Origin of the sequence: Microbacterium gawkjiense (assembly GCF_031932225.1) — a bacterium.
In the GTDB taxonomy this organism is placed as follows: Bacteria; Actinomycetota; Actinomycetes; order Actinomycetales; family Microbacteriaceae; genus Microbacterium; species Microbacterium gawkjiense.
The window spans coordinates 788,633-846,303 of the sequence record NZ_JAUZVV010000001.1; the positions used below are offsets into that span (position 1 = coordinate 788,633).

At 71.5% G+C, this 57,671-nt stretch carries 44 protein-coding genes (2 of these 44 running past the window's edge); 10 read left to right on the forward strand and 34 right to left on the reverse strand.

Annotation, left to right across the window (positions count from 1 at the left end; translation table 11 throughout):
* Nucleotides 1-481 carry the 5' portion of a right-handed parallel beta-helix repeat-containing protein gene (locus Q9S71_RS03845; RefSeq protein WP_311860614.1) on the reverse strand. The gene continues 1,991 nt to the left of window position 1, outside the view, so 481 of the gene's 2,472 nt are visible here — the first part of the coding sequence; it begins with the start codon at nt 479-481; its stop codon lies off the left edge, out of view.
* Between the two features lie 240 nt (nt 482-721).
* Between Q9S71_RS03845 and Q9S71_RS03850 the strand changes: the two genes are divergently transcribed.
* Nucleotides 722-2,140 (forward strand): tyrosine-protein kinase domain-containing protein, encoded by a 1,419-nt coding sequence (locus tag Q9S71_RS03850; protein ID WP_311860616.1) that lies wholly within the window; start codon nt 722-724, stop codon nt 2,138-2,140.
* Between the two features lie 53 nt (nt 2,141-2,193).
* On the opposite strand, the gene Q9S71_RS03855 is transcribed toward Q9S71_RS03850, so the two are convergent.
* The 6 genes from Q9S71_RS03855 to Q9S71_RS03880 all read right to left on the reverse strand — a co-directional run bounded on the left by Q9S71_RS03855 (nt 2,194) and on the right by Q9S71_RS03880 (nt 13,101).
* Nucleotides 2,194-2,856: an arsenate reductase/protein-tyrosine-phosphatase family protein gene (locus tag Q9S71_RS03855; RefSeq protein WP_311860618.1), complete on the reverse strand. Its 663-nt coding sequence runs from the start codon at nt 2,854-2,856 to the stop codon at nt 2,194-2,196.
* Nucleotides 2,853-3,887, reverse strand: a complete 1,035-nt coding sequence (locus Q9S71_RS03860; protein WP_311860620.1) for a hypothetical protein — start codon at nt 3,885-3,887, stop codon at nt 2,853-2,855. The genes Q9S71_RS03855 and Q9S71_RS03860 overlap by 4 nt, the downstream gene beginning before the upstream one ends.
* Before the next feature lie 3 nt (nt 3,888-3,890).
* On the reverse strand, nt 3,891-5,684 hold the full coding sequence (locus tag Q9S71_RS03865; protein WP_311860621.1) for an ABC transporter ATP-binding protein: 1,794 nt from the start codon (nt 5,682-5,684) through the stop codon (nt 3,891-3,893).
* Between the two features lie 40 nt (nt 5,685-5,724).
* Nucleotides 5,725-7,026, reverse strand: coding sequence for a hypothetical protein (locus Q9S71_RS03870; RefSeq protein WP_311860622.1), 1,302 nt, complete (start codon nt 7,024-7,026; stop codon nt 5,725-5,727).
* Between the two features lie 73 nt (nt 7,027-7,099).
* On the reverse strand, nt 7,100-12,511 hold the full coding sequence (locus Q9S71_RS03875; protein WP_311860624.1) for a PKD domain-containing protein: 5,412 nt from the start codon (nt 12,509-12,511) through the stop codon (nt 7,100-7,102).
* Nucleotides 12,511-13,101 carry a hypothetical protein gene (locus Q9S71_RS03880; RefSeq protein ID WP_311860625.1) on the reverse strand — a complete coding sequence of 197 codons (591 nt, stop codon included), beginning with the start codon at nt 13,099-13,101 and terminating at the stop codon, nt 12,511-12,513. Before Q9S71_RS03880 ends, Q9S71_RS03875 begins: the two co-directional genes overlap by 1 nt.
* Before the next feature lie 191 nt (nt 13,102-13,292).
* On the opposite strand from Q9S71_RS03880, the gene Q9S71_RS03885 reads away from it, so the two are divergent.
* On the forward strand, nt 13,293-14,345 hold the full coding sequence (locus Q9S71_RS03885) for a glycosyltransferase (RefSeq protein WP_311860626.1): 1,053 nt from the start codon (nt 13,293-13,295) through the stop codon (nt 14,343-14,345).
* On the opposite strand, the gene Q9S71_RS03890 is transcribed toward Q9S71_RS03885, so the two are convergent.
* Both Q9S71_RS03890 and Q9S71_RS03895 read right to left on the reverse strand, forming a co-directional pair.
* Nucleotides 14,342-15,250, reverse strand: coding sequence for a glycosyltransferase family 2 protein (locus tag Q9S71_RS03890; protein WP_311860627.1), 909 nt, complete (start codon nt 15,248-15,250; stop codon nt 14,342-14,344). The two genes, Q9S71_RS03885 and Q9S71_RS03890, sit on opposite strands and share 4 nt — an antisense overlap.
* Nucleotides 15,247-16,017 (reverse strand): CDP-alcohol phosphatidyltransferase family protein, encoded by a 771-nt coding sequence (locus Q9S71_RS03895; protein ID WP_311860629.1) that lies wholly within the window; start codon nt 16,015-16,017, stop codon nt 15,247-15,249. Before Q9S71_RS03895 ends, Q9S71_RS03890 begins: the two co-directional genes overlap by 4 nt.
* An 82-nt stretch (nt 16,018-16,099) precedes the next feature.
* Here Q9S71_RS03895 and Q9S71_RS03900 point away from each other — a divergent pair, with 82 nt between their 5' ends.
* The 4 genes from Q9S71_RS03900 (at nt 16,100) to Q9S71_RS03915 (ending at nt 19,009) form a co-directional block, all read left to right on the forward strand.
* Entirely contained in the window at nt 16,100-17,125 is a 1,026-nt protein-coding gene (locus Q9S71_RS03900; protein ID WP_311860631.1) for a glycosyltransferase, read from the forward strand.
* Complete coding sequence (locus Q9S71_RS03905) at nt 17,122-18,060, forward strand: glycosyltransferase family 2 protein (protein ID WP_311860633.1); 939 nt, start codon at nt 17,122-17,124, stop codon at nt 18,058-18,060. The genes Q9S71_RS03900 and Q9S71_RS03905 overlap by 4 nt, the downstream gene beginning before the upstream one ends.
* 95 nt (nt 18,061-18,155) lie before the next feature.
* Nucleotides 18,156-18,608 (forward strand): FAD synthase family protein, encoded by a 453-nt coding sequence (locus tag Q9S71_RS03910; RefSeq protein ID WP_311860634.1) that lies wholly within the window; start codon nt 18,156-18,158, stop codon nt 18,606-18,608.
* Between the two features lie 2 nt (nt 18,609-18,610).
* The gene (locus Q9S71_RS03915; RefSeq protein WP_253034988.1) at nt 18,611-19,009 is read left to right on the forward strand and encodes a hypothetical protein; all 399 of its coding nucleotides are present in this window, start codon (nt 18,611-18,613) and stop codon (nt 19,007-19,009) included.
* A gap of 72 nt (nt 19,010-19,081) precedes the next feature.
* Here the strand turns inward: Q9S71_RS03915 and Q9S71_RS03920 are convergent, their stop codons facing one another.
* Together Q9S71_RS03920 and ypfJ are read right to left on the reverse strand one after the other, a co-directional pair.
* Nucleotides 19,082-20,623: a DEAD/DEAH box helicase gene (locus tag Q9S71_RS03920; protein ID WP_311860637.1), complete on the reverse strand. Its 1,542-nt coding sequence runs from the start codon at nt 20,621-20,623 to the stop codon at nt 19,082-19,084.
* Nucleotides 20,624-20,815: 192 nt separating this feature from the next.
* A complete protein-coding gene (gene ypfJ / locus Q9S71_RS03925; RefSeq protein ID WP_311860639.1) occupies nt 20,816-21,685 on the reverse strand; it encodes a KPN_02809 family neutral zinc metallopeptidase in 870 nt (289 codons plus the stop codon).
* Nucleotides 21,686-21,805: 120 nt separating this feature from the next.
* Here ypfJ and Q9S71_RS03930 point away from each other — a divergent pair, with 120 nt between their 5' ends.
* Nucleotides 21,806-22,240: a recombinase family protein gene (locus tag Q9S71_RS03930; protein ID WP_064003946.1), complete on the forward strand. Its 435-nt coding sequence runs from the start codon at nt 21,806-21,808 to the stop codon at nt 22,238-22,240.
* A gap of 9 nt (nt 22,241-22,249) precedes the next feature.
* On the opposite strand, the gene Q9S71_RS03935 is transcribed toward Q9S71_RS03930, so the two are convergent.
* The 16 genes from Q9S71_RS03935 to Q9S71_RS04010 form a co-directional block, all read right to left on the reverse strand.
* Nucleotides 22,250-23,926 carry a serine/threonine-protein kinase gene (locus Q9S71_RS03935; RefSeq protein ID WP_311860641.1) on the reverse strand — a complete coding sequence of 559 codons (1,677 nt, stop codon included), beginning with the start codon at nt 23,924-23,926 and terminating at the stop codon, nt 22,250-22,252.
* Nucleotides 23,923-25,431 (reverse strand): FHA domain-containing protein, encoded by a 1,509-nt coding sequence (locus Q9S71_RS03940; RefSeq protein WP_311860643.1) that lies wholly within the window; start codon nt 25,429-25,431, stop codon nt 23,923-23,925. Before Q9S71_RS03940 ends, Q9S71_RS03935 begins: the two co-directional genes overlap by 4 nt.
* Entirely contained in the window at nt 25,431-26,246 is an 816-nt protein-coding gene (locus tag Q9S71_RS03945; protein ID WP_311860645.1) for a PP2C family protein-serine/threonine phosphatase, read from the reverse strand. Before Q9S71_RS03945 ends, Q9S71_RS03940 begins: the two co-directional genes overlap by 1 nt.
* The gene (locus Q9S71_RS03950) at nt 26,243-27,286 is read right to left on the reverse strand and encodes an RDD family protein (protein ID WP_311860647.1); all 1,044 of its coding nucleotides are present in this window, start codon (nt 27,284-27,286) and stop codon (nt 26,243-26,245) included. The genes Q9S71_RS03945 and Q9S71_RS03950 overlap by 4 nt, the downstream gene beginning before the upstream one ends.
* Entirely contained in the window at nt 27,283-29,595 is a 2,313-nt protein-coding gene (locus Q9S71_RS03955) for a transglutaminase TgpA family protein (protein WP_311860650.1), read from the reverse strand. The genes Q9S71_RS03950 and Q9S71_RS03955 overlap by 4 nt, the downstream gene beginning before the upstream one ends.
* Nucleotides 29,592-30,932 (reverse strand): DUF58 domain-containing protein, encoded by a 1,341-nt coding sequence (locus Q9S71_RS03960; RefSeq protein ID WP_311860652.1) that lies wholly within the window; start codon nt 30,930-30,932, stop codon nt 29,592-29,594. Before Q9S71_RS03960 ends, Q9S71_RS03955 begins: the two co-directional genes overlap by 4 nt.
* A complete protein-coding gene (locus tag Q9S71_RS03965) occupies nt 30,932-31,903 on the reverse strand; it encodes an AAA family ATPase (protein WP_064003569.1) in 972 nt (323 codons plus the stop codon). Before Q9S71_RS03965 ends, Q9S71_RS03960 begins: the two co-directional genes overlap by 1 nt.
* A gap of 27 nt (nt 31,904-31,930) precedes the next feature.
* Entirely contained in the window at nt 31,931-38,023 is a 6,093-nt protein-coding gene (locus Q9S71_RS03970) for an Ig-like domain-containing protein (RefSeq protein WP_311860655.1), read from the reverse strand.
* A 170-nt stretch (nt 38,024-38,193) separates the two neighbouring features.
* A complete protein-coding gene (locus Q9S71_RS03975; protein ID WP_311860657.1) occupies nt 38,194-40,491 on the reverse strand; it encodes an ATP-binding cassette domain-containing protein in 2,298 nt (765 codons plus the stop codon).
* A 3-nt stretch (nt 40,492-40,494) separates the two neighbouring features.
* On the reverse strand, nt 40,495-40,995 hold the full coding sequence (locus tag Q9S71_RS03980) for a cupin domain-containing protein (protein ID WP_311860659.1): 501 nt from the start codon (nt 40,993-40,995) through the stop codon (nt 40,495-40,497).
* A complete protein-coding gene (locus Q9S71_RS03985; protein WP_311860660.1) occupies nt 40,985-41,608 on the reverse strand; it encodes a hypothetical protein in 624 nt (207 codons plus the stop codon). Before Q9S71_RS03985 ends, Q9S71_RS03980 begins: the two co-directional genes overlap by 11 nt.
* Before the next feature lie 2 nt (nt 41,609-41,610).
* Entirely contained in the window at nt 41,611-42,087 is a 477-nt protein-coding gene (locus Q9S71_RS03990; protein ID WP_311860661.1) for a hypothetical protein, read from the reverse strand.
* A gap of 8 nt (nt 42,088-42,095) precedes the next feature.
* A complete protein-coding gene (locus Q9S71_RS03995) occupies nt 42,096-43,679 on the reverse strand; it encodes a hypothetical protein (protein WP_311860662.1) in 1,584 nt (527 codons plus the stop codon).
* Nucleotides 43,676-43,945: a hypothetical protein gene (locus Q9S71_RS04000; RefSeq protein ID WP_311860663.1), complete on the reverse strand. Its 270-nt coding sequence runs from the start codon at nt 43,943-43,945 to the stop codon at nt 43,676-43,678. The genes Q9S71_RS03995 and Q9S71_RS04000 overlap by 4 nt, the downstream gene beginning before the upstream one ends.
* A 76-nt stretch (nt 43,946-44,021) precedes the next feature.
* Nucleotides 44,022-44,591, reverse strand: coding sequence for a DNA-3-methyladenine glycosylase I (locus tag Q9S71_RS04005; protein ID WP_311860664.1), 570 nt, complete (start codon nt 44,589-44,591; stop codon nt 44,022-44,024).
* Between the two features lie 30 nt (nt 44,592-44,621).
* The gene (locus Q9S71_RS04010) at nt 44,622-46,727 is read right to left on the reverse strand and encodes an acyl-CoA dehydrogenase family protein (RefSeq protein WP_311860665.1); all 2,106 of its coding nucleotides are present in this window, start codon (nt 46,725-46,727) and stop codon (nt 44,622-44,624) included.
* A 277-nt stretch (nt 46,728-47,004) separates the two neighbouring features.
* Between Q9S71_RS04010 and Q9S71_RS04015 the strand changes: the two genes are divergently transcribed.
* Nucleotides 47,005-49,143: an alpha-galactosidase gene (locus Q9S71_RS04015; protein ID WP_311860666.1), complete on the forward strand. Its 2,139-nt coding sequence runs from the start codon at nt 47,005-47,007 to the stop codon at nt 49,141-49,143.
* A 6-nt stretch (nt 49,144-49,149) separates the two neighbouring features.
* Here the strand turns inward: Q9S71_RS04015 and Q9S71_RS04020 are convergent, their stop codons facing one another.
* Nucleotides 49,150-49,518, reverse strand: a complete 369-nt coding sequence (locus Q9S71_RS04020; RefSeq protein ID WP_311860667.1) for a MerR family transcriptional regulator — start codon at nt 49,516-49,518, stop codon at nt 49,150-49,152.
* A 122-nt stretch (nt 49,519-49,640) separates the two neighbouring features.
* Between Q9S71_RS04020 and Q9S71_RS04025 the strand changes: the two genes are divergently transcribed.
* Nucleotides 49,641-51,149 (forward strand): SulP family inorganic anion transporter, encoded by a 1,509-nt coding sequence (locus Q9S71_RS04025; RefSeq protein ID WP_311860668.1) that lies wholly within the window; start codon nt 49,641-49,643, stop codon nt 51,147-51,149.
* An 82-nt stretch (nt 51,150-51,231) separates the two neighbouring features.
* Nucleotides 51,232-52,302 (forward strand): Gfo/Idh/MocA family protein, encoded by a 1,071-nt coding sequence (locus Q9S71_RS04030; protein ID WP_311860669.1) that lies wholly within the window; start codon nt 51,232-51,234, stop codon nt 52,300-52,302.
* A gap of 3 nt (nt 52,303-52,305) precedes the next feature.
* Here Q9S71_RS04030 and Q9S71_RS04035 read toward each other — a convergent pair whose 3' ends face one another.
* The 6 genes in view from Q9S71_RS04035 to Q9S71_RS04060 are tightly spaced (each overlapping or abutting the next) and all read right to left on the reverse strand, a layout consistent with a single transcriptional unit that may run on beyond the window.
* Nucleotides 52,306-52,911, reverse strand: coding sequence for an alkylhydroperoxidase domain protein (locus Q9S71_RS04035; RefSeq protein ID WP_311860671.1), 606 nt, complete (start codon nt 52,909-52,911; stop codon nt 52,306-52,308).
* The gene (locus tag Q9S71_RS04040) at nt 52,908-53,528 is read right to left on the reverse strand and encodes a CMD domain protein (RefSeq protein ID WP_311860672.1); all 621 of its coding nucleotides are present in this window, start codon (nt 53,526-53,528) and stop codon (nt 52,908-52,910) included. The genes Q9S71_RS04035 and Q9S71_RS04040 overlap by 4 nt, the downstream gene beginning before the upstream one ends.
* The gene (locus tag Q9S71_RS04045; protein WP_311860674.1) at nt 53,525-54,586 is read right to left on the reverse strand and encodes a putative FMN-dependent luciferase-like monooxygenase; all 1,062 of its coding nucleotides are present in this window, start codon (nt 54,584-54,586) and stop codon (nt 53,525-53,527) included. Before Q9S71_RS04045 ends, Q9S71_RS04040 begins: the two co-directional genes overlap by 4 nt.
* Entirely contained in the window at nt 54,583-56,214 is a 1,632-nt protein-coding gene (locus Q9S71_RS04050; RefSeq protein ID WP_311860676.1) for a dipeptide ABC transporter ATP-binding protein, read from the reverse strand. Before Q9S71_RS04050 ends, Q9S71_RS04045 begins: the two co-directional genes overlap by 4 nt.
* Nucleotides 56,211-57,053, reverse strand: coding sequence for an ABC transporter permease (locus Q9S71_RS04055; RefSeq protein WP_311860678.1), 843 nt, complete (start codon nt 57,051-57,053; stop codon nt 56,211-56,213). The genes Q9S71_RS04050 and Q9S71_RS04055 overlap by 4 nt, the downstream gene beginning before the upstream one ends.
* A protein-coding gene (locus Q9S71_RS04060) for an ABC transporter permease (RefSeq protein WP_311861688.1) crosses the window boundary here: on the reverse strand, nt 57,050-57,671 show its 3' portion. It continues 386 nt past the right edge of the window; 622 of the gene's 1,008 nt are visible here — the last part of the coding sequence; its start codon lies beyond the right edge, outside the window; the stop codon is at nt 57,050-57,052. The genes Q9S71_RS04055 and Q9S71_RS04060 overlap by 4 nt, the downstream gene beginning before the upstream one ends.

Below are 57,671 nucleotides of genomic sequence, written 5' to 3' on the forward strand. Positions count from 1 at the left end.
CACGCTCGAGCGTGGTCACCGAGGTACCCGAGCGCTTCTCCAGAGTGAGGTCGACGTAGCCGCCGACCATGACGCGAACACCGACCTGGTAGGCGCCTTCCGCAGTGGCGCGCACGCCGTGCGAGAGGTACAGGCCGCTTCCGGTCGTGGGGAGGGTGGGCACGGTCACCGTGAAGCGGGAATCCACGTCACGAGCGGAGACGGGGAGCGTGACACGGGAAGTGCGCCCGGGTCGAGGGCTGGTGATCCACCCTTTTCCGCCGCTGACGGAGGCCACCGTCGACGAGAGCTTCGTCCAGCCGCCGCCGGTTTCGGCCTTGCCCCAGCCCGACCCCACGGTTCGCGACATCGGATCGCGCGCGTAGACGGAAGCCGCGGCCGACGCGGGGGCACCGACGCCGACGAGCAGTCCGACGATCAGGACGAACACGAGTGCGAGCGAGACGCCGGCAGCGCGTCTGGGCAGGGAGAAGGAGATCATGGGGGCCTCAATTCGCCGTTGGGGGGGGACCGACGGAATGAGCGACGAAATGCATCGCGAGCGGGGGGAAATTGTCGACGACGGTATCAGAGCGATTGCCGCTCTCCGTTTCGGATGAGAGACCCCTCATGCGCACAGGTGGACCGAACGAGTACGCTGCGCCTCCCGCCCCGAACCTGGGAACCCTGTCGGTGGACGCCCTCGCCCCCGTAGAATGGGAGTCCTTGGGGAGGGGGACCCATGGCGGAATCCACGCCTTGGTCGGGGCATTGGCTGTTGAGCGCGCTGCGCAAATTCTGGTGGGGTGTGGCGCTGTGCGCCCTCCTCGGAGGCGGCGTGGCCTACGGCCTGTCCGCACTCGAGACACCGCGTTATCAGTCGACGGCCTCGCTGTACTTCGCGCTCAACCAGGGGGCGAGCGCGTCGGACCTCAATCAGGGGTCGGCCTACACCCAGAACCAGATGCTCTCGATCGCACAGCTGGCCACCACCTCGCGGGTGCTCGAGCCGGTCATCGAAGAGCTCGGTATCGACACGACCCCCCGCGAACTGGCGCGGTCGATCGATGTCGCGATCCCGCAGGACACCGTCATCCTCCGCATCACCTCCACGACGACCAACGCCGACCGGGCGGCGTCACTCGCGAACGCCGTCGCCGCCGAGCTCGCAGATGTCGTCCTCGAGATCTCCCCGAAGGGGGCGGAGGGGGCGCCGACCATCACCGCGGAGACGATCGACCAGGCGGTGGTGCCGGCATCCCAGTCGTCGCCGAACAAACCGCGGGATGCTCTGCTCGGTCTGCTCCTCGGTGCCATCATCGGCACCGCCGCGGCGTTGATCTTCAGCGCCGCCGACACCCGGGTGCGGAACGAGGACATCCTGGCGCGGGTGAGCGGCACCCCGGTCCTGGGAGTCATCACGCGCGCGCCGCTCCTGGCGCACCGGGCCGCCGGCATCGCCCAGGAGCCGATGGGACGATCCGCGGAGGAGTTCCGACGCCTCCGCTCCGCCCTCACCTACGCGAACGTGGGATCACGGGTATCCACCCTGCTCGTCACGTCGGGCTCCCCCGGCGAGGGCAAGTCGACCGTCGCCGTCAACCTGGCGCTGACTCTCGCCGACCTCAACCACCGCGTCCTGCTGATCGATGCCGACCTGCGGCGGCCGCAGGTGCACGTCTTCTTCGGTATCGAGGATGCCGTCGGCCTCACCTCGGTCCTTCTCAAGATGCATGACTTCGACACGGCGCGATACCCGTTCCGCTCCTCGACGCTCGACGTGCTCCCCTCCGGCGGCACTCCCCCGAACCCCGCAGAGATCCTCGCCTCGCAGGCGATGGCGGACCTGCTCGAGGAGTCGGCGGAGCGCTACGACTTCGTCGTCGTCGACGCTCCGCCCATCCTCAACGTCGCCGACGCGAGCCTGCTCGCCCCGTCGGTCGACGGTGTGCTGTTCGTCGTCGACGCGACCAAGACCCGTCGACCGAACGCGGCGAAGTCGATCAAGCTGCTCGAGGGCGCGGGCGCGCGAGTGCTCGGGAGCATCCTGAACCGAGCCCGCCACGACAAGCGGGCGGGCGACTACTACGGCCCGGTGACCCGCGTCCGGCCCGCCGCCGACGAGCCCTCGGACATCGGAACCACGCCGACGCAGGTGTGAACCCGGCCTCGGAGCCGGTCGCACCGCGGGGTCGGCCGGCGGTGCGGAGACGATCAGCGGGCGCGGGCGCCGCGGCGCTCGGAACGTCCCCCGAAGGCGCGCAGGTGCTCGTGGAGCGCGGTGGTCTCGGTCTGCACGGTCTGCAGCACCCGACGGTGATCCCGCGGACGACGGTGGTGCGCGTCGGGGATGTCGAGGTCATCGGAGTGGTCGCGTCGGTGGAACCACCGCACGCGACTCCTCCGGTCTTCCGAACGGACACTGCCTCGACGCTGATCGAGCGATTCGGCGAAGGCGGTGAGGAGCTCGTCGCCGTCGCGACCCCGACCGGGGGGTGCGACGACCGGTTCGAGCTGCGCGAGGATGACCGCCTCGCGCAGCGTGAACGTGCGGGAACGCATTGCGGGGATGAGGAGGGCCACGTCAGCACGCTCGGCCCGGGTCGCGGTGATCACAAGGCTCGCGCTCTGGAGCAGGTCACGGTCGAGCAGCACGGCGCCGCGGTCGACGGCGAGCGGCGCATCGTCGTCACCTGCCGGCGAGATGAGCGCTTGCACCTCGTCGCACACCGGGCGACCTGCCACCGCTGCGACACCCGCGCTGACGGCGGACCATCGCTCCGAACCGGTGGCACGCTCCGCGGCGCGGAACTCGTGCTCCATCAACCGTGAACGACAGACATTCGCGTGGCAGAGGAAGAGAACACCGTCAGTCATACGAATCCTCCGGTACGGGTGGCGCTCAGCCAGGGATCGATCGCCGCCAGCCGATCGGCGAAGAGGGATCGGACACCGCCTGCGACACCGTTGTCGTGGTCACGGGCCGCGCCGAACGCGGCGCGGGCGACGAGGACGGCATCGCGTTGCCGGGTATCGCCGGTCCATTCCTGTCCGGCTGCCGCCCACAATGCCGTCAACACGTCGTCGAACCCGCCATCGCGGTAGGCGCTCAGGGCATCGGGGCCGGCGGAGATCAGCACTCCGATCGGATAGGCGAAGAAGGGCTGCAGCTGCAGATCCCCCAGATCGATGGGAACGGGGCGACCGTCGCGTCCGACCATGAGGTTCTTCGCCGTCGCCTCGTACGCACTGGGCACCCACGACATCCGATCGAGCAGGTCGCCGAGGTGCGGCGCATCCCACCTCTCGCGGAACGGCGCGTCCTCGAAGAGGTCGTCTGCGACGTGAGCGAGCAGCTGCCGCAGGCCGACGCCATCCACCGCCGCGTGCGACGTCAACCCCGCGTAGTCGGTGATCAGCTGCCGAACGGCGTCGACGCGCGCGGCAGAAGGGACGTCGAGGAGGTGCTCGCCGGCGATCAGATCCTCGATGACGTACGCACCGTGGTCGCCGACGGCGAAAGCGGGAGCACCGACGTGGGCGGTGAAGGCGGTCCGCATCCGCACGTACTCCTCGCTCACGGGTCCGGTGCCGTACCGACGGATGACGTGGTGTGCGGCCGTGTCGAAGAGGACCGTCCCGCCGTCGTGGGCGGCGATCGCGGCATCCGCCGTTCCGCCGCGGCCCAGGACGACGAAGGCGTGACGCAGATCGCTCAGCCACGCGAGCGGGTGGGCCGGCGTCCGCATCGACCCGGTGCCCTTGGTCGACGAAGCATGCCCGGGGACCGGGGCCGCGCCGACGCGACGCCACATGAGCGGGCCGGCCTTCACCCAGAGTCCCGGCGCGAGGTCTCGACGGACGGCGCGCACGCGTTCGCGGCCGCTTTCCACGGAAAGGTCGTCCACGGGTCAGCCCAATGCCGGTCGACGCGGGCCGCCCTGCGAGGCGGCCCTCCCGGAGATCTCGCTGACCTCCTTGAAGTAGTGGTTGTCGTGACGGAGATTCTCGGCAGAGTCGAAACCGGCGATCGTGCCGTCCGCGACGACCATCACGCGATCGCAGATCGCCAACGTCGACAACCGGTGCGCCACGAGGAAGACGACGGCGTCGCCCGCGAGGTCGTGCAGGGTCGCCTGAACGGATTCCTCCGACTTGACGTCGAGCGCACTCGTCGGCTCGTCGAGGATCATGATGGCAGGACGCGCCGCGAGCGCCCGAGCGAGGCAGATGCGCTGGCGCTGGCCACCGGAAACCAGCGATGCGCGCGCTCCGACGATCGTGTCGTAGCCGTCGGGAAGCCGCAGGATGTCCTCATGGATGTGCGCGCGCCGGGCGGCATCCTCGACAGCCGCGTCGTCGATGTCGTCGCGGAAGAACCGGATGTTCTCCCTCACCGATCCGTAGAACAGCTGCGGGGACTGCGGGACGTACGTCACCATCCGACGCCAGTCGGCCCGATCGATGTCGGCCGCGGGCTTACCGTTGACCGAGTAGGTACCGGAGGTCGGCTCCCGCAGGCGCAGCAGCAGCTGGACGAGCGTGGACTTGCCCGCGCCCGACGGACCCACGATGCCGACGATCTCGCCCATCTTCACCGAGAACGACACGTCGTGGAGGACCTCGGAACCCCGGTCGTAGCCGAATCCCACCCCGCTCATCGTGAGGTCGCCGATGTGATCAGCCGCCTCGTGACCAGGGCTCTGGGGCCGCGATTCGTACCGCTCGATCGCGTCGGCGAGGTGGTGGACGAAGGGCAGCTTCTCGTCGACCGAGGTGATCGCCCCCTGCACCCGCTGGCCGTAGGTGACGGCGCGGATCAGGATCAGGACGACGGCGCCGAGGGTCGCGATGTTGCCGGCGCCGAGGAGGGCGACGACGCCGAGCGCGATCACGAGGACGAGCAGCGCGACGCTCTGGTAGAGAGCGGGGACGGCGCCGGAGAGGTAGCGCACGCGCTGGAACGGCTGCTGCACGGCCCGCAGCTGCGCGTAGAAGCGCTCACGATAGGCGGGGGTCGCACCGAAGACCTCGGTCTCCTCGGCGAGGGCGGCGACCTCCTGCGTGGTCTTCGCGTACTCGATGTTCTCGGAGCTGAGGACCGTGGAAGCCCGTCGCAACGAACGCGAGAGCGGGCGCAGCACCGCGAACAGCGCCAACGACACCACGGTGATCACCGCAGCCGCGGGTGGGCTCATGACGACCGCCGACGCGAGCAGGCTGAGGAACATCAGTCCGGAGGAGATGACCCCCGCGATGAGGATGATCGTCTCGGACGTCGCCCGGACCTGGTTCAGCATGACCGACTGGAAGCCGCCGTCGCGCTCCGCGGACTTCGACGGCCAGGCCGCACCCACGAATGCGTCGAAGAGTCGCGTGCGCAGGTCCACCATCGCCTGCCCGCTCATGACGGCGGGGAGGTAGGCGACCCACAGTTGCAGAGCACCCCGCAGGAGTGCGAGGAGGATGCCGAGCCCCAGGGCGAGCGGCAGGTTCAGCGCGACCTGGAGCCCGAGGAGATCCACCTGGACATCGCGGCTTTCGGCGAGCGCGAGTGCGAGCGCCGCGATCAACGTGAGCAGCGCCGCTTCGAAGAGCCCGGCCGCCACCGAGGCGACGGCGATGAGGACGATCTTGCCCCGGGACCTCGTGAAGAACGGCCCGACCCGGCGCCACGCCGCCACCGACGCCTTCAGCGTCGTCAATGCGGATCGCCGCGACTTTCTTTCTCGTCGTAGTGACAACTCATCTCCCCCTTGATGACGTGCCGTGACCGGCTCCGCCGATGATCATGACGTCCGTGCGCGGATGCTCCGCGGCGGCCGCCATCGTGCTTCCGGGCTCCGGCCGTAGCGCGCTCGAGACGGCGACGCCGACGATGAACCAGAGCAGGATGCCGTACTGCGTGATGAACGCGACGGCGAACAGTCCGGGCAGTTGAGCGATGATGGCCACGGATGCCGGCGACATGCGCCCAGCCCGCAGGGCGACCACCACTGCGCCGACGTAGACCGTGAACAGTGCCGCGGTCGGAAGATATCCGTAGCGCAGCAGCAGTGAGATGAACGCGTTGTCCGTCGACGCGGTGAACGAACCGAGGTAGGTGTCGCCGACGACGAGGTCCTCCCAGCCGGATGCGCCGCCGATCAACTGGACCTGGCTGAGCAGGACAGTCAGGCTGCCGCGGTAGTCCGCGCTGCCCCCCGCTTCGCTCCCGGCGTCGAGGAACACGGTGTCGAGGAACGGGACGAGGATGAACAAGCCGACGGCCAGCAGACCCGCCGTCACCCATCGGATCGAGGTTCCGACGCCGCGGAGAACGAGGATCGAGAGGACGACCGTCAGGACGAAGGTGATGATCCCGATCCGGCTGAACGTGAAGACGACGGCGACACCGATGACGACGAGCCCGACGGCCTTGACCCACGTCGACATGCGGGTGGCCAGGACGAACGCGGCCGACATGGCCAGCGCCCCACCCAGTGCGATGGAGTGTCCGAAGGCTCCCTCCGCTCGCAGGAAGCCGGCTCGCGGCTGCAGGGTTCCCCACGTCGCCTGGAGCGGTCCGTAACCGGGGATGCCGATGAAGAAGTTGGACCCGGTCAGGAACTCGATCACGGCGAGGACGCCGACGGCGACGGCGGCACCGGCGATCCAACCCGCGATCGGCCGGGATCCGATGCGTTCGTAGATGATGCGTCCCCAGAAGTACGGGAGGACGAGTTCGAGGACGCCCGACACGAGGTAGGACAGGTCGACCTGCTTCGCCGCGAACAGCAGGACGATCACACCGACGAAGAGCAGCATGAACGCATCCGGGGCGGCAAGCCGGAACCGCCCGCCGTGCAGGACGACGAACCCGAGCGTCGAGAGGGTGACCGCGGACAGGAAGAACCCGAGGTTCACACCGACCCAGATCGGGAGGAAGAAGACCGCGACGACCCAGATCGCGAGGCTCAGCCGCGGCGCCCGAGCAAGGAACATGGCCGCGATACCCGCCGCGAGGAGAGCGGTGAGCGCGGCCATCATCATCAGACCGTCCGTCATCCGCATCCACCTCCCCTCAGCGCGGGTCGGCCCGCGGCATGCGTCGTTGCATGCCGGCGGGCCGACATCATCGTCATTCGATCGGCGCGACCCGGAAGTCGTCGAAGGACACCGTCATCGCGCTCGTCGAGGACGACGCACGGTTGGCGCGCAGACCCACCGCGGCCGCAGCCTGCAGATCGCTCGTCGTGTCACTGGTGACGAGCTGCCATGCCGACGGCTCGGTGGCGCCCTTCTTCCACAGCTTCGCGCGAAGTTCCGTCGTGCCACTCGCTCCGGTGGACTCCACCTTCATCGAGAAGCTGTCGCCGGCGGCGTACGTCAGGCCCGTTGCGCTGAACGTCTGGAGGACGGTCGAGCCGCGCTGCGCGACGAGGTAGACCCTGCCGTCCGTACGGAGCCAGGCATTCACGACGTAGTAGCTGCTGCCGGAGTTGCGCGGAACGATGCCGACATAGCCGGAACCGGTGGACGAGGCGACGTCGATCGTGAAATCGGTCGACGCGGTGAAGTTCCGCAGCGGCGTCTGCGTGAGCAGCGCTGTCCGCGTGCCACCCGCAGCGAGCGCGAATCGCCCCGTCCCGCCGCTGACACTCGCCGCGGATGCCGACCCGCCGCTGATCGTCCACGCGCCACCGACGTCGGCCGTGCCCCAACCGCCTGTCGCGGTGCGCTCGAACGCATCGCGGGCGAGGACGTCGGCGGGCGCCGGAGCGGTGACGGTGACGGCCTTCTTCGCGGAGTGCGTCGCGCCCTTGTCGTCGGCGACCGTGAGGGTCACCTCGTAGTCACCCGCGGCGGCGTAGGTGTGCGATGCGGTCGCGCCCGACGAATCCTGCGACGAGTCGCCCCACTTCCACGAGTACGACGCGATCGACCCGTCGGCATCCGTCGATCCCGAGCCGTTCACCGACAGGGTGAGGTCGGATGCCGCGGTCGTGAAGCTCGCGACGGGCGCCTGGTTCGGTGCGGGTGCGGTCACGGTCACGGTCTTGGTCACGGCGTGCGTGGCGCCGTCGTCGTCGGTGACGGTCAGGGTGACCTGCTTGTCCCCCGCCGACGCGTAGGTGTGCGACGCTGTCGCCCCGCTCGACGCCGGCGAGCCGTCTCCCCAGCTCCAGGAGTACGAGGCGATCGACCCGTCCGCGTCCGTCGACGCCGACCCGTCCACCGAGGCGGCGAGGCCGGATGCCGAGGACGTGAAGCTCGCTACAGGCGCCTGGTTCGGCGCGGGGGCGGCCTGCGTGTCGCGCACCGTGAGGTCGTCGAAGCGGACCGTGCCCGGTGCCGTCGCGGAACCGGCCGTCGCGTAGTGCAGGATCGGCCCACCGGCCGCCTGCAGCCCCGCCGTCGAATCCGTCGTCTCGAGCTGCCAGGCCGTCGGCTCCGTCGTGCCCTGCTTCCACACCTTCGCCTTGATGGACGTCGGGCTGGCGCCCGTGACGTCGACGCGGAGCGAGAAGGAGTCGCCGGCGGCCCACGTGAGCCCGCTCACCGCCTTGGAGGTGATGACGGTGCTGCCCCGCTGCGCGACGAGCCAGACGGCTCCCGTGTCGCGGTGCCAGACGCGCACGTTGTAGAAGTTCGACCCGTTTCGTCGTGCACCCAGCCCCACGTAGCCCGCCGTCGAGGGACCGTTCGTCAGCGTGTAACCGACCCGGCTCTCGGAGTCGCGCAGGGCGGCTCCCAGGGCGAGCGTCCGCGTCTGCCCGGCCGCGATCGTCAGCTGACCCTTGCCGTCCTGCACCGATGCGCCCGAGGTCGAGCTGCTGGCGAAGGTCCACGCGCCCCCGGTGTCGGCGGTGCCCCATCCGGACGCCACCGTGCGACCGAAGGCATCCGCCGCGGCGTACGCCGGCGCGGGCGTGGATGCGACGGTGACCGTCTTGTCCACGGTGGACGTTGATCCGAGGCTGTCGGTCACCGTGAGTGTGATGGTGTACTCGCCGTCCTCCTCGTACTCGTGCGTCGCCGTGGCGCCGCTCGAATGAGCCGAGCCGTCCCCCCAGTTCCAGTCGTAGGACAGGGTGGCGTCGTCGGAGGCCGACGAACCCGCGGCATCCGTCGTCACCGTGCGCTCGTCGGTCTCGGAGGTGAACGCCGCCACGGGTGCCGCGTGGGTCACGGTCACGTTCTCCGTGTGCTCCGTCGAGCCACCGCGACCGTCGGTCACCGTCAGCGTGACGGCGTAGGTCCCGGCCGCTGCGTAGCGGTGCGAGGCGGTCGCCCCGGTCGCCGTGGCGTCGTCACCGAAGTCCCACTCGTAGCTGAGCGTGTCGCCGTCGGGGTCGGTGGCGGTGCCGGTGACGTCGACGCTCAGGCCGCTCGCCTCAGCAGCGATGTCCAGATCGCGCGGTGCCGCATTCGGCGGCTGCTGCCCCGACCCGATGATGAAGTGGTCCGACACCTGGGCCGCAGTGAGCGCGGTCGGGTACACGGCGGCCTCGTCGAGCGAACCCGTCCAGTAGGTCGCACCCTCCCAGCCCGAGTCGCCACCGATGCGCCAGTATCCGCTGTAGTTCTGGGCAGTCGCGATGTCGTTCTGGTCGACCAGCTGGCCGTCCAGGTAGAGACGCATACCGGCGGACGACTGCGTGGCCACGACGTGGTGCCACTTGCCGTCGTTGAACCCCGGACCGCTCTGGATGATGCCGGCCCAGCCGTTCCAGACACCGAAGCGCAGCGCTCCGTCACCGCTCATGTAGACGTGCCGGTCGTAGCTCCCGCTCTGCCCCACGCGGTTATTGCCGAAGCCGATCAGCTTGCCACCGTCGGTGCTCGTCGTCTTGAACCACGTCTCCATCGAGTACGTGGTCGGGTTGAAGACCTGCTTGTCGCCCGTGACGCCTGTCTGCCCGTTGGGGCTCAGCGTGATCGAGGAGCCCACGCCGGTGGCCAGCGCGCTCGGAGCTCCCTTGGTCACCCCACCGAAGTAAGTACCCGGGTAGATGTAACCCGCACCGCTCGAATCCGCCGCGGCGGAACCGGACGTCTCATCGAGGCGCCAGTAGACCGACGGGTTGAGCGAGTAGACGGACTTGCCGTACGTGTCGGACGGTGCCGCAGCGGGTGTCGTCCCGCGGCCGCTCGCGGCGTAGTGGCGAGCCACGGCGTCGAGGCTCAGCGCCGTCGGGTAGACCGCGACGTCGGCGATGGTGCCCGACAGGTAGTTGCTGCTGCCACCGTTGGGCCACCCGCCGGTGTTGTCGCCACCGACCTTCCAGTAGCCGTTGTACCCCTGCGCGGACGTGATGTCCGACCGGCCGCCGACGAGGGCGCCATCGACGTAGAACCGCATCCCGGCGGGCGACAGGCTGGCCACCACGTGGTGCCAGGCGCCGTCGTTGTAGCCGGGCCCGCTCTCGAGCGTCTGGACGCTGTTCGGGTACACGCCGAACGTCAACCGACCATCGTTGCTGAGGTAGACGTGCCGGTCGTAGCTGCCGGAGGTCCCGCCGGCGTTGTCCCCGAATCCGACGATCTTGCCGCCGGACGTACTGGTGGTCTTGAACCAAGCCTCCACGGAGAAGGTGTTCGGGCCCGTCTCGGACGTGGCGGTCGAGGCGAACGAGCCGTCCCCGCCGGCGAACTGCGTCGCCTTCGTGGGCGTGGCCTGGTTCTGTCCCGTGACGCCGCGCGTCGCGCCGTTCACGGTGAGGTCGTCGCTCCCGGCCCAGTCGAAGCCGGCAGTGCCGGAGTCCTCGCCCAGGGGCCAGTAGTGGGTCGCGCTGTCCTCGATGACCGCCGTGGCGTACGTCGACGCGGATGCGGACGTGATCGTGACGGTCGCGGGAGAGCTCTGGACGGTGTTGCCGTTACCGTCGCGAGCCACCACCGTGTAGGTGTAGGTCTGCCCGGCGACGACGTCGGTGTCCTTCATCACGATGCCCGGCCTCTGCCACCACGTCGAGGCGACGGTGGTCGTCGCGACGGGAGTGGAGCGTCCGCTGCGGCGGAGCTCGTAGGTGAGGTTCATGTCGTCGCGGTCCCAGTTCGCCTGGATCTGCACGCGGGCCTCGCCGGCCGCGATCGATCGCGCGCTCGGCGTCCAGCTCGCAGTCGCGATGCGCGGACCCTGCTTGGCGCCCGTCGACGGCTTCGTCGAGAAGCGCACGATGCCCTGGTACCGCTGGTTGTTGACGCTGCCGAACTCACCGGCGACGGAGATGTAGTCGCCGGTTCCCGTGATCGACAGGCCCGCCTGCCCGAGCCCGGAGGTGTTGCCCACGGTGAAGTCGGGGTACCAGGTGTACGCGGACGGGGACGGCGTTCCCGCCCAGTTCTTGTAGATGGAGCTCTCGCTCGGTGTCCGAGGCAGCGTGCCGCGGGCATCGGCGGTGTAGGCCTCGATGTAGCGGTACTGCCGCTTGGGCTGCTCGGGCCAGAGGCCCACCGTGTCGCACTGGTGGGTGTGGCTCGTCGAGTAGACGACCTTGCCCGTCGACCAGACACCGTAGTGGTCACCGTGGCAGTCGGCGAGCCAGCGGAGGTCGCCTGCTCCCGCGTCGACCGCGAAGGTGCCCTCGATGTTGCCGGTCGCCACGTCCGCGTAGGTCCAGCCGGTGCCGTAGACACCACCGGCATCCGTCGCCAGTCCGAAGATGCCGCTGCGGCCGGCGTTGCCGCCCTCGGCCCACCCGTTCTTGATGATGGACGTCACGGCCCACGGGACGGTCGCTCCCGTCGCGGGGTCGAGCGCGCCGATGCCGCGCTGCTCGCCACCGACGCCGTTGACGGTGTAGAAGCGACCGCCGATGATCACCTTCTGGTTGCCCGGCTCCATGACCATCGCGTCGACCTGGAGGTCGGTGGTGGGCGCCCAGGACATCAGTGCGCCGTTGCTCGCGCTGAAGGCGGCGAGGTTGCCGCGCGCGGCGCCGTTGCCCTGCGTGAAGCGGCCGCCGACGTAGACGGTGCTGCCCGTCGCGGCGACGGCGTAGACGCCGGTCCCGCCTACCGACGGAGCGAATCCGGGCACGAGAGCGCCGGTCGTGGCGTCGAGGGCCGCGAAGTTGAAGCGGGTCGAGCCGTTGACGGAGTTGAAGGAACCGCCGATGTAGATCCGGCTGCCGTCGGGCGAGGCGGTGATGGCCTTGATGACACCGTTGACCTGCGGGGCGAACGGCTTCAAGGCGCCCGTGGTGATGTCGTAGGCGAGGATGTTGGACCGCGGCGTCAGGCTCGTGCCGGGAGCGGCGAGCGGTGCCCGGGCGTTCGTGAACGAACCCGCGGCGTAGACCGTGTTGCCGACCATCGTCTGCGCCCACACGTAACCGTCGTCGATCTGCACCGTCGGGAGCGCGTCGGCGGTGGCGACGTCGGCGTCGCGCTGCAGGAGCGGAGCCGGGTCGGGCGAGAGGGGTTCCGCGGCGTGGGCGGCCGGCGACACTGCCAGCATCCCGGTACCGATCAGCACCGCAGCCGCGAGGATGCTCACGGCGCGCGTCAGCTTCGACGGCTTCCGAGTCGTTGCGTTGTGGATCATCAGTCCGTCTTTCCCGAGAATTCGGCGACGGGCTCCCCGGCCGAGTAGTTGACGCTCACGGTCACGGAGCGATCCGCCGCCGGGTCGAGCATGAAGACATACGAACCGGAGGCGGAGTCGCCCGGCTCGAGGTCGCCGGCGAGAGGCGTGTTGGGCCCGGCGGTGGTGCCGATGCCGTACTCGCCGTCGGCGGCGGTGAGGGTGACGACCGCGGAGTCGAGGTCGGCCGTCTCGCGCGAGTCGTTGCGCGCGGTGAGCTTCACGACCACAGCGGGGCCGGACACCTCGCCCGGGGTCGCCGCCGTCACAGTGGTGGCCGAGACCGAGTCCAGTTCGATCACCAGACCCGTCGACAGTTCGATCGGCTCGTCGATCGGGCCGGTCTCGACCTCGGCGGCGGGAGCCTTCGTCGGCGCATCCGCCTCGACGGACGGCGTCGGTGCCGGCGCATCCGGGTCGATCGGCGTGGGAGAAGGACTCTCCGACTCCTGTACGGCGGCCGGCCGTTCCGCCGCCTCTACGGCGCTGCAGCCGACGAGCAGCACCATCCCCGAGAGCGCGAGAAGCGTCCCCCATCGCAGCCGGCGCATGCCACGCCCAGCATCAATCGTCCCCACGCGGATCCGACCCCCAAAGTCGTTTCTCGTTCCCCAACGAGAGATCCCGCCCCCAGCAGGATCGTGCACAACATACGTCCCCCCGCTCTTCAGCGCAAGTGCGATCTTCGCGGGCGCTCCGCGGCGGCCTCGTATGATGACCCCGGGGGGCGACGATGCGAGTCATGTTCGATGCGTTCTGGTGGGGCCGGGGACCCGGGGCGAACCGGACCGTGCAGCGGGAGTTCATCCGCACCTGGGCCGAGGTGTTCCCCGGCGACGAGCTCGTCCTCGCGCTGCGGCAGGATGCCGAGGCCTCGGAAGTCCCCGCGGGCGCCGAGGTCGTGCGCACGAGGCTCTGGCCGCATGCCCTTTCGAACCGCTGGGAGCTCCCGCGGCTGTCCCGCGCCGCGCGCGCCGACGTGAGCGTCGTGCACAACTACGCTCCCCGGTCGGGACGCTCCGTCGTGTTCGTCCACGACGCGATGTTCCACGACAACCCCGAGTGGTTCTCGCGCCGCGAGCGGCTGTACTTCGCCCCCATGCTGCCGTGGGCCCGCCGCGCCGCGGTGGTGTCGACGTCGACAGAGACCGAGGCCCGCCGGATCGCGCGCCTCGCGCCGCGCCTCGCGCCGGTCGCGGTGGGGCTGGGGGTGCCCACGGCTCTGACGGATGCCGCTCCGCGCCGCCCGCGCGCCGTCCCGGAGGGCGCGGAGTTCGCCGTCACGGTCGGGCGCTTGAACGTCCGCAAGAATCTCGCCGCGGTCATCGACGGCGCCCGTCTCGCCGCCTCGGTCACGCCGCGGACGCCGCTGTACATCGTCGGCGGCTCCGCCCACTCCGGGGTGAGCACGGAACTGCCCGAGGGGCTCCGCACCGCCGTCGCCGAGGGACGGGTCGTGTTCCTCGGCTCCCTCGACGACGATGAGGTCGCCTGGCTCTACACGCACGCGGCGCTGGCGATCAGTCTGAGCCTCGACGAGGGGTTCGGGCTTCCCGCCGTGGAGGCGGCGTGGTTCGGTGCGCCGCTCCTCGTCAGCGACATCCCCGTCTTCCGCGAGACCGTCGGCACCTACGCCCGCTTCGTGTCGCCGACGGCGACCGCCGGGGACGTCGCGGCTGCGATCGACGGCGCCTGGGGAGGACGAGCGGATGCCGCGGCCCGCGACGCGGTCGTCGCCCGACACACGTGGCGGTCGGCCGTCGAGCGCCTGCGCGACGCGGCCCGCAGCCGCTAGCCGCGGCCCTTCGCGGGTGCGCCGGCGAGGGCGCGTCGCCCGTCGCGGATGCCGCGTGCCAACGCACGCCACGGCCGGATCGAGCGCAGCTGCGCCCGTCCGCCCTGCATCAGGATCAGCCACGACACCCGCAGGGTCGCCCGCGACCACCTCCGGACCGTCTCCGCGTCGCCGTGCTTGGCGGCGTAGAGGAGTCGGTTCCGGATGTTGAAGTAGTAGTACGTCTCCGACTTCGCACGTCCCCGCACGGCGTCGAGGTGGGTCTGGCCCTCGTCGTGGACCGCGGTGACCGGGAGGGTGCGCAACGAACCGCCGAGATCCAGCACACGCCGCGAGAGGTCGACATCCTCCCAGTACAGGAAGTACTCCTCGTCGAATCCGCCGACCCGCGACCAGAGCTCCGCGGACATCGCGAAGCAGGCGCCGGTCGCCCACTCGTGGCGGGGCCTTCCGGCCCGTTCGGCGCGGCGCCGGGCGCCGGCGATCGATCCGTCGTCGAGGTAGAGGTCGCTGCCGCCGAACCACACGCCGCCCCCTCCGTCGAGGATCGTCGGCGAGACGAGCGCGAGCGGGTCGTCGGCGGCCGCCTGCACGAGTTGCGCCAGGCTCTCGCGGTCGATCGTGGCGTCGGGGTTGAGCGCGACGACGACCTCGGCGCCGCGTTCGAGCGCGAGAGCCGCACCGGCGTTCGTCCCGCCGCCGAACCCGGCGTTGCGTTCGAGCAGCACCGGTACCCAGCCGTGGCGCCGGCAGGCCGCGTCGATGCGCGCGCGTTCGTCCGTCGAACTGAAGCAGTCGACCACGACGACGAATCCGTCCCCGGGCGGCTGCACCGTCGCGGCGTTCGGCTCGAGGATCGCGCTGGCGCCGTAGTTCACGATCACCACCGCCGCGCGGGGTGTCACGGCGCCGGGACCCCAGCGGCCGGAACGGCGGGCTCGTCGGGGGTCGCGACGTCGAGCGCGCGGATCTCGCGGTGCCACTTCACGGCGGCCGCGGCGAGGAAGACCGCGTTCGCGACGAGCAGCAGCGTGTAGGCGGCCAGGAAGAACGGCGGGGCACCCCACAGCACGAACACGAGGCACAGCAGACCGAAGTCGGTCGGCACGAGGACGAGCGAGCGCAGCGCCGTGCCGCCGCCGCGGGCGTGCGTCGACGGGACGCCCTTCTTGCCCTTGAGCAGGTCGTTGAGCAGCATCCCGAAGAAGGTCACGACCGCCACGACGCAGTAGGCCAGTGGCACCACGAGCCACAGGGTGTCGCGTGCGTCGGTGTGCCACCACAGCGCGACGAGGACGCACAGGTGGAGGGATGCCGTCTTGAAGGCGTCCACGAAGTGGTCGAGCCACTCCCCGGCGAGGCTGCCCCCGCCGCGCAGGCGGGCGAGCTGACCGTCGGCCGAATCCCACGCGTAGCCGAGGACCAAGAGCGCCGCGACGAGGCATCCGGTCCACCACTGCGCGGGCGCGACCACCAGCAGGACGAGCGCGCCGAAGGTGTGCAGCGCGCTGATGCCGGTCGCACCGTCGGGAGTGATCCCCCACTGGTGCGCGGCGGCGGCCAGGGCCCTGCCGATGCGCCGGTTGATGTACACCGAGTACGCCGGCGCGCCCCGTGCGTGGCCCTTCTGCGCAGCGGCCAGCCGACCGTACGAGTCCCCGAATGCGCTCATCGCTGTATGCTCCGTCCCCCGACTAGATGCATCGTCCCCGGTCTGAGCATAGGGGATGCGTCAACCTGCCAGACTGTCGGCTATGTCGACCGGTGACCGCCCGCGCGTGATGCAGTCCTTCGGCGCCCCCCGGCCCACATCCAACCCGTACGTCCACATGCTGGACGCCGCCCTGGCCGCCGATGCCGGTCTGGAGCACCTGCGCTTCGACCGGCGGACGGCCCTGTTCGGCCGCTACGACGCCCTGCACTTCCACTGGCCCGAGACGCTCTTCGGCGGCGCGACCCCGCTCAAGCGATTCGTCCGGCGGCTCTTCGGAACCGTGCTGATCGCACGCCTGCGCCTCACGCGGGTGGCGATCGTCCGGACGCTCCACAACGTGGAGTTGCCCGACGTCGACTCGCGATGGGAGCGTCTGTTGCTGCGCTGGGTCGACCGCCGCGCGGACTTCCACATCCGTCTCAACGAGTCCACGCCGGTGCGCGCGGGCGTCCCGTCCGCCGTCATCCCCCACGGGCACTACCGCGACTGGTTCGCCGACGTCGATCCCGTTCCGGCGGAGCCGCGCACGCTTGGGTTCGTAGGGCTGGTCCGCCGGTACAAGGGCGTCGAATCCCTCATCGCCGCCTTCCGCGCGACCGCGGCGGGGCTCGCCGACTGGAGGCTCCGGATCTCCGGCAACCCGTCGAACCGCGAGCTCGCCGACGAGATCCGCACGCTGGCATCCGCCGACGATCGGATCTCGCTCGACCTCCGCTATCTGTCCGAGGAGGACTTCGCGCGCGCGGCCATGTCGAGCGTCGGCATCGTCCTGCCATACCGGTTCATGCACAACTCGGGAACGGCGCTCGCGGCGCTCTCGCTGGGCCGCCCCGTGCTCGTCCCGCGCAACGAGGTCAACACGGCACTCGCCGACGAGGTCGGGCCGGGCTGGGTCTCGATGTTCGACGGCGACCTCACCGCCGACGCCCTTGAGGAGTTCGCGCGGACCGCGGCGACACCGCCCGCAACCGGCCCGGACCTCGACGATCGTGGCTGGTCGCTGGTCGGCATCCGTCATCGCGAGGCCTACCTCCGCGCGATCCGCTCCCGGCGGGGCGGCACGTGAGCGGGACGGCGTCGTTCGTCCTGATCGCGGTGCCGTCCTACCGGCGGCCCGAGCGCCTCGGCAGGCTGCTCACCTCTCTCGCCGGTCACCGCGACGACGTGGCGCCCCTGCGCGTCGAGGTCCTCGTCATCGACAACGACCCCGAGGGCAGCGCGGCCGGTGTCGCGGATGCCGCGAAGGCGGCGTACGTGCCCGAGCCGCGTCCCGGGCTCGCCGCCGTCCGCAACCGTGCGCTCGACGAGGCCCTCGCCCGCGGCGCGGACGCCCTCGTCTTCATCGACGACGACGAGGTCCCCGAGCCGGGCTGGCTGCGGACCCTCGTCGCACCGTGGGCGGCGGGCGAGGCGGACCTGGTGTCGGGCCGCGTGGAATCGACCTTCGACTCCCCGCCGTCCGCGTGGATCACGGCGGGCGGGTTCTTCCGGCGCGTGCGGTTCGCCGATGGTGAGCGGATGCCGGTGGCTCCGACCAACAACCTCCTGATCAGCTGCGCGATCCTCCGGGCCACCGGCATCCGCTTCGATGAGGGCTTCGGTCGTACGGGCGGCGAGGACATCCACTTCACGTCCGCGCTCCACCGTCGCGGCGCGCGGATCCTCGCGGCACCGGACGCCCTCGTCATCGATCACGTCCCCGACGAGCGTGCAACGGCGTCGTGGGTCCTGCGGCGAGCCTTCCGCGTGGGCACGACGACCGCCCGCGGCGACATCGTCCTGACGGGCGGCGCCGCGCGCCGCCTGACCCGCCGCGTCCGGTGGGTCCTCGTCGGCACCGCCCGAGCGCTGGCGGGCGCCGGCCGATGGCTCATCGGCGTCGTCTCCCGATCGGTCTCGCACCGCGCCCGCGGTGCTCGCCTCATCGCCCGCGGGGCGGGGATGGCCGCGGGCGGCGCTGGATTCCGTTACCTCGAGTACCGGCCGCGGAACGAGTCGTGACGCCCCACCCCGCCGTGGTGTAGTCTCCCCCCATCGGGCTTTGGGGGCCCGGTTCGAGTTGGGGCTCGATCTGTCTGCTTGCTGGGGAGCTTGCGATGACTGTGCGTATCGGTTACGCCGCGGGGGCGTTCGACCTGTTCCACGTGGGACACCTGAACATCCTTCGGCATGCCAGGGACAACTGCGATCTGCTCATCGCCGGGGTGGTCAGCGACGAGATGCTGCACCAGGTGAAGGGTGTCGATCCGTTCATCCCGACGTCCGAACGCGCCGACATCGTGCGCGGCATCCGCTTCGTCGACCACGTCCACATCGAGACGGTGCCGAACAAGCTCGACGTGTGGCGGGAGGTCGGGTTCACTCACTTCTTCAAGGGTGACGACTGGCGCGGCACCGAGAAGGGCGACCGCCTCGAGCGCGAGTTCGCGAAGGTCGGCGTCGAGGTCGTCTACTTCCCGTACACCGTCCACACCTCGAGCACGCAGCTGCGTCGTGCGCTCGAGGTCGCCTCTTCCGATCGCGAGCTCGTCCGTTCCGAGTCGGCGTGAGCGTGGCAGCGTCTGACGACGCTGCATCCTCGACGGGTCCCGACGACATCATCGAGCTCTTCGTCGGACAGGTGATCGCTCTGTTCCCGCTCCGGATGAAGAGCGGGCAGATCCCGGGTCGGCCGCAGCCGACCGTGCGGCGGATCTTCCCGCGCTCCCCCGAGCCCGGCACCCCCGTGGACGGCGGTCCGCCGATGCGGGCGCGCACGTACTCGCTGTTCGTCGATGCGCCCGGTCACGGCATCCTGACCGTCGGCGACCATCGCGTCGAGGTCGTCATCCTGCCGCTCGACGTCTCGACGCCGCGCCAGGCGACGGTGTTCCGTATCTCCGCCATCGCCGGTCGGACGATCGACGTCACCGGCGTCGTGATCCAGCCGCCGACGGATGCCGCGGGCTGAGGGACGTCCGACCCGAACGGACGACGAGAGCCACACCCCGGTGGACGGGATGCGGCTCTCGGACGTTCGAGGTCAGCGACCGCCGCGGCGGCCGGCGCCGTTCTGGCGGACGACCGAGCCGACAGTGAGCGACCCGCCCCCGGTGGCGCGACGCCCGGTGCGGCGCGCGCCGCCGGTCGGAGCGGCCTTCGGGGCGCCGTGCGAAGCGGCCTGGCCGTGACCGGCCGTGCGCGCGGGCTGAGCATCGCGACGCGGCGCGTCGGAGGTGCGACGCGACGCCTCCGCGCTGCGACCCTGACCGCGCCCGCGGCCCCCACCCTGGCCCTGGCGACCGCGGTCGCCCTGGCCCTCGCGAGCGGCGCGCTTGCGCTGCGCGTTGGCGCCCTGGCTCTGTCCGCCACCGCGGGTCTGCGGCTGCTCGGGGGCCGGCGCGACGTGGGGGGCGACCTCGCCGACGAGCTCGACGACCGACGCGGATGCCGCGGTCACGGTCTCGGGCGTGACCGAGATCGACGCCTTGCGCAGCAGCTGATCGACGTCGCGACGCTGCTCGGGGAGGACGATCGTGACGACGGCGCCCTCGGCGCCCGCGCGAGCGGTGCGACCCGATCGGTGCAGGTACGCCTTGTGCTCCATGGGCGGGTCGACGTGGACGACGAGCTCGACGTTGTCGACGTGCACACCGCGGGCGGCGACGTCGGTCGCGACGAGCACGCGGGCGGTGCCGGCCGAGAAGGCGGCGAGGTTGCGGTCGCGCTGCGGCTGCGAGAGGTTGCCGTGCAGGTCGACCGAGGGGATCCCCTGCGACGTCAGCTGCTTGGCGAGCTTCTTCGCGGCGTGCTTGGTGCGCAGGAACAGGATGCGGCGGCCCGTGCCCGAGGCGAGGAAGCGCACGAGCTCCTTCTTCTCGTCGGAGCCGGGCACGTGGAAGACGTGGTGGGTCATCGCGGCGACGGGCGAGTGCGCCTCGTCGACGGAGTGCAGCACCTCGTTCTGCAGGAAGCGGTTCACGAGCTTGTCGACGCCGTTGTCCAGCGTCGCGCTGAACAGCATGCGCTGCGCGCCCTGCGGGGTCGCGTTCAGGATGCGGGTGACACCCGGCAGGAAGCCGAGGTCGGCCATGTGGTCGGCCTCGTCGATGACGGTGATCTCGACGGCGTCCAAGCTCACGAGCTTCTGCTGCATGAGGTCCTCGAGGCGGCCGGGGCAGGCCACGACGATGTCAGCGCCGGCGCGGATGGCCTCGACCTGGCGGTTCTGGTTCACACCGCCGAAGACCGTGGCGGTCTTCATGCCGTAGGCCGCGGCGAGCGGCGCGAGGGTGCGGTCGATCTGGGTCGCGAGCTCGCGCGTCGGTGCGAGGACGAGACCGAGGATGCGGCCGCGGCGGCGGGTGCCGCCGGCGAGACCCTGGCCGAGGCGCGCGACCATCGGGATCGAGAACGCGAGCGTCTTGCCCGAGCCGGTGCGGCCGCGGCCGAGCACGTCGCGCCCGGCGAGCGTGTCGGGCAGGGTGTCGACCTGGATGGGGAAGGGGCTGGTCTTGCCCTCCGCGGCGAGCGCGGCGATGAGGGGAGCGGGCACGCCGAGCGTGCCGAACGTGGGTTCAGTCATGAGAGAGCTAACTCGGGCGTGATCGCCCGGATCGGTGTCCCGGGTGCGAGTGCGCAGACGGGTTCGCCGTGAGAAGGAGTCGCCGGCGACGATCGATGGATCGGCAGCGGATGATGCGTTCTACGACGCGAGGGGCACCAGGGAAGGATGCCGCAACCCGCCCAGTCTAGCAGTCGGGGCCCCCGGAGGCCCTCAGAGCTCCCCCGCCGGGACCACGAACGTGTCGCACGCGGTGCTGCCGCCCTCGTACCCCGCCATGAACCACCGCTGTCGCTGCTCGCTCGATCCGTGCGTCCAGCTCTCGGGATTCACCTGCCCGGACTGCTGCTGGATGTGGTCGTCGCCGACGGCGGCGGCCGCGTTGAGCGCATCGTCGATCTGCGCCTGCGTGGGTTCGAGGAGGAACGGCCGACCCTCGGCATCCGTCTGATCGGGAGCGGCGGCGGTCCAGGCGCCCGCGAAGCAGTCTGCCTGCAGCTCGGTGCGCACGGCGTTGCTGTCCTCGCCGGTGCCGTCGCGCGGGTACTCCTCGAAGACGCCGAGGAGGTTCTGCACGTGGTGCCCGTACTCGTGGGCGAGTACGTACAGCTGGGCGAGGTCGCCGCCCTCGGCGCCGAGCTGGCCGCGCAGGATGCTCCAGAACGTCGGATCGATGTAGACGGTGCGATCGGTCGGGCAGTAGAACGGACCGGTCTGATTGGATGCCGTGCCGCACGGCGTCTGCGCCTGCTGTTCCACAAGGACGAGCTTCGGCTTCTCGTAGCCGTCGAGCTCGCTCTGCCAGTACGCGTTGATGACCTCTTCGCCGGCGTCCAGGCGGCAGTCGTCGTTCGCGTTGGCGTCCGCGCCGCTGTCGCAGTTCTCCACGACGCCCTGGTCGGGGGACGTGCCACCCCCGCCGCCCCCGCCGAGAAAGCCGCTGAAGTCCTGCCCCGTGAAAAGCATCAGCAGCAGCACGACGACGGCTCCCGCGCCGCCGGCACCGCCGGCGATCACGGCGCCCCGGCCGCCGCGGCGGGTCGCGCGCGAGCCCCGTACGTCCGCATCCGGGTTGAAGGTCATGCCGGAACGGTACGCCCGCCGATCCCGCGCGCGGAACGGGTTGCGGCGACGGCCTCGACCGTGCTCGGATTCGCGGCACCGCCGTCATCGGACACAATGGGAGCGAGCGAGGAGATCACCGTGGACGCACACGCCGACCAGCCGACACCCGGCGACTACGCCGAGTCGCGCACCATCGCGATCCCCGACGACCCGATGACGGATGCCCCGGGGCTCGCCGCGGTCGATCCGAGCCCCGAGTGGTGGCTCGCCCTGCCCGCCGGATCCCGGCTCGTCGGTCTCGTCGTCTCGCGCCCCGACATGCCGAGCATCGTCGCGCAGCGCGAGGCGCTCGCGAAGTTCGGGGTGCCGATCGCCGGGTTCCGGCATCCCGCCCCCGAGACCGGCGAGACGTGGGAGGACCGGCTCACGCGACTGTTCGGCCGCCTCGGCGCCGGGGACGTCCTCGTCGTCACCGACGTGAAGGCGCTCGGGCGCGACGCGCACGAGGAGACCCGGACGATCGCGGAGCTGCGCCGTCGGTCGGTGATCGTGAAGGTTCTCGACCGGGGCTGATCCGCCCCCTCAGGACGAGGCGCAGAGGCGCGTCGCGTCGCTCGTCGCGCCGTTCTCGCGCCGTACGCTGACGTCGATGCAGACCTGCGTGTCGCCGTCGAGCGGGACGACGACGCTCGTCTTCGCGACGTTCTCGGCGGCCGCCTCGCCGCCGTCGAGCCGCACCCGCTGCCAGACGTAGGTGTCGCCCTCCTGCGGATCGGGGTTGACCCAGCGGAAGATCACCTTGCCGCCTCGCATCGTGTGGTCGCTCTTCTCCGGCGCGGCGATGAAGTCCGCCACCGGGTCCTGCGGCTCGGGGGCGGTCGTCGCCGTCTCCTGCGGGCCCGCCACCTCGGCGGGCGGCGCCAGTGCCGAGGCGACGAGGACCGCACCGACCACGACGACCGCGACGACGGCCGCCGCGATGATGCCGATCCACAGCCCCTTGCGCGAGCGCGCCGGCGGCGCGGTCGTGGCAGTCGCGGGCGCGGGTCCCGTCGCCGCGGGGGTCGCCGCGGGGGTGGCCGCTGTGCGCTGGGGGGCACGCAGCATCGTGCCTTCGTCGACCTCGCTCGTCACCGGAGCGGCCGGCGGGATGGCGGTCGGCGGGCGCAGCACGGTGGCGTCCGCTCTCGTGTCGGCGGGCGCGCCACCGGGCGCCCAACCCGAGGTGTCGCGCTGGACCGTCGCGTCGGGGCCCGTCCCGAAACCGGCGGCGAGAGCCGAACGCTCCCACGTGGGCCCTGCGGCGGGTGCGGTGTGCGGATCGATGCTGACGATGCCCCGCACGCGCGTGAGCTCGCCGTCCTCCTCCTGCTCCTCGACGGGCGGCGCATCGTCGAGGATGTCGATCGGGGTGACCGAGTGCGCGAGCTCGATCTGCACCTTCTGCAGCGCGCGGGCGAAGGCGACGGCCGACTCGAACCGGTCCAGCGGGCGCTTGCTCATCGCCCGCTCGAGCACCTGGAAGAGCGACGCGGGCGCGTCGGGTCGCTCCAGGCGCGCGAGCGGCTCGGATTCGATGCGGCGGATCAGGTCGGCGCCGCCGTTGCGACCGCCGGGCACCTCGAAGGGCGAGCGGCCGGCGAGCAGGTTGTAGACCGTGGCGCCCAGCGCCCACACGTCGGACTGCACCGTGAACTCGGGGGTGTCGGCGAAGGATTCCGGAGGCGACCACGGGATCGACATCCCCGCGGAAGGATCGCGGCCATCGGCGGTCGTCGCGATGCCGAAGTCGGTCAGCGCGGGACGGTTGTACTCGGTGACCAGGATGTTCGCGGGCTTGATGTCGCGGTGCAGGATGCCGGCGCGGTGGGCCGTCTCGACCGCGGCGGCGACCTGGATGCCGACACGGAGCGCCTCGGCGACCGAGATGGGCGCCGAGCGGGCGCGCACCTGCAGGTTCGGCTTGGAGCAGTACTCCATGACGAGGTACGACCGGCCGTCCTCGGCCACCCCGGCCTGGTAGATCGTGACGATGGCGGGATGCGTCGAGAGCATCGCCATGACGTTCGCCTCGGCTTGGAACTGCTCGACGGCGCCGCTGGTCATCTTCTCGGCGAGGAGCACCTTCACCGCCACGCGGCGGCGCGGCAGGGCCTGCTCGTACAGGTACACGTCGGCGAAGCCGCCGGAGCCGAGGACCTGGACGTACGAGAAACCGGGGAGCTGCGGCGGCGCGGCGGGAGCGCGCTTCGCACTCACGGCAGGTCCTCGAAGGTCAGCGTGACACCGTCGCCCAGGTCGAGCACGTCGGCGTCGATGACCATGGTCGGCTCGTTGGGGTGCAGCCGCACGGGGTCGTGTCCGCCGCGCAGCAGGACGGTGCCGTTGGTGCTCGCCAGGTCGACGGCGAGCACGTGCTCACCCTCGGCGCGGATCTCGACGTGGTTGCGCGAGATGTCGTGCTGCGGTCCGTCGACCGCGACGAGCGTGGGCAGCTCGTTCTCGGCGGGGCGGGTCGAGCGCGGGCGTCGACCGACGATGACCGTGCGCTCGAGCTCGATGACCCGCCCGTCGGCGAGGCGGATGCGCCCGCGCGACGGACTGCGCGGCGGGACGTCCTCGATCGAGTCGAAGGCGGATGCCGCGCGCATCGCGCGGGCTTCGGCGACCGACACCGTCGCGCCGTCGTGATCGCCCAGCTCGGCGGCGCCGGGCAGCGGCGGGGCGGGCAGGTGGGGCGGCACGAACGGCGGCAGCGCGGGCACCGGCGCGGTCCCCTGCGCGGCGGTGCGCGGGCTCGCGATGGTCGCTCCGAGCACGGGGTCCTCGTCGATCCCGGCGATGGTCTCGCCCCCGTCGGGCGCGCGGGTCGCCTCGGGGATGCCGGGGGTCGACACCGGCGACCCGCCGAGCGTGTGCACGGGAGGCACCCCGGTCACCAGCCCGGGTACGGCCGGCGGCGCGGGCGGGGAGTCCTTCGCGAGCGTGCGCGAGGAGGCGATCGTCTCGCCGACGTCCTCCGCCACGGCGTCGTGGTCCGGCTCCGCCGGTTCCGGCGTCGCGGGCTCCGGCGTCGCGGGCTCCGGCTCTGCGGCGTGCGGTTCGAGGGCGGCCGATTCTGTGGGCTCCGATTCGGCGGCGGTCGGGTCGGGCTCCGGCTCCGCCGCATCCGACTCCGGCGCTTCCGGCTCCGCGGCATCCGACTCCGCGACGTCGCTCTCGGGTACATCCGCCGCCGACGAGGCCACCTCCGCAGGCTCGGCCACCGGCGACGCGGGGGCCTCGACGGGCGCGGCCGCCGGTGCGGCGTCGCGCGCGACGAGGTCGAAGACGATCTGCGCCGCGGGCACGACCCCGGACTCGATGGGCAGCAGGTCGGCATCCGATCCCGCACCGATGTCGACGCTCACCCGGACGGCGCGCGGCAGGAACCGCTCGGTCCAGGTCGCGACACCCGCTCCCGACACCTCCTCGACGCCGTCCGCCGTCTCGACGACGAGCGAGACGGGGCCGCGCACCGCGACGCGGACGCCGTCACCCTCGGCGACCGCGAGGCCGAACGGCGGGATCGCGGCGAGCGAGGTGCCGAACGCGCCGGTGAGCGAGTCGAGCACGGCGCCGATGCCGCCGCCCTCGAGACGGCGCCACACGCCCTCGACGGCGTGCGGCGTGACCGCGGGGGGCAGCACGGCCAGCGCCGACCCGGTCACCGCCGCACGCCACGCCTCGGCATTGCCGTCGGGCCGATACCGCACTGCGCGCATCAGGCGTCTCCTCCTGCCGCTGCACGCGGCCGTGTGTCCTCATCGGCGTCCGACGACCCGAGGCCGGGCGTCGTGTCCCCCTCATCCTGCCCCGCGACGCGCACGGCATCGACCACGACGGCCGTGATGTTGTCGCGTCCGCCGTGCAGCATCGCCTCGTGGACGAGGCGGGTCGCGGCATCCTGCGGATCGATGACGTCGCGCAGGATGCCGGTGATGCGCTCCTCGGGCACCTCGCCCGAGAGCCCGTCCGAGCACACCAGGATGCGGTCCCCCGCCTCGGCCGCGAGCAGCCAGAAGTCCGCCTCGCCGCCGCTGCCGCCGCCGATCGCGCGCGTGATCTCGTTGCGGCGGGAATCACGACCGGCGGCGTCGCCGGTCAGTTCGCCCGCGTCGATGAGCTCCTGCACGACGGAGTGGTCCACGCTGATCTGCTCGAGCTCGCCGTCCGCGAAGCGGTACGTGCGCGAATCGCCCACGTTGACCGCGAGCCAGTAGCCGTGCCCGCCGACCTCGGTGATCGCGACGCCGCTGAGGGTCGTGCCCGCCGCGCGCCCCGCATACCCGATGCGCTCGACGGCGACGCGGGCACGCGACAGAGCGGCCCGCATCCCCTCGATGCCGACGGAGTCCCGCCCGACGAGGGCGCGGAACGCGGCGACGACCGCCCCGCTCGCGGCGGCGCCGGCGTCGTGGCCGCCCATGCCGTCGGCGACGAGGAACAGGGGGTACTCCGCGAGGTGCGAGTCCTCGTTGACGCGGCGACGCAGCCCCGGGTGGGTCGCCGCTCCGACGCGGACGTCGATCGCCGTCACCGGGCGCTCTCCACCGTGAGCCGCCGGTCGCCGAGTTCGAGGACGTCGCCCGACCACACGCGCGCCCGTCGCCCCGGCATGAGGCGCTGCGGCTGGCCGGCCCGCACGATGACGACCCCGTTGAGGGAATGCCGGTCGACGACCCACGTGCCCTCGTCGTCGGCGCCGATCTCGAAGTGCGTCTTCGACAGCGAGAGCGTCTCGTCGCGCACCGCGGTGCTGCGCCGTCCCGGCTGCTGACCGGGGCCGCGGCCGAACAGGGTGGGCTCGTAGACGGTGTGCCGGGTGCCGTCATCCCACCCGAGGATCGCGATCACCGGGGGCGCGACCCGCTCGGCCGTCGCGGGCCGGCCATCTCGGTGCGGCACGCCGGGAACCGTGGAGATCACGTCGACGGGGAGGGTGCGCGGGATGCGACGGTTCGCAGGGACGGATGCCGGGGCCCACAAGGGCGGCGGCAGAGGGCCCGATGCCGGCACGGCGACGGGCCGGCCGGCACCCGAGGGGGCGGGCGGCGCCGCGGCCGCGAGCACCGCCGGAGCGGGAGCGGGCGCCGGGAGCGGCGCGGGCCGCACGTCCGCCGGGGACTGCTCGACGGGGGCCGACGGGCGCGGGGCGGGTGCCACGTCGACGACGACCGCGCCCGAGGCGAGGTCGTGCCACCCGCGCCGCCAGCGCGAGGAGTCGAACAGCGGCGAGAAGAACCCGACGACGATGCTCGCCGTGAGGCCCCAGAGGAGGTTGCGACCGAGCGCGCGTCCGAATCCGAGTTCGGCGTCGTCGGAGGCGTGGGCCAACCGGACCCCCATGAAGCGCATGCCGAGGGAGCCGCGACCGCCCTGCATCCCGGTGTGCACGAGGAACCAGGCCGTGCTGACGACGCCGAGCACGGGCAGCAGCCAGAGGATCGGGACCGCGGTCACCATCGACAAGGCGACCACGATGCCGACGGCGACCCCGTTCACGGCGGCCGCGATCGCGCAGTCGATGACGACGGCGAGGATGCGGTGACGCATCGTCGCGGGCACGCGGGCGGTCATGGCCGTCGCGCCGTTCGCCGGATCCCACCCCGTCGCAGCGAGCGCAGACTCAGGCGGGCGCGCAGCCGCTGCCAGAACGTGGCACCGCCCGCCATGCCCGCGACGATCTCGTCGACCTCGCGCCAGAACGCGTCGACGTCCGCCGGCGTGGGGTCGCCGGGGCCGTACACCTCGGCGTCGGCGCGCTGAGCGAGGGTCGCGACGCGGGGACCGTCGAAGGTCTCCCCCACGGCGCGGGCACTCTCGGCGCGCGTGGACCCCGGCGGCACCGCGACGCGGTAGTCCACGGCGCGGTCGACGAGCTCGTCCCACCCGCCCGACACCCGGTCGGCGGTGCGCTCGGCGCGCAGGCGGCGGGTGCGGCGGGCGGCCTTCACCCCGCCGATCACGAGGAACGGCGACAGCAGCAGGAGGAGGGTGCCGAGACCGATCCCGGTCCACAGAAGCACCGGTCCGAGCCAGTCGAGCCCCGGAGGCTCCTCCTCGTCCTGGTCGCGCTCCTCGGCGAGCGCCGGCGGCAACTCCGCCGGCTCCTGCGCGGGCGGGGGCGGCTGCAGGACCTGCGGCTTCGGGTTGGCGCGCGGCTTCGTGTTCTGCTGGCTCGGCTCGTTGTCCTCGTCGGGGGTCGGATCGAAGGTCACCCATCCGGCATCCTCGAACGCGATCTCGACCCAGGCGTGCATGTTGTCGCCGGTGGCGGTGAAGACCCCGCTCCCGTCCTGCTCGCCCTCGTCCGGGTACCAGCCCATGACCACCCGCGCCGGCATGCCGAGCTGCAGGGCCATGAGCGCCATCGTCACGGCGTACTGCTCGTCGTCGCCGACCATCTGCTCGTTCGAGACGAGCATCGTGACCCGAGCGGCTCCGTGCCCGGAGGGTGAGTAGACGTCGTCGGCCAGACCGTGGCTGAAGTAGCCCTCGCTCTGCAGGTAGCTCTCGAGCGCGCGCGCCCGTTCGATCGGGGTCTCGGCTTCTTCCGTGGCGTCCGAGGCGAGTTCGCTGAGGGACTGGGGGATGCCGGTCTGCCGCGGCATCTTCAGCGGGGCGAACTGCTGGTCGGCGAGTTGCTCGTCCGTCGGCTCCACAGGCACGGTCGTGTCGATCGTGTACTGGTCGCCGGAGTGGACCCCGGAGGTGACGACGGCGGTGCCGGTGCCGTCGTTGAAGTGCGCGCCACGGCGCAGGTCGTTCGCCCGATCACCGGCGAAGGTGATCTCGTGGGCGGAACCGACCGACGGCAGCCAGACGCCGTCGAGGTTCTCGATGTCGACGCGCACGGTCGCTTCGTCGCCCTTCGCCTGCGGCGACATGTTGGACCGGACGGGGGTGAAGGCGCTCGACGAGCCCGCGCCGTCCTCGGCGACGTTGTAGACGATGCCGTCGTAGGCGTCCATCGTCGCGAGCCGAACGCGAGCGTCGTCGGGGAGGCCGCTCAGGGTGAACAGGGGTTCGCTCTCGAAGTCGCGGACGTACCCGCGCCAGGACTGCAGGGGGCTCGCGTAGTCGTGGATGTCGAAGGGCGGCACGACGAAATCGCGCAGGATGTATCGCTGCGTGGGCGGGGCGGCGGTCGCTGCGACGGCCGCCCCCGCTCCGGTCGCGAGGGCGACGACGACCCCGCCCGAGACGAGGCGGCGCAGGCGTGCGGCACGCGAGGCATCCGCCCCGGGGGTCGCGGCCTCGACCGCGGTGCGCTCCGGGCTCCACAGGGTGCGCAGCGCCAACCAGACGACGGCGACGATGACGAACAGGGCACCCTGCACGATCGGGGCGACGGTCTGCGCCGTGCCGAGCAGGATCTCGCCGGCGATGAAGGCGGACGCCGGGATCAGCGCCCACGCGGGCCGACGCAGCCGCAGCGCGAGCGATGCGGTCAGCACCGACGCCACGAGCGTCATGAGGAACGGGACGATCAGGTGGCCGTCGTCGGGCGCGACGGGGGGCACCGTGGTCAGCAGGTCCTTCCACGCCGTCACGATGCCGAAGGCGAGCTGACGCCACGTCTCGAGGGTCGGGATGACGCCGAGGAACGTCGTGGCGGGCAGGGCCAGCGCGCCCCCGAGCAGGAAGTACACGGCGACGGTCGCGCCCGCGAGGGTCAGCACCCCCCAGCGCCACCTCGCGCCGACCCACGCGAGGGCGATGCCGACGACGAGGGCGCCGACGGCGGCGACGAGGTAGGTCGCGCCCTCGAACGTCGCCGCGAAGCCGACGATGCCGACGGTGATGAGGAGGACGACCGCGCCGACGTCGGCGACGAGGCGACGCCACGTCGACCCGGGGAGCAGGAGGAAGCGCAGCCGGTTCACGACAGGACCTTGCGGATCGCGTTCGGGAGCTGGTCCAGCTCACCCAGGGCCATGACGTCGGCGTCGCCCACGCGGCGCAGTGCCGGGGCGTCGAGGCGGCTGTCGGCGATGATCGCGAGCGTGCGCACACCGAACGGCACGCGCGAGCAGGCGAGCCGGAGCTGCCCCGCGTCGACCGTGGACCCGCAGATGAGGACGGCCACGGCGGCATCCGGGGAATGCGCGGCCAGGATGCCGGCGAGCGCGACGATCCCGCCCTCGCGGGGCTTGCTGGTCTCGATGGCCGCGAGGGAGTCGAGGTAGCGGCGTCCGGACTCGGCGCGGATCTTGCCCGCCGAGGTGCGGACGTCGAGGGTCCGGGAGTCGCGCAGCGCGCGCAGGCCGATCGAGCCGGCGATCGAGATCGCGGTCTCGAACTCCTCCGGGTCGCGGTACTCGCCGGGGTGGGTGGAGAGGGCGACGACGAAGTGGGAGCGCCGGGTCTGCTCGTACTCGCGGACCATCAGGGTGCCGGTGCGCGCCGTCGACTTCCAGTGCACGTGGCGCAGGTCGTCGCCGGGCTGGTAGTCGCGCAGCGCGTGGAACGACACGTCGTCGCGCGCGAGGTGCTGGTCGGGCAGGCCCTCGAGGTCGCGCATCTGGCCGAGCGACAGACCGTCGAGCGGCAGCGTGCGGGGGTGGACGAACAGGTCGACCGCCTGCCGGCGATCGTGGGTGCGCTCGAACAGGCCCAACGGGTCGCCGCGGAGCACGCTGACGGGACCGACCGCGAGCACGCCGCGGGCGGTCGTGGGGATGGCGAACAGCTCCTCGTGCTCGGCGCCCGTGGCCAGGCGCGGGACCTGGAACAGACCGCGGCCGGCGCCGACGGGCAGGACGACCTCCGACGGGAGCAGCGATCGCGAGGTGCGGTTCGCGAGGGTCAGCGCGCCGACGGCACGCTCCCCCACGACGACGCGGGTGCGGGTCAGGTCGAGGTCGACGTCGTAGGCGGTGCGGCCGAAGAGGAAGACGGCGCAGAGCAGCGCGAGGATCGTGGCCACCACCGCGGCGACGAACGCTTCCTGCCATCCGAGGGCGAACGCGGTGATCCACAGGACGACAGCGGCCGCGATGACCACCCAACCGGTGACCTGGATCACATCCGCGATGACCGCGATGCGGGCCCCGGCGCGGCGCGCCCACACCCCGGCATCCTCCCGCACCTTCTCCCAGCGCGTCGCCTGACGCGGGGCGAGCTGGGGCGCGTCGGTGGTCTCGTCCGGGGCGTCTGCGGGCACGCCGGAGGGGCCGGGCGCGTCGGGCGCCGTGGCCACCGTCTCCGGCGTCATCGTCATCAGGCCGACGCCCTCGCGAGGGGTGCCTCGACCTGGCCCAGCGCGCGCTCGATGACCGACTCCGAGGTCGTGCCGGCGAACTCGGCCTCGGGGTCGAGGACGAGACGGTGGGTCCAGACGGGTGCGGCGAGCGCCTTCACGTCGTCGGGGATGACGTAGTGACGTCCCTGGGATGCCGCGACGACGCGCGCGATCCGCATCATCGAGATCGCGCCGCGCACCGAGACGCCGAGCTTCGTGGCATCCGACTCGCGCGTCGCCTCGACGAGCTGGGCGGCGTACCGCGCGACGGCGGGGTCGACGTGGACGGATGCGGCCAGGTCGGCCATGTCGGCGACGGCCTTGGTCGTGATGACGGGGCTCAGCTTGCCGGACGGGTTGCGGTCGACCTCGCCGGCAAGGATCCGCTCGGCGACGGCGAGCGACGGGTAGCCGATCGAGGTCTTGATCATGAAGCGGTCGAGCTGCGCCTCGGGCAGCTTGTAGGTGCCCGCCTGCTCGATCGGGTTCTGCGTCGCGATGACGAGGAACGGGCGGCCGACCTCGTGCGGCACACCGTCGACGGTGACCCGCGACTCCTCCATCACCTCGAGGAGCGCCGACTGGGTCTTCGGCGAGGCGCGGTTGATCTCGTCCGCGAGCACGATCGACGCGAAGACGGGTCCCTTGTGGAACTCGAACTTGTGGTTCTGCTGGTCGTAGATCGTGACACCCGTCACGTCGGAGGGCAGCAGGTCGGGCGTGAACTGGATGCGGGTGGACGTGCCCTGCACGCTGGCAGCGAGCGCCTTCGCGAGGCTGGTCTTGCCCGTACCGGGCGCGTCCTCGAGGAGCACGTGTCCCTCGGCGAGCATCGCCGCGAGGACGAGGCCGACGACCTCGCGCTTACCCATCAGCGCCTGGTCGACGTTGTCGACGAGACGCGTGAACGTGTCGCGGAACCAGGCCGCCTGTTCGGGGGTCATGCTCATTCGTTCAGTCCTTGCTCTCGAAGGGGGTCACCAGCGACTGGTCTCGTATCGCTTGCCGTTGAGGGTCACCCAGACCTCGGCATCCGGGAAGCCCCAGTAGCAGCCGAGTTGCACTTCGCCGTTGGCGGGGAAGTAGCGGCTCTCGTTGGCCGTGTCGAAGCGCGATCCGTTGCCGTAGCAGTCGTACGCGTAGGTGCCCGGGGTGAAGTCGGAGACGGTCACCTTGAAGTAGGCGCACGCCGAACCGCTGCAGCCAGGCTGACCGCTGGCGCTCGAGCCGCGGCTCACGCGCGCCCGCGGGTCCGGCGGCGGCGGAGGTGCGGCCGTCGTCGCGCTGTCCTGCGCCGTCGTGGGCTGGCTGCCCTCGGCGCTCGTGCGCACCTCGATCGTGCGGGTCTCGCTGTAGTTCAGCCCGCTGTAGGTCTCGGAGCCCGACGCGGCGACCTGACGCCACCCGCGCCCGTCACCGGTGCGGATCTCCGTCGTGACGGGACGACCGTTCTCTGCCGGCGAGCTCCATTCCATGGTGATCTGGCGCTCATTGGTCCGGGTCGCCTTGGCCGTCGGGTTGCCGATCTGGCCGTAGGGCCGCACCTGGTTGGATGCCGCCGAAGCCGGCCCCTCGTAGGTGGTGCCGTCGGCCGTGGCCACCGCGCGGATCTGGATCGTGTAAGCGCCGTTGTTGTTCACCGCACCGTTGCCGATCGTGCCGGAGGTCCCCGAGCCGCCGCCGGCGACCCAGTCGGCCCGCCAGCCGTTCCCGTTCACGCTGTACTGGTACTGGATCTCGTTCGCGTTCGCGCCGTTGGACGCGCCGGGCTCCCACTGCACGACGACCTGGTTGTCCCCCTCGCGCGCCGCGACGTTCGTCGGCGCCCCCGGCGGGGTGAACGCGCGTCGCGGCGCGGACTGGGCGCTGCGATCGCCCCATCCCGCCTTGTTCTGCGCGCGGACGTCGTAGGTGTAGTCGGACTGCGACGTGTCGACGACGACGGCCTGGCTGGTCTGCCCGGCGGGCACGGCGATCGTGTCGACGACGTTGCCACCGCGGATCACGCGGAGCTCGTACCCGTCGATCGCGTCGCCGTTGTCGGCGGGCTGGTTCCACGACACGCGCATCTGCGCACGGTTGCCCACCGGCTCGAGCCGGGCCACGCTGGGCGCACCGGCGGCCGCAGGCGGAGCGGCCGGAATCTCACCGGCGGACCACTGCGAGAAGTCCGACGGCTCGGGAGCGCGGTTGTGGGCGCGGACGCGCACCTGGTACTCGGTGCCGTTCTGCAGACCCTCCCAGCGGTGCGTGTTGCCCGTGAGGCCCGTCTTCTGGGCGACGCCCGACGGCGGCGCAGGGGAGATCTCGAGGGTGTAGCTCTCCACCGGAGAACCCTCGGTGCGCGGCGTCTTCCACGCGATATCGAGGCTCCGGTCGCCGAACTTCAGCGTCGGCGGGGCCGGCTGGTCGGGCCGCACGTCGGGCCGCGCGGTCTCCGACGGCACCGACGGGTCGGACTCGCCGACGCTGTTGGTCGCGGTGACGACGAAGTTGTACTCGACGTTGTTCGTCAGCCCATCGAGCGTGCAGGTCGTCGACGGGCACTCGCGGGTGTAGCCGCCCGCCGTCGAGGTGACCGTGTAGCCCTCGATACGGCGGCCGTTGTCGACCGGCGGCGTCCAGCTGAGAACGACCGTTCGGCTCTCCACCGCCGTCACGGTGGGCTTGCCGGGCGCGTCGGGGCGTCCCTGGACCGTGATCCTGATCCGGCCCTCGACGGCACGATCGGCGTCCTCGGTGGCATCCAGCACCCGGTACCGCACCACGACGTTGCCGACGAAGTCCGACGGGGTCGTGACGTCCACGCGGTCACCGTTGACGACAGCGCGACCCTGACCGGTCTCGAGGTTCGCCGACACGAGGCGCAGCGGCGTCTCGGGGAACGGGTTGACGTCGTTGGTGAGCACGTCGACGGGGATCGTCTCGCCCTGGTCGGCCTGCGGGATGACGTCGTCGTTCAGGGAGGCGAGCTCGCGCGTCGAGGCCGTCACCCGCACCTGGATCGTCGCCTCGACGGGATCCGTCTGGTTGTCGGTCACCCGTACGGTCAGCGGGAACGCCGTGCCCTTCGGTGTGTCCGCGGCAGCCCCGACCGAGAGGGTGCTGCCCTCGATCTGCGCGGTCGTGCCGGCCGGCGCGTCGGATGCCAGCGAGAAGGTGAGGTTGTCGAGATCGCCGGGGTCGGGGTCGGTCACCAGCTCGCGCAGACCGAGCGTCGCGGGGTCCTCGCCGGGCGCGACGTTGAGCGACGCACCGACCATCGTCGGCTGCTCGTTGTCGGGGGGCGTCACCGTGATCGGGATCGTCAGCGTCGCCTTGCGCCCGTTCTCGTCGTCGGGCCCGTTGCCGTCGGTGACCTCGAAGGTGAGCGCGTCGGAACCGAAGTAGCGCTCGGCCGAGGTGTAGACGAGCGTGCGCTCGTCCTTCACGAGGTTGGCGCCGTTGCTGTGCGAGGCCGCCACCTTCTCCTGCTCGGTGATGACGACGTCACCGCCGCCGGACGCGCGGACGTACTCCGAGAGCGGCAGCTCGATCGTCTCGCCGCTCTTGACGGTGACCCCTTCCGTCGAGATCAGCGTCGGCGGAAGGTCGGCCAGTGCCGGCACGTGGACGAACGCCGCGGCGACCTGGTCGTCCTCGTCCTGGACGAGGTACGTGATCAGCTGACGCTCGTCGCCCACCGTGAGACTCACGCGCCCGTCCGAGAGGACGCGTGCGTTCTCGCCGCCCTCGCCGAGCGAGACCTCGAGCGCGGAACGGGTGCCGTCGGGGTCGTCGTCGTTCTCGAGGACGTCGACGACGACGGTGCCGTCCTCCCCCACGTCCTCGGCGAGAACGCGGTCGTCCCGCGCGACGGGTCGGGCGAGCGGCACGTCCGGGTCGACGGTGATCTGTACGGCCGTCGTGGCCTTCAGCCCGCGCTCATCGGCGATCGTGTAGAGCACGCTCGTCTGCATCGGCTCGTCAGGGGCGGTGATCAGCAGCTGCTGGCCCGAGACCTCAGCATCCAGCCCGGGGACGTCCGGCACCTCGACGGCGTTCTCGGCGAACCCGAAATCGTCACCGTCGGGATCCGAGTCGTTCTGGAGCACGTCGACCGCGACGGTGCGGCCGGGACGCATCGTGATCGAGTCGCGCACGGCGTACGGCGCCTGGTTCGTCGACTCGGCCGGGGCGATGCCGACCTCGACGAGTCCCGTCGCCTCCTTGCCGAGGTTGTCGCGGACGCGGTAGCGGAAGCGGTCGACGCCCACCGAATCCTCGAAGGCGGTGTACGTGAACGAGTCCGCCTCGATCCCCGTGACCTTGCCCTTCTTCGGCGAGGAGGCGAGGCCGACGAGCTGCACCGAGTCGCCGTCGGCATCGATCCCGTTGAGGTCGATGGGGACCTGCGTGCCCGATCCGCTGAGCGCGCGGACCGTCACGTCGCGCGGACGCGGAGCGGCGTTGGCCTCGTCGTCCCGCGGCAGGATGCGGATGGTGACGTAACCGGCATCTCGCTGCCCGGTCGAGTCCTCGACCTCGTACGTCGCGTTGACCGTCTTGGGCTCGGTGCCGGCACGGAAGCGCAGGGTGTCCTCGGACACGAACAGATCGCCGTCGGCCTCGTCGACCAGGGGCGGCACCAGCTCGGGCGAGACGTGGATCTCGTCGCCGTTCGGGTGGTAGTCGTTGTCCATCACGGGGATCGTGACGACGTCGCCGACCCGAACGACGGCCTCGTCGTCGAGTGCGGTCGGGGGCTTGAGCTTCTCGGGTGCCGGGACGGGGATGACGATGATCTCGCCGTCGGCCGACTGCGAGCCGTTGGAGATCCGGTACCGGATGCGGACCTGCTGGTCGAGCGCGGACTGGTCGCTCACCCGGATCGTCTCGTGACCGAGGACGGCGGCGGTGAGGCCGCTGTCCGGCTCGACCGAGACGGACTGGACGACCAGGATGCCGCCCGCCGGGTCCGTGTCGTTGCCCAGGACGTTGACGAGCACGTCCCCGCCGGTGGGGAGCAGCGCGACGTCGCGCACCGCGATGGGTGCGACGTCGGCATCCTCTTCGGGGAGCACATCGATGCGCACGATCCCCGGAGCGGAGTTCGCGCCTGCAGAGGCCAGGTAGGTGGCGTAGTACGTTCCGGTCCGCGAGGCCTGGAACGTGAACGACTTGTCCGGGTAGTCGCGGGTCACGGTGCCGTTCTCGACGTCGTCGACGCGCGTGAGCCGCAGCTGCTCGCTCCCTGTGCTCGTGTCGTTGCTGAGCGGGCGGACGGTGACGGGGCGGTCGGGACGGGTGACGACGTGGTCGGCGTTCGTGACCGGAAGCGTCGTGCCGAGGGGACGGATGTCGTACCGCGCGACGCCGGCGCCGTCCTCGTTGCCGTCGGAGACCTTGATCGGAACGTCCTTGCGCCCCTGGACTCCGCCGATCGCGCGATAGGTGATCTGGCCGTCCGAGGTGAACTCGGCTTCGTCGCCGCCGTCGGGCGTGACGCTCTGGAGGAAGATGTCGTCGCCGTCGGGGTCGACCCAGTCGCTGAGGACGTTGTACGAGACGACCCCGTTGGTCTCGACGGTGATCGCCGTCTTGCGCTTCTGGACCGGCGGGGAGTTCTCGCTCAGGGGCCGGACGGTGAGGGACACGCGGGCCGTGTCCTTGCCCTTGCGGCCGTCGTCGACCTCGTAGGTGAACGTCGTCGTGCCGCTCGCGTCCTCGGGCAGCTCGATCTGCAGCGCCGTCCCGTTGTAGATCGGGGTGACCTCACCGATCGACGGCTTGGCCGTGACCTTCGCGACGAGCACATCGCCGTCGGCGTCGAGGTCGTTCTCGAGCACGGGGAGCACCGTGGTGCGGCCCGGGCGCACACCGTAGCGGTCGTTCTCGGCGACCGGAGGGGTGTTCTTCTCGGTCCGCTCGGGGAGCGTCGACTGGATCGTCTCCTCCGTCGTCTCCTCCTCTTCCTCACCCTCGCCCTCGGGCGGCGTGAGGTCCTCCCAGTTGTCGACCTGCTGGAGGGCGTCGCTGGCCATCCAGGCGGACCCGCCGAAGATGTCGTTGAGGACCACGACGTCGCGGTTCACGCGGAAGCGGAGCTGGCTCGAGCGGTCGATCCCCTCGACCGTCTTGGTGAGGTCGTCCTCGTCGCCGACGCAGTCGCGGACGAAGGAGCCGGAGCCCGACCAGGCCCCGTACGCGCACCCCGCGACGTAGACCGGCTGCGCGGGAGCACCGCCGTCACCGGCATCCGTCGTGACCGGATCGCCGCCCGCGAGCGGGACGCGCACCAGCTGGGTGGGAGTCGCGAGCGTGACGGTGTCGGTCACGTTCGAGGGCTGCTGCAGGATCGCCTCGTCGGGCACCTGGGTGACGAGGCCGTCGCTCGTGTACAGCGTCGAGGACGTGCGGTCGAGGACGACGCTCACGCCGCCGACGGACGTGATCGCCAGCTCGTCGCTCTTCTCGATGCCCTCGAGCTCGCGCTCGGCGGTCTGGACGAACACGCCCTGCGCGTCGGGCGCATAGGCGTACAGCACACCCTTCTCGGCGGAGACGGCGTAGACGAGGCCCGCCGTGCTGACCGTGACCGCGGCGCCCCGGCCGAGCTCGGCGATCGGATCACCGGCTTCCTTGCCGACGGCGGCGAGCGAGGTGAACGGTGCGGCACGCAGCGCACCGCCTTCGTCCATCGTCGCGACGGTCGGGCCGCCCAGCACGACCTGGGCGTTCGAGGGCAGGTCGGCCTTGTCGGAGAGCACGACACGAGCCGGGTCGATCGCCGTGGCGGTGTTCTCGGTCTGGTCGGTGACCAGGACGCGGTTGCCCGCCTGCTGGATGTCGTACTCCTGCGACAGCGTGCGGAGGCCGCCGTCGAGGAGGCGCGACTCGTTGTTGAAATGCCCGACCAGCAGGCTCGTCTGCTTCGTCAGCCAGACGCCGCCGTCGTTCAGTTCGACCTCGGTCGTCGGCTCGCCGTCGTAGGTGAGCGCGAGGACACCGACGGCGACCACGGCGGCGGTCACGGCGCCGATCGATGCCATCGTGCGGGGCCGTGAACGGAGCCAGGCGAAGGACTTCATGAGCGTTCTGACTCCCCCCGGGCAGACGAGTTCGCAGGACCGACGGCCTCCGATCGATCGACCGGAAGGCACGGCGTGGTGGACGGCATAAAGCCTAAGCGAGGGACCAATTTCGGGCGAGCGCGTGACGTGGGGAGTTCTCCCCTCTTATGCTCTTCGGTTCGGTCGACTCAGTCCGCGCTGACGTAGCGGGCCAGGTGCTCGCCCGTCAGCGTGCTGCGGTCGGCAACGAGCGCCGCCGGCGTCCCCTCGAACACGATGCGACCGCCGTCGCGACCTGCGCCCGGACCCAGGTCGATGATGTGGTCGGCGTGGGCCATGACGGCCTGGTGGTGCTCGATGACGATGACGGAGTTGCCGGCATCCACCAATCGGTCGAGCAGGGCGAGCAGGTTGTCGACGTCCGCGAGGTGCAGACCCGTCGTGGGCTCGTCGAGGACGTAGACCGCCCCCTTCTTCGCCATCGCGATCGCCAGCTTCAACCGCTGCCGCTCGCCGCCCGAGAGCGTGTTGAGCGCCTGACCGAGGGTGATGTAGCCCAGCCCCACGTCGATCATGCGAGCCAGCGTCGTCTTCGCGGGGCCGGAGGTGAAACCGTGCGCCTCCTCGGCGGACATCGCGAGCACCTCGGCGATGTTCCTGCCGTCGAGCGTGTACTCGAGCACCGCTTCGCTGAAGCCGGAACCCTCGCAGACCTCGCAGCGCGTCTTGACGCTCTGCGTGTAGCCGAGGTTCGTGATGATGACCCCGAGCCCCTTGCAGGCCGGGCACGCACCCTCGGAGTTCGCGCTGAACAGGGAGGCCTTCACCCCGTTCGCCTTCGCGAACGCCGTGCGGATAGCATCGAGCACCCCGGTGTACGTCGCGGGGCTGGAGCGGCGCGACCCCTTGATCGGCGACTGGTCGACGACGACGACGTCGTCGAACGACGGGACGTTGCCGTGGACGAGGGAGGACTTGCCCGACCCGGCCACGCCGGTCACGACCGTCAAGACACCGAGCGGGATGTCGACGTCCACCCCCGTGAGGTTGTGCTGGGTGGCGCCGCGGATCTGCAGCGCACCGGTCGCCGGGCGGGTCGAGGTCTTCAGCGCTGCTCGGTGATCGAGGTGCCGTCCCGTGAGGGTGTCGGATGCCCGGAGGCCGGCGACGTCCCCCTCGTACATGATCCGCCCGCCGCGCGATCCCGCATGCGGGCCGAGGTCGACGACGTGGTCGGCGATCGCGATGACCTCGGGCTTGTGCTCGACGACGAGGACGGTGTTGCCCTTGTCCCGCAGCAGGAGGAGCAGGTCGTTCATGCGCTGGATGTCGTGGGGATGGAGTCCCGCGGTGGGCTCATCGAACACGTAGGTGACATCGGTCAGCGCGGAGCCGAGGTGACGGATCATCTTCGTCCGCTGCGCCTCGCCGCCGGACAGGGTCCCCGACGAGCGGTCGAGCGACAGGTACCCGAGCCCGATGTCGACGAACGACGCGATGACCTTGCGCAGCCCGGACAGGAGCGGCCCGACGGCCGTCGCATCGATCGTGTCGAGCCACACGGCGAGGTCGGTGATCTGCATCGCGGCGGCGTCGGCGATGTTCACGCCGCCGATCCGGCAGGAGCGGGCGCCGTCGTTCAGTCGGCTGCCGCCGCACTCGGGGCAGGGGAGGAACTTGACGGCGCGATCCACGAACGCACGGATGTGGGGTTGCAGCGCCTCCCGATCTTTCTGCAGGAACGACTTCGTGATCTTCGGGACCAGACCCTCGTAAGTCATGTTCATGTTCTGGAGCTTGACCTTGGTCGGCTCCTTGTAGAGGAAGTCGGCGCGCTCCTGCTCGGTGTACTGCGCGATGGGCTTGGCCGCGTCGAGGAACCCCGACTCGGTGAAGATCCGCACCATCCAGCCGTCCACGTTGTAGCCCGGGACGGTGATCGCGCCTTCGGCGAGCGCCTTCGAGCTGTCGAAGAGCTCGTCGAGGTCGACGTCGCTCACCTCGCCGAGCCCCTCGCACCGGGGGCACATGCCGCCCGTGACGACGTCGGACCCCGGCACGGTCGGGATGTTGAACGAGAACGCCTGCGGCGACCCCACCCGCGGCTCTCCGAGGCGGCTGAAGAGCAGCCGCAGCATCGCGTACGCGTCGGTCGCGGTGCCGACGGTCGAGCGCGCGTTGGCCCCCATCCGCTCCTGATCGACGATGATCGCGGGGCTGATGTTCTCGAGGCCGTCGACCTCGGGACGGGACAGCTGCGCCATGAACTGCTGGACGAACGTCGGGTACGTCTCGTTGATGAGGCGCTGCGACTCCGTCGCGATGGTGCCGAACACGAGCGAGGACTTGCCCGACCCGCTCACCCCGGTGAAGACGGTGAGGCGGCGCTTGGGGATCTCGACGTCGACGCCCTTGAGGTTGTTCTCCCGCGCCCCGATGACGCGGATGACGTCGTGCGCGTCGGCGACGGGAGGATCGGATGCCACGGCTCAGCCCTGCGCCCACGGCATGGGCCGGGGAGTCTCTTCGTCACGGGTGGCGTCGTTCGGCAGGTGCGGCAGCTCGCCGCCGCCCGCGCGGATGCAGAGCCACCGCAACTGGCCGGGGCTCTCAGGGTGCGCCCGCCAGGTGCGCCACACGCCCTGCCCGACACGGACGACCGACCCCGGGCCCACGTCCACCAGGTCGTCGTCGAGGCCCGTCTGACCGCGACCCTCCAGGAAGACGTAGAGCTCTTCGACCTCCGAATGCGTGTGCCAGTAACCGGCCTCTTCGCCCGGCTCGAGCGCGTTGGCCGTCAGCCCGATGTACTGCATCGCGAGTTCGTGGTCGACGACACGACGCCCGTCCCGAGAGCGAGCGGCTGCGAACCCCCCGAAGTGATCCCGCCAGTGGTCCAGCGCACCGATCTCGGTGATCTCGTAGCCCGCCATGTCCGCCTCTCCGCCCGCCGTCACCACATGATCCTCGCGGATCGTGTCATCCGGCAAGGCGGCGATCCTCCGACGCGAAGGCCGCGGTCGCGGCGATCGAGTCGAACAGGTGCAGCATCGGATCGCGCAGGTGCGCGAGCGGGGTCGCGAAGCTTGCGAGGACGACACGCTTCGCGCCGGGGACCGGGTACCAGTAGTCGGCCGCCAGCCGCTCCACGGGCGCGTCCGCCGAGACGCCGTCGTCGACGACACGGTGCAGGCGCAGCGCGCCGCCGCCCGCCGGCGCACTCACCCGCGTCGCGGTGTCGGCGCCCGGCGCTCCGACCGCGCGCAGACTGCGATCGAGGGTCGCGAGCACCGCGTCGGCGGAGGTCCCGACAGCAGGGGTCATCGTCATCCCGCTCGGCGCGTGCACCGTCAGCGTCGCCGGTAGCCGCACCCCGGCAGCGATCTCGAGGCACAGGAACACCCCGTGCGCACTCGAGACGCGAGCCGCATCGACGACGGCGCGTAGCCGGTCCCGCAGGTGTCGCCGGGTGAGCGCGGCGTCGTCCGCGGCTCCCACGATGTCGCGGACCGCGGCATCCACTCGTCCGGCGGACGCCGCCTCGTCACGCGGGTCGATCGCGAGCCACTCCCCCGGCAGCGCGAACGCGAGACGGGCCGTCATGCTCACTCCGCCGCGGCGAGCGCCCGCAGGTCGGCAGGGCTGACCTGCAGCTGTCGCTTGCCGGTCTCGGCCACGCCCAGCTCTCGCGCGATGTCGGGGGTGACCGCGATGACGTCGCGGGTCGCCTCGCCGCGCACGCTGTAGTCGGCGCGCTGCCCGTCGACGAAGGTGAGGCCGACGGCATCGGCGGATGCCGCGGCGTCATCGGCGGCGAGCACGGGAGCCGCAGCGCGCACGGCATCGACCACCCCTGTCTCGGACGGATCGTCGAGGAAGAGCATCACCTGCACGTGCGTGACCCAGGGGGCGTTGGGATGCGTCGTCCAGACGAACGCGCCGTTGACGCCGTCGACGGCGCCGAGTTCCGCCTCGAGCCCCGCCGTGTCGGGGTCGGCGGCGCAGCCGGTGAGCGCGAGCCCTCCGGTGCAGAGGGTGAGGGCGACCGCCAAGGCGGTCAGGGCACGACGGCGTCGGGGCATGGACGACCTCACGATCCTCGGACGAACTCGGCGACGTAGACCTCTTCGCTGCCCGAGTCTCCCCCACCGGCGAAGAAGATGTCGTCCCCGGGACGGGGTTCGGGCAGGTACCGCTCGGCGACCGTCCCGTACATGGTCGCATCGTGCATCGGCCAGGTGAGCGGCCGGTAGGTCTGCCAGTCCTGGTCGAATCGCAGGTAGTCGCCGACGTCGAGCCCGACGAACTCGAGCGTGTGGACCGGATCGATGCCGTTGTTGAACTGGGTGACGCGGACACCGTCGGGCATGTCGCCGTGGTGCTTGTCGATCGCGGATCCCGCCGTGACGACAGACTCGACGCGGTCGGCGACCCGCGGATCGGTCGCCATCTCACCGGCCATCATGCCGCCGAGCGACCATCCCGTGAACATGATCGGCGCGTCGCTGTCGAAGACACCGGCATCCGTCATCGCCTGCCAGGCCGCCTGCTCGTACTGCGTCTCGAGCTCGGGGAACATCGAGAGCATGACGTCGGTGCGGGCGTCGTTGAGCGCGCCGTCGGTGTTGAGCGGCGACCACTCCTGCGTGCTCGGCAACTGCACCCGCCACGCGACGACCTCGCCGTCGGCGTCCCGCACGGCGACGACGCGGATCTCGGTGTGGTCCGCGCCGCCGGCGGCGTCCTGCGCGGCCAGCTCACCGAAGAGGTCCCGGTAGTCGCGCGGTTCGAGCTCGTCCGAGACCTCGAACCGATCGGTGCGCTGCACGACCGGCGGAGCCATCAGCTCGCTGAGCGCCATCCGCATGAGGGATGCCGAGACGAGCGCCACGAGCAGCATGACCCCCGCGGGGCCGAGCACGGTGAACACCGTCCCGAGCACGAGCGCCCCCACGAGCACGAGAGCGGCGACGACAGCGGCCGACACCAGCGCGCTGACCGTCTCCGCCAGCGCGAAGACGATCCCCGCGAGGACGTCCTCCGCCCAGTCCAGGACGACGGCGAACACCCCGCCGACACCCTCCCAGAATTGATTCCAGTTGTCGCCGAATGAGTCGGCGCCCTCCTCGATCGCCGTGGAGATCCGGTCGCCGGCACGGTCCGCCGCCTCCCACAGTCGCTGCCGCGCCGACGCGAGCGTCCGGCGCGCCTCATCCGCCCCGGCCATGGCCGCGCTGAGCGCCTCCCGCGCCTCCCACAGGTCGTCCTCGAACACCCCCGTCGGCTCGCCTTTCGCGATCGCGAGGGCGAGCGCGTTCTCCCGGTCGTGGACGTCGGCCTCGAGCACCGGGATCCGAGCCAGGTGGGCATCGCCTTCCTCGACGGCCGTCCGCGCGTCGCCCTGGATCTCGCCGAGTTCGACCGCGTACGTCACGAGTGCGGTCGAGGTCCCCGTGTACCGCTCCGTCGCCCGGTGCAGGCCGGCGGCCGCCTCGCCTGCGGCGGTGCCCGCGGCATCCGTCGACAGACTGTGCTGCTGCGCCACGAGATCCTGCAGCGCCAGCGCCGCGGATTCGATCGCCTCGGCCGTGCGGGCGAGATCGTGGGCACGGATCTCCAGGTCATCGGGGCGCCCCTCGAAGAGGTCCTCGAACTCGACCGACAGCACGCTCACGGCCGCCCCGTCGCGTCGAGTTCGGTGAACGCGTCGACGATGGCGGTCAGCAGGTCGCGCACGGTGACGAGCTGGTCCTCGAGCTTTCCGCGGTTGTAGTCCCAGTTGGCGGCGAAGTCGCGCACCTTGCCCGCCAGACGGGGCTCACCGGTGGCGGCGGCGAGATCCTCGCTGACCGCGTCGGCCGAGGAGAACGTGTCGAACGCCGCCACCGCACGGTCGCGGGCGGCCGCCAGGGCGGTCAGGTCCAGGTCCACGTCACTCACCGCGTCACCTCCGTTCGCGGCCGACGCTACCGACGACCGCGCGTCGTGCCCATGGGGACTCCTCCCCACCTGCCGGTCAGCCGCCGGCCCGGTGACACCCGTTCACGTGGTCGTCGACCATGCCCGTCGACTGCATGAGGGCGTACATCGTCGTCGACCCCACGAAGCGGAACCCGCGCCCCCGCAGCGCTTTCGACATCGCGTCGGACTCCGCCGTCGTGGCGGGGACCTCGGCGAAGGTCTCCGGTCGCCGATGGGATGCCGGGGCGAACGACCACATGAACGCGTCGAGCTCGCCCGGGGCCATCTCTGTGACGAGCCGCGCGTTGCCGATCGTCGCGAGGATCTTCGCGCGATTGCGGATGATGCCCGCGTCGGCCATGAGCCGGTCGACGTCGGCCTCGTCGAACGCGGCGACGGTGACCGGGTCGAACTCCGCGAACACCTCACGGAACCTCGGGCGCTTGCGGAGGATCGTGATCCACGAGAGGCCCGCCTGGAACCCCTCGAGGCTCATCTTCTCGAACAGCGCCCGGTCGCCGTGCAGCGGACGCCCCCACTCCTCGTCGTGGTAGCGGCGGTACTCGGCGTCGTCGCCGACCCAGCCGCAACGAAGGAGGCCGTCGGGCCCGACACGCAGTTCCACGCGTGTCAGGTTACCGACGGCCTCCGACGCTCACTTCTTCTTGAGCGACTTCTCCGGCACGGGAGCCTCACCACGAGCCGCGAGGTCCGCGTAGTGCGCCCGCGCCTCGTCCTGCCGCTGCCGCTCGATGCCGGAGGCGATCGGTGCGCGCACGTGCTCGGGGGCGAATCCGAACGCGTCGACGAGGTCCTGCGCGTGCGGACGCAGCCGCGCGCAGAGGCGGTCGATGTACTTCGACACCGCAGCGGCGCGCTGCGTCGACAGACGTCCATTGATGAGGTGCCAGGCCAGGTGCTTCTCGATGAGGTGCAGACCGAAGAGGTCGCGCAACCAGGTGAGGACCTGCCGCGTGCCGTCATCCTCGGTGGCCTTCACCGCATCCGAGAACGCCTCCCACTGCAGCAGCTCGCCGTGCGCCCGCGCGGCTTCGATGAGCTCGGCCTGGTGCGTGTTGAACAGCGCCGCCGCCTCGGCCGCAGGGAGCTTGGATGCCGGGCGCAGCGCGCCGGCGATGTCGGCGACCATCTGCTCGACGCGTCCCGCGAGCAGTTCGTGCTGCTGCTCGGCCCGGAGCCCCAGCTCGACCGAGCGTGCAGTCGAGCCGAAGTCGGCGACCGTCTGCCCGAGGCTGCGGAGCCCTGCGCCGTGGAAGACCTTGCCCGCCGTCTGGCCGACGGCGAACTTCGCGAGGGTCGCGGCATCCGCCCCCTTGAACTGCTTCGCGAAGTCGGCGAGCAGGCGCTTGCCGACCAGCTGGAGCAGCACGTTGTTGTCACCCTCGAAGGTCACGTAGACGTCGAGGTCGGAGCGCAGCCCCACGAGACGGTTCTCGGCCATGAAGCCCGACCCGCCGCAGGCCTCGCGCGCCTCCTGGATGGTCTGCAGCGCGTTCCAGGTGCTGAGCGGCTTGAGCGCGGCCGCCAGGGTCTCGAGGTTCTCGCGCTCGGCGGGGGTGTCGGACGTGCCGCCGAAGACGCCGTCGAAGGTGCGCAGCAGTTCGTCGTGCGCGAAGTACTGGGCGACGTTCTGCGCGAGGAGCGGGAGGAGGCGGCGCTGGTGCTTGCCGTAGTCGAGGAGGACGACCTCATCGGTGCCGGCGCCGGAGTCGAACTGCCGGCGCTGGTTGCCGTAGGTGACGGCGATGTAGAGCGCGAGCGACGAGGCGATCGTGGCGGCGCCGTCGAGGGAGACGCGGCCCTGGACGAGGGCGCCGAGCATCGTGAAGAAGCGGCGGCCCGTGCTCTCGATGGGGCTCGAGTAGGTGCCGTCGGGAGCGACGTCGCCGTAGCGGTTGAGGAGGTTCGTCCGCGGCACGCGGACGTGGTCGAACGCGAGCCGGCCGTTGTCGATGCCGTTGAGCCCGCCCTTGACCCCGTCGTCCTCGCTCTGGACGCCCGGGAGCAGTTCGCCGTCGGGCGTGCGGATCGGCACGAAGAAGCAGTGCACGCCGTGGTTCACGCCCTTCGTGATGAGCTGTGCGAAGACGGTCGCCGCCTGTCCGTGCTTCGCGGCGTTGCCCAGGTAGTCCTTCCACGCCGCGCGGAACGGCGTGTGGATGACGAACTCCTCGGTCTCGGGGTCGTAGGTCGCCGTCGTTCCGATCGCGGCGACATCCGATCCGTGGCCGATCTCGGTCATGGCGAAGGCGCCGGGGAGCTCCGCGTCGCGGATCGCCGGAATCCAGGTGTCGTGGTGCTCCTTCGTGCCGAGCTGCAGCACGGCCGAACCGAACAGCCCCCACTGCACGCCGGACTTGATCTGCATGCTCGGGTCCGCGAGCACGAGCTCCTCGAACCCGGCGAGGTTGGCCCCGTTGTCCTCCTCGCCGCCGTACTCCTTGGGCAGGGCGCGCGTCGAGCCGCCGTTCTTCGCGAGCAGACGCACCTGCCCCATGACGCGCTCACGGTGCTCGGCGACGCTCTGGCCGTCGATGCGCCAGTAGGCCGGGTCCTTGATGAGCTCGCGCACCGTGAGGCGGGTGTCTCCCCACGTGCCGCGGAGCATCGCGCCGACGGCGTCGATGTCGATGCGAGGCTCGTGCGCTTCGTCGGCGGTGTGGGGCGCGGTGGGGGCGCCGCCAGCGGGGGTGCGCTTGTCGGCGGCGGGGGTGGAGGAGCGGACGACGGTGTCGGTCATCACTGGCCTTTCTGAGGACGCCGGATCGGCGACGGGACAGGGAAGTTCGACCACAACGGTAGGAGTCCTCCAACATTGGACCAACTGCGTTGTCCCTCTCGCACAACGTCGTCGGCGGACGTGATGACGCGCCGTTGTGCCGCGCCTACATCGGGCGATGTCGGAGCGCCACGGCAGCCGGCATCCGCGCCAGGCCGCGGGCGCCGCGGGAGGCTCCGGGAAGGCGTCTCGGAGAAGAACGTCTGTGCACGTTCCCAGGGCCTGCCAGACTGTGATCATGCGCGTCATCCCCGCCGACGAGACCGTCCTCCACCTCCGCTCCGGCGGCACCAGCGTCGTCCTCGACCTGCAGCCCGGGGCGATCCCCGCGATCGTCCACTGGGGTGATGATCTCGGCGATGCACCCCACGCGACACTCGTCTCACTCGCGACGGCGTCGCGGCTGCAGCGCATCTCGGGCGGGCTCGACCACACGGTGCGACTCGGTGTCGTCGCGACCGCGGCGTCGGGGTGGGCGGGCACGCCGACGTTCGAGGGGCATCGCGACGGCGAGGGCGTGAGCGCGGTCTTCACCGTGGTCGGTACCCGCGCCTCGGACGATGCACTCGAGCTGGATCTCGCCGACGCCGAGGCGGCCCTGTCGGCGCGGTACGAGCTGCGGGTGACGGCGTCGGGTCTGGTGCGGGCGCGGACGACGGTGCGTAACGACGGGGAGGGCGTGTACACGGTGCAGGCGCTGCACGTGACGCTCCCGTTGCCGTGGGAGGCGACGGAGCTCCTCGACACGACGGGCCGTCATTTGCGGGAGCGGTCGGCGCAGCGGCACGAGTTGACCTTCGGCACGCATCTGCGGGAGTCGCGGCGGGGCCGCCCGGGTGCCGATGCGACCCCGTTGCTCGCGGCCGGCATCCCGGGGTTCGGGTTCGAGCGGGGGCGTGTGCACGGGGTGCACCTGGCGTGGAGCGGCAACTCGCGGATCTTCGCGGAGCGGGTCCCGACGGGTGAGTCCTTCCTCGGTGCCGGTGAGCTGTATCTGCCGGGTGAGATCCGTCTCGCGCCGGGTGAGGAGATCTCCTCGCCCGAACTGCTCGGGTCGTGGGGCGACGGCCTCGACGAGCTCGCGGCGCGCTTCCATGACGAGTGGCGTTCGCGGCCGCAGCATCCGACCCGTCCTCGGCCGATCACGCTCAACACGTGGGAGGCGGTGTACTTCGACCACCGGCTGCCGAAGCTGATCGCCCTCGCCGACGCGGCGGCGGAGCTGGGTGTGGAGCGGTACGTGCTCGACGACGGCTGGTTCCGGCACCGCCGCGACGACACGGCGGGGCTCGGCGACTGGTACGTGGACGAGACGGTGTGGCCCGACGGGCTGCACCCGATCGCCGATCACGTGGTCGCGAAGGGGATGGAGTTCGGGCTGTGGTTCGAACCCGAGATGGTCAACCCCGACAGCGACCTCGCCCGCTCCCACCCCGACTGGATCCTCCGCGGCCGCACCGACCTGCCCCCGTCGGCCCGGCAGCAGCAGGTGCTGAACCTGGCCCACCCCGACGCGTACGCGTACATGTTCCGGGTGATCAGCGACATCCTCACCGCGTACCCGATCGCGTACGTGAAGTGGGATCACAACCGCGACCTCGTCGACGCGGCCGCCGGGCCCGGCGGAGCCGCAAAGGTGCATGCGCAGACCCTCGCCGTGTACCGCCTCATCGACGACCTCAAAGCCGCCCACCCGGGCCTGGAGATCGAGAGCTGCGCCTCCGGCGGCGCCCGCGTCGACCTCGGCATCCTGGACCGCACCGACCGGATCTGGACCAGCGACTGCCTCGACCCGATCGAGCGCCTCGAGAACCAGCGGTACACGGCCCTGGTCGTCCCGCCCGAGATGATGGGAATGCACCTGACCACCCCGCACGTGCACTCCACCGGCCGCACCGTCTCCCTCACCCTCAGCGGAGCCGTCGCCCTGTTCGGTCACTTCGGCATCGAATGGGACGTCACGACCCTCACCGAAACGGATGCCGCGGCCGTCGGCGCGTGGGTGACGCTCGCCAAACGGGTCCGCCCCCTCGTCGCGACCGGCCGCCTCGTCAACGCGGACGTCGCCGACCCCGGACTCGACGTCCGCGGCGTCGTCGCCGACGACCAGGCGTCCGCCTTCTTCACCATCACCCAGACGCAGACCCTCATCTCTTCCCCGGCCGGGCGCGTGCGGTTCCCGGGGCTCGACCCCGACCGGACCTACCGGATCGAGATCGTCACCCCCGGCGGGATCGTGCAGACCCCCGCGCAGTCCCCGCTCGAATGGGCGCACCACGACACCGTGCTGACCGGGCGTCAGCTCGCCGTCGTCGGTCTGCGACCGCCGGTGCAGAACCCGCAGCAGGCCGTCGTCGTCGAGGTCACCGCGGTCTGAGGTCCGTCAGATCCGTTCGAGCTGGTCGAGGAACTCGTCGGCCATCTCGACCTGCCGACGGAGCTTCTCGCGACGCGCGGCAGCCTCGGCGCGCACGGCGTCGAGGCGAGCACGCACGCTCGGGTCGTCGGCATCCCCCGCCATCGCATCGACCACGTCGAGCAGCTCCCGCATCTCGTCGAGCGTGAAACCCAGCGGCTTCATCCGGCGGATGAGGAGGATGCGGGCGACGTCGCCCTCGGTGTAGAGCCGGAAGCCGCCGTCGGTGCGCGCCGACGGGGTGACGAGACCGATCTCGTCGTAGTGACGGAGGGTGCGGAACGACAGCTCGGTCCGCTCGGCGACCTCGCCGATACGCATCGTGCCGTCTGTCACTGGTTTCCTCCCGAGTGGACGCAAACCTCACGTTACGTTAGGTTTGCTCGTGCGCGTCCGCGCGCCCCCATTCTTCCGCGTCGCCGATGAGAGCGCGCACTCCCCCGATCACCGGAGTCTCCATGACGACCCCCACCTCTGCGCGCCCGCGCACGTCACCCACCGTGCTGCAGGCCCTCCGCAGCCCGCGCCTGCTCACCCGGGAAGTGCTCGCCGGGTTGGTCGTCGCGGTCGCCCTCATCCCCGAGGCGATCGCGTTCTCGATCATCGCGGGCGTCGACCCGCGGCTCGGACTGTTCTCGTCGTTCATCATGGCGGTCGCGATCGCGTTCCTCGGCGGGCGCCCGGCCATGATCACGGCCGCGACGGGGGCGGTCGCCCTCGTCATCGCCCCGGTCGCCCGCGAGCACGGGATGGACTACTTCATCGCGACCGTCCTGCTCGGCGGCGCCATCCAGGTCGCGCTCGGCGCCCTCGGCGTCGCGAAGCTCATGCGGTTCATCCCGCGCAGCGTCATGGTCGGCTTCGTGAACGCGCTCGCGATCCTCATCTTCCTCGCGCAGCTTCCGCAGCTGATCGGCGACGGCATCCCCTGGCTCGTGTGGCCGCTCGTGGCCGCGGGTCTCGTGATCCTGTACGCCTTCCCGCGACTGACGAAGGCCGTGCCCGCGCCCCTCGTCACGATCGTCGTGCTCACCGCCGCCGTCGCGGCGTTCGCGTGGAACGTCCCGACCGTGGGCGACCAGGGCGAGCTGCCCGAGAGCCTCCCGACGCTGTTCGTACCGAACGTGCCGCCGACCCTCGAGACCCTGCAGATCATCGGCCCGTTCGCCCTGGCCATGGCCGTCGTCGGACTGCTCGAATCGCTCATGACCGCCAAGCTCGTCGACGACATCACCGACACGCCCTCCTCCAAGACCCGTGAGGCACTCGGCCAGGGAGCCGCGAACATCCTTTCCGGGGCCTTCGGCGGCATGGGCGGCTGCGCGATGATCGGCCAGACGATGATCAACGTGAAGGCGTCGGGTGCACGCACGCGCATCTCGACGTTCCTCGCCGGCGTGTTCCTGCTGATCCTCGTCCTCGCGCTCGGCGACGTCGTCGCGATCATCCCCATGGCCGCCCTCGTCGCCGTCATGATCGTCGTCTGCATCGGCACGTTCGACTGGCACAGCGTGCGCCCGGCGACGCTGCGACGGATGCCGAAGAGCGAGACGCTCGTCATGCTCATCACCGTCGTCGCCACCGTCTGGACCCACAACCTCGCGATCGGCGTGATCCTCGGCGTCCTCGCCGCGATGGTCGTGTTCGCGCGCCGGGTCGCGCACCTGGTGACCGTCACCCGGACCGTCGACGACGCGGCATCCGCGGCGCACTACACGGTCGACGGCGAGCTGTTCTTCGCCTCGAGCAACGACCTCACGAGGCAGTTCGCGTACACCGACGACCCCGCGACAGTCGTGATCGACATGTCGCGTTCGCACGTGTGGGATGCCTCGACCGTCGCCGCCCTGGACGCGATCGTCGACAAGTACGAGCGGCAGGGCACGACCGTCACGATCGCGGGTCTGAACGACGCGGCATCCGCCTTCCACAGCCGACTCAGCGGACAGCTCGGCGCCGAGCACTGACGCGAGGGGGGTTGACCCCGCCTGCGGCGGCCTGGAGGATGCCGGGGGCGACCGCATCGGGACGCCGCGACGAAGGGGTCTCATGACGCAGCCGGCACGATTCGCGATCATCGGCACGGGCTGGCGGGCGGAGTTCTTCCTGCGCCTCGCCGCGGCGGCACCGGACCGCCTGCAGGTGACGGGGGTGCTCGCCCGGTCGGACGCGTCGGCGGCGCGCATCGCCCCCTGGGGCGTGCCGGTGCACCGGTCGATGGACGACCTGCTTGCAGCGCGGCCCGACGTCGTGATCGCGTCGGTGTCGTGGGACGCCATGCCCGGCGTCATCACGGAGCTCGTCGACCGCGGGGTGCGCGTGCTCGCCGAGACGCCGCCCGCACCCGATGCCGACGGCTTGCGGAGGCTGTGGCACGACGTCGGCGCAAGCGGCCTCGTGCAGGTGGCCGAGCAGTACATGCTCATGCCGGGCCACGCCGCCCGGCATGAGGTCGTGCGCTCGGGCGCCCTCGGCACGATCGGCGGCGTGCAGGTATCGTCGACCCACCTGTATCACGCGACCTCGATGATCCGGACGTTCCTGGATGCCGGGATGGCCGAGGCCACGGTGTCGGCACGGACCTTCACCGCACCGCTCGTCGACCCGCTCTCGCCCGCAGGCTGGTCGGACGACGTCTCGCCGCAGCCGCGGACGACGACCATCGCGACACTCGACTTCGGCGACGGCCGCATGGGCCTCTACGACTTCGTCGACAACCAGTGGTGGAACCCGATCCTGTCGCGACGGATCGTCCTCCGCGGCTCGCACGGCGAACTCGAGGGCGACACCGTGCGGCGGTTCGAGGGTTCCGAGGTGGTCGTCTCGCCGATCACCTACCGCCGCACGGGCGTCGACCTGAACCTCGAGGGGAACGACGTCGTGTCGGCCTTCTTCGAGGGACGGATCGTCTACCGCAACCCGTGGGCCGGCACGCGGCTGTCGGAGGACGACATCGCCGTCGCGTCGCTGCTCGAGACCACCGGACGGTGGGCCCGGGGCGACGGCCCCGAGCCCTATCCGCTCGCCGAGGCGTGCCAGGACCACCTGCTCGGTCTCGCGATCGGCGAATCCGCGCGGACGGGCGCCGACGTCCGGGTCGCGCGCCAGCCCTGGGCCTGACGGTCAGCGGGCCGCGGGCACCTCGGGTTCGCCGAGCGACAGCATGAGGCGGTTGGCCCAGTTGAAGAACGCGGCTCCCCCGATGACGTCGACGATCGACGCGTCGTCGAGCCCGGCATCCCGCAGCCGGTCGACGTCGTCGGGACCGAAACCCAGCGGTGTCGCGGTGAGCGAGACGGATGCCGCGACGACGGCGTTCCAGCGCTCGTCACCGAGGTCGGCGTCGGTGCCCTCGTCGAGCAGCCGCTGGACGTCGTCGCGCCGGCCGGACTCCCGCGTGGCGGCGGCCGAGTGCACGGAGGCGCAGAACACGCAGCCGTTCACCCGACTGGCCGCGGTCGCCGCGAGTTCCCGCTCGGCGCGGCCGATGCCGCCGTCGACGTTGAAGAAGATGTCGAGGTCGGTGAGCGTCCGCGCCTCAAGGGCGTCGGGGTCGCGGGCCAGCAGCCGGAAGTAGGGCATCTTCGTGCGGGCCGGCTCGACGAGGGCCTCGCGCTGACGCTCGGTGAGCTCCGCCTCGGGGACGGGCGCGAGCCAGGGCACCCATCCGAGACCCAGCTGCGTGAAGCGGTCGGGGCGGGCGAGGTCGGGGTACTCGGCGACGGTCATCGCGCGGCTCCTTCGAGGGTGTGGGCGGTGGTGTGAGCGGATGCGGACGCGCCGAGCACGCGCAGGCCCCACGCCAGCCGCAGCTGGAATGCGAGGAAGGCGACGAGCTGCGACAGGCTCACGATCGCGTCGGCGGACCACCCGGCATCCGTCAGCGCGCGCAGCGCCTGCGGCGACGCCTCGCGCGGACGGAACACCAGCAGGTGCGTGTGAGCGAGGGCCGCGGGGAGCCGGTCCCCGACGGCAGCGGATGCCGGGTGCCAGGCGACGGCCGGGGTGCTCTCGCCGGCGAGTCCGGGCTCGCGGTAGGCGCCGACGGGTCCGCGCTGCGCGGCGTCGGCGGCGAGGTCCGCGATGGCGTCGGCGAGGGCGGCATCCTCCTCGCGGAGCAGATCGTCGTAGAACGCCGTCGCCGCGTCGAACCGGTGGATCCGCGCGGTGAAGGCGGCGATCGCGTAACGCTCGGCGAGGGGGAAATCCCCCGGCTGCGCGGGCTCGAGGAGCGCCTCGAAACTGCGCTGCGCGTTCGCGCGCGCCTGCGGTCGCAGCGCGCGGGTCTCGGCGAGCGGACTGCCGGGCGTGATGCCGGCGAGCAGGTCGATGATGTCGGCGGTCATGCGTACTCCTTCCGGGCCGCGGCCCGATGGTGGTCTCGGAGGTCGTCGGCGGCGTCGGGGCCCGTCGCCCAGCCGAGCCGAGGGGCCACCTGCGTGCCCAGAAGCTCGATGGAACGGAGGGTGAGCTCGTGGGTCGCGGCGACCGAGTGGACCTGGAAGGTGACGTCGGTCGCCTGCGCGATGATCGGGTCGGCGGCGAGCGAGGCGACGACCTCGTCGACGGTGCCGATGTGGGTGTCGGAGAGCCGGATCAGCTCGGCGAGCGGCAGGTCGGCCGCGTACGCACCGATCAACTGCGCGGCGACGGCGCGCAGCCCGCGCTCAGCCAGCGCGAAGGCCTCGTCGCGCCGGTCGGGGTCGACGACGAACGCGGTGCGCGAGGCGAGGATGCGGGGCGCCGCCCCCTCGGGCAGCGCGTCGAGGTAGGCGTCGACGATGGGCTGCTGGATGTCGCCGATGGTCGCGTCGGGCGCCTCGGGCGTCCGCGGCTGCGTGCGCGAGAGCAGGAGGCCGTCGCCCGCGGCACCCGCCCGAGCACCCCCGGCGGGCGAGAACGTCGCCTGCCAGATACGGTCGGCGAGATCGCCGGCGGGCGGGTAGGCGACCGACTCCGTGCCGCGGACGCCGTCACCGCGCAGCGTCGAGCGGAACACGTCGAGGTGTTCCGCGTGCAGGGCGGCGCGGTCGGCGGCATCCTTCCCGAAAGCGGCGAACGAGCCGGGCGTCCCCCCGGAGGCGACGCCGAGCTGCAGGCGACCGCCGCTCAGGGCGTCGAGCACGGCGGCGTCCTCGGCCGCGCGGACCGGGTCCTCGATGGGGAGGGTCAGGACGGCGGTGCCGAGGCCGACGCGACTCGTGCGCTCGGCGGCCGCGGCGAGGAAGACGAGCGGCGAGGGCAGCCCGCCCTCGTGCGCGCCGAAGTGGTGCTGGGCGACCCAGGCCGAGGCGAAACCGGACCGCTCGGCGTGCTGGATCTGCTCCAGCCCGAACCGGTACCGGTCGGCGGCGGGGGCGTCCTCGAGCAGGCGGCTGAAGAAGCCCAGTCGGGGCGTCGTCATGTGGTGTCCTTCCGGAGGGCGGAGCCGGGGACGGCGTCGAGCAGCCCCCGGGTGTACTCGTGCTGCGGCGAGCCGAAGACGTCGTCGACGGTGCCGTGCTCGACCTGGACGCCGCGGCGGAGGACCGAGACGGTGTCGGAAATCTGCCGGACGACGGCGAGGTCGTGCGAGATGAAGACGTAGGTGAGACCGAGCTCCTCCTGCAGGCTCGCGAGGAGACGGAGGATCTGCGCCTGCACCGTCACGTCGAGGGCCGAGACCGCCTCGTCGAGGACGACCAGCCGCGGCTCGAGGATGAGTGCTCGCGCGATCGCGACGCGCTGGCGCTGACCGCCTGACAGTTCCCGGGGCCGGCGGGCGGCGATCTCGGGCGCGAGGGCGACCTGTGCGAGGGCGTGCGCGGCGCGGCTGCGGTGCTCGGCGGCCGAGCCCAGGCCGAAGTTCCGCAGCGGCTCCTCGAGGATCGTGCCGATGCGCTGGCGCGGATCGAGCGACGCGTACGGGTTCTGGTACACGAGCTGCGCGGTGCGGCGGTACCCCCGGCGGTGCCGCCCGGGGCGGAGCGCGGTCACCTCGACGCCGTCGACGGTGATCGTGCCGCGCTGGGGCGCACCGAACCCGGCGAGCGCGCGGCCGATCGTGGTCTTGCCCGACCCCGACTCCCCGACGATCGCGTGGGTGGTCCCCGGCGCGACCGTGAACGAGACGTCGTCGACGGCGACGAGCGGCGGCTGCCCGGCGCCGCGGCCGAACTCCTGCCGCAGTCCCGAGACGGTCACGAGCGGCGCGGCGGAGACGGATGCCGGGGCCCGGCGCTCGACGACGTGTCCGAGCGACGGGGCGTCGGCCAGCAGGCGACGCGTGTAGTCGGACTCCGGCGCCGCGAGGACGGAGCGTGCGGGCCCGGATTCCTGCACGGCGCCGTCCTTCATGACCACGATCGTGTCGGCGCGGTCCGCCGCGACGGCGAGGTCGTGTGTGATGAAGAGCACGCCGGTGCCGGTGTCGGCGCGCAGCCGGTCGAGCAGATCGAGGACCGTGCGCTGGACGGTGACGTCGAGCGCGCTCGTCGGCTCGTCAGCGATGATCAGTTCGGGATCGAGGGCGAGCGCCGCGGCGATGAGCACCCGCTGGCGCATGCCGCCGGAGAGCTCGTGCGGGTACTGGCGGTACCGCGTCGCGGGGTCGTCGATCTCGACGCGCTCGAGCAGGTCGATGACGCGCGCGCGGATCTCCGCGGCATCCCGCCAGCCGTGAATGCGCAGCACCTCGCCGATGCTCGCGCCGATCGTGGCGACGGGGTTGAGCGAGTTGCCCGGGTCCTGCGGGACGAGCGCGACGCGCGTGCCGCGGAGGGCGCGCCAGCGGCGGTCGGAGAGGCCGACGAGCTCGGTGTCGTCCTGAGCGCCGTGGAGCGTGATCGTCCCGCCGTCGATGCGTCCGTTGCCGGCGAGCAGCCCGATCGCCGCCTGCGCGACGGTCGACTTGCCCGAGCCGGACTCGCCGACGAGCGCGGTGACCTGTCCGCGGGCGACGTCGAGCGAGACGCCGCGGACGGCGTCGACGTCGCCGCGTTCGGTGCGGTAGCGGACGACGAGGTCGCGGATGCCGAGCAGTGCACCGGTCATGGGCGTTCCCCTCCCCGGAGGGCCTGACTGAGACGGTTGGTGGCGAGGACGACGGCCACGACGACGAGGCCCGGCAGCACGGTGAGCCACCACGCGGTGGCGACGTAGTTGCGCCCCTCGGAGATGAGCAGCCCCCATTCCGGGGTGGGCGGGGGCGCCCCGTAGCCGAGGAACCCGAGGGTCGAGATCTGCAGGATCGCCGACCCCAACTGCAGGGCGGCAAGCGCGAGGACGGGCGTGAGCGAGTTCGGCAGGATGTGGCGCCAGAGGACGGATGCCGCGGTTCCCCCCGACCCGTACGCCGCCTCGACGAAGTCCGCCACCCGCACACTGACGACCTGCGCGCGCGCCAGCCGGGCGAAGACGGCGACGGAGGTGACCCCGACCGCGAGCGCCGCGTTGGTGGTGCCGAACCCCAGGAGGATGACGACGCTGAGCGACAGCAGGAGCGCGGGGATCGCGAGCAGCACGTCGACGATCCGCATGAGCACCTCGTCCACGGCGCCGCCCGCCGCGCCCGCCGTGACCCCGATCGCCGTCCCGGCGACGAGTCCGACGAGGACGGCGGCGAGGGCGCCCGTGACCGAGTGCGAGGCGCCGTGGATGACACGGGCGAAGACGTCACGGCCCGTGGCATCCGTCCCGAACCAGTGGGCGGGGCTCGGGCCCAGCAACGCCGCCGCCACCGTCTCGGTCGGGCTCGCGGCGGTGAACAGTCCCGGGACGAGCGCCCACGCGACCGCGATCAGGAGGACGAGGGCGGGGACCACGGTGCCGGGGCGGAGCACGCGGCGCGGGACCGCCGTGCGGGTGCCGGGCCGGGCGAGCGTGAGGGTCATCGCGCGATCCCTTCGGTGAGCGGGGTGGGCGTCGGGACGGCCCCGGCGACGCGGCTGCGTGAGACGGCGAGCGGGCGTCCGCCGCGGCGCAGACGCGGATCGAGCAGGGGGTATAGGAGGTCGACGACGAGGTTGATGACGACGAAGGCGACGGACGAGATGACGACGATCGCGAGCAGGACGGGGGTGTCGCGGTTCGCGACCGCCTGCGCCGTGAGCTGACCGATACCCGGGCGGCCGAAGACCGCCTCGGTGACGACGGCGCCGCCGACGAGCTCGCCGAAGAGGACGCCCGCCATCGTGAGGGCGGGGAGGAGGGCGTTGCGCACCACGTTGCGCCACAGCAGCCACGACGTGCTCGCGCCGCGCGAGCGCACGACCGCGACGAACGGCTGCTCGGACACCTCGTCGATGCTGCGGGTCAGCACCTGCGCGAGCGGCGCCGCGATGGGTACGGCGAGGGTGAGCACCGGCAGGATGAGCGCCTCGACCGGGTCGGCACCGATGAGCGGCACCCAGCCGAGCTGGAAGGAGAAGACCTGGATGAGGATGATGCCGATCCAGAAGACGGGCATCGAGACGAACAGCGGCGGCAGCTGGCGGAAGACCGCGCGCAGC

Coding starts and splice junctions, on each gene's coding strand:
- Q9S71_RS04030 (WP_311860669.1), top strand. CDS start 51,232: ATGACGCAGCCGGCACGATTCGCGATCATCGGCACGGGCTGGCGGGCG.
- Q9S71_RS04025 (WP_311860668.1), top strand. CDS start 49,641: ATGACGACCCCCACCTCTGCGCGCCCGCGCACGTCACCCACCGTGCTG.
- Q9S71_RS04010 (WP_311860665.1), bottom strand. CDS start 46,727: ATGACCGACACCGTCGTCCGCTCCTCCACCCCCGCCGCCGACAAGCGC.
- ypfJ (WP_311860639.1), bottom strand. CDS start 21,685: ATGACCTTCAACCCGGATGCGGACGTACGGGGCTCGCGCGCGACCCGC.
- Q9S71_RS03875 (WP_311860624.1), bottom strand. CDS start 12,511: ATGATCCACAACGCAACGACTCGGAAGCCGTCGAAGCTGACGCGCGCC.
- Q9S71_RS03985 (WP_311860660.1), bottom strand. CDS start 41,608: ATGACGGCCCGTCTCGCGTTCGCGCTGCCGGGGGAGTGGCTCGCGATC.
- Q9S71_RS04035 (WP_311860671.1), bottom strand. CDS start 52,911: ATGACCGTCGCCGAGTACCCCGACCTCGCCCGCCCCGACCGCTTCACG.
- Q9S71_RS03855 (WP_311860618.1), bottom strand. CDS start 2,856: ATGACTGACGGTGTTCTCTTCCTCTGCCACGCGAATGTCTGTCGTTCA.
- Q9S71_RS03990 (WP_311860661.1), bottom strand. CDS start 42,087: ATGCCCCGACGCCGTCGTGCCCTGACCGCCTTGGCGGTCGCCCTCACC.
- Q9S71_RS03895 (WP_311860629.1), bottom strand. CDS start 16,017: ATGAGCGCATTCGGGGACTCGTACGGTCGGCTGGCCGCTGCGCAGAAG.
- Q9S71_RS03920 (WP_311860637.1), bottom strand. CDS start 20,623: ATGACTGAACCCACGTTCGGCACGCTCGGCGTGCCCGCTCCCCTCATC.
- Q9S71_RS03950 (WP_311860647.1), bottom strand. CDS start 27,286: ATGACCGCCCGCGTGCCCGCGACGATGCGTCACCGCATCCTCGCCGTC.
- Q9S71_RS03965 (WP_064003569.1), bottom strand. CDS start 31,903: ATGAGCATGACCCCCGAACAGGCGGCCTGGTTCCGCGACACGTTCACG.
- Q9S71_RS03850 (WP_311860616.1), top strand. CDS start 722: ATGGCGGAATCCACGCCTTGGTCGGGGCATTGGCTGTTGAGCGCGCTG.
- Q9S71_RS03960 (WP_311860652.1), bottom strand. CDS start 30,932: ATGACGATGACGCCGGAGACGGTGGCCACGGCGCCCGACGCGCCCGGC.
- Q9S71_RS04050 (WP_311860676.1), bottom strand. CDS start 56,214: ATGACCGGTGCACTGCTCGGCATCCGCGACCTCGTCGTCCGCTACCGC.
- Q9S71_RS03970 (WP_311860655.1), bottom strand. CDS start 38,023: ATGAAGTCCTTCGCCTGGCTCCGTTCACGGCCCCGCACGATGGCATCG.
- Q9S71_RS03910 (WP_311860634.1), top strand. CDS start 18,156: ATGACTGTGCGTATCGGTTACGCCGCGGGGGCGTTCGACCTGTTCCAC.
- Q9S71_RS04040 (WP_311860672.1), bottom strand. CDS start 53,528: ATGACCGCCGACATCATCGACCTGCTCGCCGGCATCACGCCCGGCAGT.
- Q9S71_RS03880 (WP_311860625.1), bottom strand. CDS start 13,101: ATGCGCCGGCTGCGATGGGGGACGCTTCTCGCGCTCTCGGGGATGGTG.
- Q9S71_RS03870 (WP_311860622.1), bottom strand. CDS start 7,026: ATGACGGACGGTCTGATGATGATGGCCGCGCTCACCGCTCTCCTCGCG.
- Q9S71_RS04045 (WP_311860674.1), bottom strand. CDS start 54,586: ATGACGACGCCCCGACTGGGCTTCTTCAGCCGCCTGCTCGAGGACGCC.
- Q9S71_RS04015 (WP_311860666.1), top strand. CDS start 47,005: ATGCGCGTCATCCCCGCCGACGAGACCGTCCTCCACCTCCGCTCCGGC.
- Q9S71_RS03900 (WP_311860631.1), top strand. CDS start 16,100: ATGTCGACCGGTGACCGCCCGCGCGTGATGCAGTCCTTCGGCGCCCCC.
- Q9S71_RS04055 (WP_311860678.1), bottom strand. CDS start 57,053: ATGACCCTCACGCTCGCCCGGCCCGGCACCCGCACGGCGGTCCCGCGC.
- Q9S71_RS03885 (WP_311860626.1), top strand. CDS start 13,293: ATGTTCGATGCGTTCTGGTGGGGCCGGGGACCCGGGGCGAACCGGACC.
- Q9S71_RS03940 (WP_311860643.1), bottom strand. CDS start 25,431: ATGCGCGCAGTGCGGTATCGGCCCGACGGCAATGCCGAGGCGTGGCGT.